Source organism: Paenibacillus sp. 203 (assembly GCF_037027525.1).
Classification (GTDB): domain Bacteria; phylum Bacillota; class Bacilli; order Paenibacillales; family Paenibacillaceae; genus Paenibacillus; species Paenibacillus polymyxa_B.
Genome location: NZ_JAXCHD010000004.1, coordinates 230,685 through 288,355 on the forward strand (window position 1 = coordinate 230,685; position 57,671 = coordinate 288,355).

Sequence of the window (57,671 nt, forward strand, 5' to 3'; positions counted from 1 at the left end):
GGTTCGAATTGCCAAACCGGAAGCGCGCTTTTATCAGGCGTCAAGCAGCGAGATGTTCGGTAAGGTGCTGGAGACACCCCAGACAGAAACGACTCCGTTTTACCCACGTAGTCCCTACGGTGTCGCCAAAGTGTACGGCCATTGGATTACAGTGAACTATCGCGAAAGCTTTGATATGTTTGCTTGCTCTGGCATTCTGTTCAATCACGAATCGCCACGCCGAGGACTGGAATTTGTAACGCGTAAAGTGTCGGATGCGGTAGCTCGTATCAAGCTAGGGTTGCAGCAGGAGCTGCGCATGGGAAATTTGGATTCACTGCGAGACTGGGGTTTTGCAGGCGATTATGTAAAGGCGATGTGGCTGATGCTTCAGCAGGATCAACCGGATGATTACGTCATTTCCACAGGAGAAATGCATTCTGTACGTGAACTGCTGCAAATTGCCTTTTCCCATGTAGGTTTAAATTATGAGGATTACGTCGTAATTGATCCTCAATTTGTCCGTCCGGCAGAGGTAGATTTATTGCTCGGCGATTGTGCCAAGGCGAAAGAAAAGCTGGGCTGGCGATTGGAAGTAGGCTTCGAGCAGCTCATTCATATGATGGTGGATACAGACTTGGAGCGGGTAAAAAGGCAGGCTGCAGTTGAAGCTTCTGTCGTCGTGTAAGAGATGGAGAGGCCACCCGCCTGAGCGGGGGTCTCTTCGCTGTACATGATTGCAGCTGCATTGACAGAACAGCAGGTTATAAGGCTGTGCGAAAGGTCATTTTTTAAGATGGAGTAAAACCTATGACATTAGTCAAAAAACGCGCCAAACCGCGCAGAAGTTTGCTGGTGAATACATCCTGGCTGTTCGGTGACAAAATGATTCGCATGGTGTTTGGCCTGGCAGTCAGCATCATCATGGCGAGAGTGTTGGGACCTGAGGAACTGGGAAAGTGGAATTATGCGGAATCCTTTTTCGGGATGTTTCTGATTTTCACGACCCTTGGCTTTGATTCTATATTAGTACGCGATCTTGTCAAAGACCCCAAGGATGAGCATGAGCTATTGGGGACGGCGGTTCTGCTGAAATTGGTAGGTACTCTGATAGCCATTGTACTGTCCTATTCCTTCATTTCACTGCTCAGACCGGAAGATAGTTCAGTGCGGTTGATCAATCTGATCCTGGCTACGGCCTCGATATTTCAATTGTTTGATATCATCGACTACTGGTTTCGTGCGCAGATGCTGTCCAAATACACGGTCGTTGCCAAGAATACTGCTTTTGTTCTCGGCTCCACCATCAAAATCATTCTGTTGTTGTCCGGTGTTCCGATATGGTTGGTAGCGTTGTGTGCTCATGGAGAGTTTCTGTTGGGAAGCTTGCTACTGCTGTATTTCTTCCATAAGGAAGGACGACGTGTGAACCGATGGACGTTCCGCTTAACCACAGCTCGCCGAATCATGAATCACAGCTGGCCGCTTATATTGTCATCCTCCGCTGTATATGTACAGGCACGGATCGATCAAGTCATTATCGGTGAACTGCTGGGGAATGCTGCGGTCGGGCAATACTCCGTTGCACTCCGACTCATCGAAGTGCTGGGCTTCATTCCGGTCGTTCTGACGACGGCTTATGCTCCGGTGGTGACGCGTTCCAAGCAGAAAGGAAGCGACGAATACAGGCAGACATTGTCCAAGGTGTATCGGCTGATGTTTATATGCTTTCTTGTGACCTCGGTACCTTTATTTTTTCTATCCCAATGGGTAGTGGTTGTGCTGTATGGGAGAGAATTTACCGAAGCAGGTTCGCTGTTGTCTCTGTTTGCGATTCGTCTGTTTTTCACCAACTTCAGTGTTGCTAAAAGCTTGTTTATTACCAATGAAAATTTGTTTAGATACACGCTGCTGACCTCGGTGGTAGGGGCGGTTACGAATATCGCTTTCAATTACGCGCTAATCCCTTTGCTTGGTGTCCGAGGGTCGTTAGTGGCGACAATCTTGTCCTTTACGATATCTGTATTTCTATTAGATTTGCTGTTTAAGGAAGTTAAATCTAATTTAGGTTGGATGATAAAGTCCATCCTGACCTTCTGGCGTGTTCAAATTACAGTACCGAAAGTTGGAGAGAACAATCATGATACCCATTAAACCGTTTGTTCGGCATGAGGAACAGTGCCCGCATTGTGGAGGTAAGGTACGTGGTGGAGAGGTGCTGTGGCAGGGAATCCATGTATGTGTCAGTACTGCGTGTGAGGGGTGCGGACGCGAATATCTCGAGGACATGAGGGTCGGTCATGCCACGTATTCACCTTATCGTGTAGAAATGCCTGACTATATTTTGACCGGTGATGCGAAGTCGAGAAAATGGCTCGGAGAGCCTTTGCGGCAATCGTTGATGAATCCTTCCTATGACTTAGCAGTCGGCATGACCGTGCATAAAATGAAAGCTTCTACACGTGTAATCATCGTCAACACTATGGATTATTTGTATGGTCATGCATTGCTCAAGCTGCTCAATGTGCAACGCGAATACGAGCAATCCCCGGACCTGGGAATTATCGTCATTGTGCAAAAGTCGCTGGAGTGGATGGTGCCAGCATATGTGTCTGAAATTTGGACGGTTGATGTGCCATTCAGCAGGGCACGTAACTTTTATCCTGTACTACATCATCGGATGATTGAGGAACTGATGCGTTTTGATGAGGTGTATGTCAGCCCGGCATATTCACATCCCAATCAGTTTGATATTGAGCAGTTTACAGGTGTTTCCCGCTATGACGAGGGACGTGAGTCGGAGCCGCGCATTACTTTCGTATGGAGGGAAGATCGCTTGTGGAGCGGCAGCCATCATATCGCAAGAGCGGTACAGAAATTTCCGCAGCTCAAACGTGGGCTAAAACCGCTAATTTATCATCAGCGCAGTAAAATCATATGGCTGTTCCGCAGGCTAAAAGAAAGCTTCCCAGATCATCGTTTTACAGTCGCTGGACTTGGGCGTACCGGGAGCTTCCCGGCATGGATTTCTGATGAGCGTGTCACACGCTTCGACCGGGAAAGTGAGCTGCGGGTCTGCGAGGTATACGCAGCCAGCCGATTAGTAATCGGTATCCACGGCTCTAATATGCTGCTGCCCTCTGCGCATGCCGGCATGACCATTGATTTGATGCCCAAGGACCGATGGGGGAATTACGCTCAGGATATTTTATTTCACGAAACGGATCATCGGCTTACGGCCTACAAATACCGATTTGTGCCGATGGAATCGAGTGTGTCTCTAGTGGCGGATATGGCAGCTGCCCAGCTCAAAGGGGCAGATCATTTTAATATGCAGATGACGGAGGAAAGGCAGCGTGAGCATTCGGTTTGGAGGGGAGAGACTGCTTCGGGGCGGGTTTGATCCTGGAGCAACTATTGTGGATGGAAGGCCGCTTCGGGGCGGATTTGATCTTCCGATCGCTGTTGACGAGGGATTCCCTGGATTGAATAGGCCCTGTAAGAGGGCGGAATCCCACGTCAAAGGCGAACGCTGACGCTTCTCCAGATTCAAATCCTCACCCTCCGCTACCCACCGCCGCCAAAAAGAATTTCCCCCAGCCCATAAGGTGGAGGAGGTAAGAGCCGCCTGGCGATAGCTTCGCCTTATCGCCGCGAACTTCTCGCCGGGCATGCATGCCGGCGAAATTAATGCTCTGTACCGTTCTCTGTCAGGGTGACAGCGTTTGGTGGATAGCAATCTTTTAGCAGGCGACAATCTAGCCATCGTTAAGGTCTTGTGTCAGCCCAGTGGTAGTAGCTCTATGCTGTTCAATCATTTATCGCTAATGTGATCGGTATACAAGGTAGCGCGAAGTCAACGCCCTGCGTGCATTCGCTCGCGTATATCCGCGCAGCGGGGGGCACTTCATGCCCAGCATTCCCTTTTTTGAAATGGGGTGACTTTATAGACCCGGCGGCCAGTAGCGGAGCGGTCCATTTGAATCTGAAGAAGCGCTAGCGTTCGCCTTTGCAGTGGGATTCTTACCTCGGAATGTTTTATATATCCAGGAATCCCACTGCAACAGCGATCGGAAGATCAAATGGAACGTCCAGCGTTCTCTGAACCCTCCGTGCTCCATAACTCACCCAATATGAAATGGCAGGAGCCCTGATGATGATTCAAAAAATATTGTATCTCCGCAATTTTGCCAGCAAAGTGAACGGGGACTCATACAATTTACAGGAAGTCGGTTTGGGCAAAGCACTCGTTCGAAAAGGCTATGATTGCGATATTGTTTACTACAACGATCGTAAAGAAACCCATCTGGAACAGGTCTACCGTCACGAAGGATGCACCTTGCGTATTATCTGGCTCCACGGGTTTAAGTTCTTAAGCAACAGCATCTACAGAGATGTGCTCAAAGATTCTTTTCTGGATGCCTATGGTCTAATCATTACTACAGAATACAACCAGATCATGACCTATCTGCTTTCCCGCAAATGTCCTGATAAGCTGGCGTTGTATCACGGCCCATACCGAGATAACACGCACGCACTGATCCGCAAACTATACGATATTATGCTGCTGCCGAAGGTAGCAAAATCTCTACGCCGTACCTATGTCAAATCCGATCTTGCCAAACGCTATTTGGAGAATAAAGGTTTTGACAACGTGGTTACGATTGGGGTTGGACTGGATCGCAGTAAAGTAGAGAGAGCATTCGATAGTGACACCAGTAACAACAGTGAAGACATAAGCGGAGAACGTGAGGAAAACCGTGAGGTCGCAAATGAGCTGCGTCGAATCGGAGATCGTCCGGTGCTACTGTATGTTGGTGTATTGGAGGAACGGAGAAATATACGTTTTATGCTGACTACGTTCAAAAGGGTACTCCAAAAGCATCCTAGCTGCCTTTTGTTAATGGTCGGGGATGGACGGAAGACGGACACAGACCGCTATTGGACATATGCTCATGAACTGGGAATAACGGACAGTATTATACATTTTTCAAGAGTGGAGCAACGTCATCTGTGGCAGGTTTACGGAGCGGCGGATGTGATGCTGTTTCCGACCCAATACGATATTTTTGGTATGGTGCTGCTGGAAAGCATGCTGTTTCGCGTCCCGATTATCTCTTCGGTAAACGGGGGCTCGGTTACCTTGATTGAGGACGGAGTGAGCGGAGTGATGCTGAGAAGCTTTTCAGAAGAGGAATGGTCTGGTCGAATAGGCGATTTGCTGGATAATGCTGAGCTGAGACGAAGTATGGCGGAGAAGGCCTTCCTTACGGTCGAGCGTATGTCGTGGGATCACATTGCGGATGAAATAGTAAGCCATCAAGGGATCAAGCCCAGAAGTTCGAACCACGCTATGCAATCAACGCAGGAAAGAGGGGCCGCCACGTGAGCCAACAGGTCAGCAGACAGATGAGCCCTCCTGTGAGCAAGGTGCTGATCATCCATAACTTTTATCAGCAAAGCGGGGGAGAAGACAAGGTTGTCGAGCAAGAATCAGCTATGCTGCGTTCCAGAGGAATAGAGACAGAGCATTACTATGTGCACAACGACAGCATTCAAAGCAGAGGGCTAGTGAACATGGCAAAGCTGGCGGTAGAGGCGGCATGGTCTCTGCCGGAATTCAAAAGAATCAAGAAGCTGCTTTTACAGGTGAAGCCGGATGTGGTACATGTGCATAATTTTTTCCCGGTTATATCTCCTTCGGTCTATCATGCCTGTGAACGGCTGGGGATTCCGGTTGTCCAGACACTGCATAATTACAGGCTAATTTGTCCGGCGGCAACCTTTATGCGAGGGAATAAGGTTTGTGAAAAATGCCTGCACGGCACGCTGCTGCATTCCATCCGTCATGGATGCTATCGAGGTTCACAGCTTCAGACGATTCCGGTAGCGGCGATGATTAAGTTCAACGATCTGATCGGCACATGGCAGCACAAGGTAAGTCGCTATATTGCGCTGACAGAATTTGCACGGGACAAATTTGCCGAAAGCGGTATTCCACTGGATCGTATCGCGGTAAAGCCAAATTTTGTCCATCATAAAACAGTGAAAACCCAATATGACCCGAATGATCGTTATTTATTGTTCGTGGGGCGGATTTCTGCTGAAAAAGGGGTTCGCAATCTGCTGAAAGCTTGGTCACAGTTGGAAGATCGGGGGGGATTGAGACTGGTCATCATTGGGGATGGTCCGGAAAAGGCTGAATTGACCGCTGCTTATCCGCAGGAAGATGTTCGGTTTCTCGGTAAGCAGGATGGAGACACGGTACTGGATTGCATGAGCCGGGCCATGTATGTCATGGTGCCTTCCATTTGGTATGAAGGATTTCCCATGACGATTGTAGAGTCTTTTTCTGTTGGAACTCCGGTATTATGCAGCCGGCTCGGCGCACTGGAGGAAGTCGTAGAGGACGGGGTGACGGGTTTCCATTTTCAACATGATGATTTGGAAAATATAAAGACTGTGATTCGCTGTGCAGTAGCCTATGAAAACTATGCAGCTATGAGACAGAAGGTGTCGGAAAACTACGCTGCACGCTATACGGAAGAAGTGAATGTGAAGCAGCTGATGGCGATATATAGCGAGGCGATGGAGGAGCGTGATTATGAAGCAGCTGCCCCAATATAGAGTCGGAAGGATTGCGGATGCAGATATTGCAGCACTTACGTTTCAGGAGACGGTACACATGCTGGAACAATGGGCAGTCGAACGAAAGGACGGCTATGTTTGTATTTGCAACACGCATTCCATTGTCACAGCCGGGAATCATTCCGAGTTCCACGAAGCGCTCACTCAAGCCGATCTGTGTACTCCCGATGGTATGCCGTTGGTATGGGCGCTCAAGCTGTACGGATTTGAGCGTCAGGATCGGGTAGATGGTCCCAGTCTGATGCTCAAGTTGTGCGAACGTGCGCCACAGACGAAGGTAAGTATATATTTTTACGGCAGTACGCCGGATACGCTGGATAGCTTAAAAGAAAGAGTAGAACAGGATTACCCTGGAATCCGCATCGCGGGCAGCTTTTCACCACCATTTCGTGAGCTTCACCCAGATGAGGAGGAGCGGATCATTGATGAAATCAATGCGTCTGGCGCGCATATCATATTCGTCAGCTTAGGCTGCCCGAAGCAGGAAATATGGATGCATCGGAATAAAGACCGCATTCATGGCGTGATGATTGGAGTAGGGGCGGCCTTTGACTATATCACTGGAAAGGTTCGTAGACCGCCACTAGCGATACAAAAGCTGGGGCTGGAGTGGCTGTATCGTCTGATCTGTGAACCGAAGCGATTATGGAAGAGGTATGCCTATAACAATCCGATGTATGTATACCGTTTTCTAAAATCTTATCGGCAAAACAAACGGCTTATGCTTTATCATAATCGGCTTGCAGGAAGAGATATAGAGAAGTGAAGTCGGTAAAAGCAGGATGCAATGAGACAGCATGTAAAAGGGGGAGTTGCTTTGAAGTTATGTGTAATTGGTGCAGGGTATGTCGGGCTGGTGTCGGGGGTCTGTTTTGCCGCACTCGGGAATACCGTCGTCTGTGTAGATCAGAATGAGGATAAAATTCATCAGCTGCGTGCAGGTGGGGTGCCGATTTATGAACCGGGATTAAAGGCTCTAATTAAAGATAATGTAGAACAAGGCCGACTAAGCTTTACAACAGATACGGCTGCTTCGGTGGAGGCAGCCGAAATTGTTATTTTGGCGGTCGGCACGCCTTCACTGCCAGGCGGAGAAGCGAACCTGTCCTATATTGAAGAAGCCGCCTGCGAGGTGGCAGACGCCATGAATGGCTACAAAGTAATTGTCACCAAAAGCACGGTGCCTGTCGGAACGAACGAACGTATTCAAAATTGGATTGCGAGCCGCACAAATTATCCGTTTGGTGTGGCTTCGGTTCCCGAATTTTTACGTGAAGGTTCAGCAGTCATAGACACCCTACAGCCAGATCGAATCATCATCGGAGCTTCCGATCCGCATGTGTCCGCTGTGCTGACTACACTGCACGAGCCGCTGACGACAAATATCGTAACCACGGATATCCGTTCGGCGGAGATGATCAAGTACGCGTCGAATGCTTTTTTGGCGACCAAAATTTCGTTTATTAATGAGATTGCAAATATTTGCGAAAAGGTGGGCGCAGACGTTACACGCGTGGCACATGGTATGGGACTGGATCAGCGGATCGGTTCCTCCTTTTTGTCTGCTGGTATCGGCTATGGGGGTTCCTGTTTTCCCAAGGATACACAAGCTCTGATCCAAATTGCAGGTAACGTGGACTATGAATTCAAGCTGCTGAAATCTGTGGTAGAAGTGAATCAGGGGCAACGTTTTAACGTGATTCGTAAGCTGAAAGAGGCGCTGGGTGATCTGGAGGGAGCTACGATTGGTATATGGGGACTGGCTTTTAAACCGAATACAGATGACGTAAGAGATGCCCCGGCGCTGGATATCATGCAGTCGCTGCTGGAGGCAGGGGCGCAAATTCGTGCATATGACCCAATCGCTACCGCTAACTTCCGCAGACTGCTGGACAGCTCGGAAGTAACGTGGGCAGATAGCGCACGAGAAGCGGCAGAGGGATGTGACGCACTGTGTCTATTGACGGAATGGGAAGAATTTGGTGATATCGGGTTGGGTGAGCTGAATGAGCTTATGAAGTATCCAATTATGATTGACGGACGCAATGTGTACAGCGAGGAGCAAATCAGACAATCCGCCTTTGCATACTATTCTGTCGGCAGGCCACAGATGAACAATCTGGATGTAGATCGTCATCAGTCTGTAGTGAATCCGTAAAGGGGAGGCTGCGTATGAAACGATGGCTGAAGGTGACATTGGGGGCTGCGGCGTTATTGCTCGTAGGGGCTACTGCCTACACCGCTTATGTGTATCATTCCTTTAAAACAGCGGCGAATGCGATGTATCATCCGCGCAGCATCGTGCAGCCTGGGGCGGTTTCTACCCTTGCAACGGGCGGAGCAGGGCGATCTGTAGGTACAGACATTGGATCAAGTATACCCAATCCGGCAGCCATCTCCCAGTTCAAGCCGTTCACCGTGCTGGTGCTGGGCGTAGATCGGCGGCCTCACGATCCAGGACGATCGGATACGATGATCGTTTTGTCTGTTAACCCTGATGAAGGCTCTATGTTGATGTTCAACATTCCGCGTGATACGCGAACAGAGTTGATCGGCAAGGGGCGTGAGGACAAAATCAATCACGCTTTTGCTTTTGGGGGCGTGGATATGTCGATCCGTACGGTAGAGCATTTTTTGAACCATCCGATAGATTACTATGTACAGATGAACATGGAAGGGTTTGCGAAAATGGTGGACCTTATGGGGGGAGTCGAGGTTTATAATCCACTTGATTTTCAATATGAGGGCCATCATTTTGCGCAGGGTAATTTGAACTTGAACGGGGCTGAGGCGTTGGCCTACGCCCGTATGCGATTCGATGATCCACGTGGGGATCTCGGAAGAAATGCCCGCCAGCGGGAGCTACTCAAGCAAATTCTGACCCAGTCCATCAGCAAGGAAGGGCTGTTGAGGGTAAAGCCGATACTGGAAGCAGCGGGGGAGCAGATTCGCACAGACATTACCTTTGACGATATGACCACTTTCCTGACCCGGATCGGTCCGTCCCTCAAGCAGACGGATACCGTTGAACTGAAGGGACATGGGCGTAAAATCAACGGTGTATATTATTACATTGTGGAGGAGCAGGAACGCCAGCGTCTCCATGGAGTGCTGGAGAAGCACATGCTTACCACGGCCATATCGCCTTAGGTAAGCCTTATGTAGACGGGTGCCCTATTTGGGAGGTCACCCGTTATTTTCTTCTAAAGACTTCTAAACAAGGCTTGTCCCACATACATCTGTAAAGAATTCGGTATAGTCCAACAGAGGGAGGGGCAATGTGTGCTGTTTAGAAGGAGAGCGGCTTCGGCGTTCGTCCGTAAGCTATTATATTTTGCCATCATATGTGGATTGTTATGGCTGCTGTGGCTGGGTCTGCGTGGGGTGATGTCTACAGGCGAGGGCGATCAAGCGGTAGAAGCACTGAACGAGTTTTACACTATGGAGCAATCGGGAAATTTCGGAGGTTCATGGGAGTTTTTTCATTCGCAAATGAAAAAGAAATTCGAGAAATCTACGTATGTACAGCAGCGTGCGCACGTTTTTATGCAGGATATGGGGACGGATACGTTCACGTTTGAACTGGGGGAGCCGCAGGCTGAGTATGACATTCGTACCGATCCGAATGGAGAAGAGTTAGGGAAGGTTTACCGTATTACGGTCACTCAGCATTACAAGACCCGATTCGGTAATTTTGATATCGTACAGCCTTGTTATGTGACACAGGAAGATGAGAAATGGCGGGTGCTTTGGATATACAAGGACAAGGAATAGAGGTTGCGTGGTGTTTCTAAAAGGTTAAATATGGTACAATACTTCCAAAACCGGAAATGTACAGTAAAATGGATAACAGCTTCACTCCGGATGGAAGGAGTTTCATAGTATGCAGCAAGCGACAGGACAGGTTCCCGTCATACGTATGGAGGGTGTGAGTAAAATCATTTCCTCAAAAGCGATCGTGGATGATCTGACGCTGGAGGTTCCGGCGGGACAGGTATTTGGTTTCCTCGGACCCAATGGTGCGGGAAAAACGACTACCATCCGTATGATGGTTGGCCTGATTTCGATCAGCAAGGGCGACATTCATATTTGTGGAGACAGCATTAATACCGATTTTGAGAAGGCCGTTTCCCATGTCGGCGCGATTGTTGAGAACCCGGAGATGTACAAGTTTTTGACAGGCTATCAAAATTTGCAGCATTTTGCGCGAATGTCTCCTGGGGTGACCCCAGAGCGCGTGGATGAAGCGATTCGTTTGGTGGGACTCGGAAACCGAATTCATGATAAAGTAAAAACCTACTCGCTCGGGATGCGGCAGCGACTTGGGGTAGCTCAGGCGATTTTGCATCGACCGAAGCTGCTCGTGCTGGACGAGCCGACCAACGGCTTGGACCCGCAGGGTATTCGAGAACTGCGGGATTATTTGCGTCAATTGACCCGTACGGAAGGAATTACCGTGTTCGTATCAAGCCATTTGTTGTCTGAGATGGAGCTGATGTGCGACCGTGTAGCCATTATTCAGAGCGGACGGCTGGTTGATATCAAGCAGCTGAAGAATACAGGGGAGGAAGTGCAGACGGCAGAAATTGCTTTTGAGGTAAATGATGCCGAGCAAGCTTATGCGCTTGCTGGAGCAGGGCGCGTCGAAGGCAATCAACTGCTGCTTCACTTGGAGCGGGAACAGATTGCAGAGATGAACAGCCTGCTGGCTGCAAACGGAATTAAAGTATATGCGATTCGCCCGATTGCCCGTACGCTGGAAGATCAATTTTTGGAAGTGACGGGAGGCGGGTTCATTGGCTGATTTCTTCAAGCTGGTACATAACGAAAATCTGAAAATTTACCTGCGTGTGCGCACATGGATTATGCTGGGTCTGCTGGCGGTCATCACGGCTGCGATTCCGATGCTGATTTCCCTGGTTTCCGATCAGGTCAGTGTGTGGGATGGAATTGCGTTGACGACGTTGTTTACATTTTTCCTCAATACGACGTTTACGGTCATTGTAGCCGCTGATTCGGTGGCCGGCGAATTTACATGGGGAACGATTAAGTTGTTGCTCATCCGACCTTGGACTCGCAGCAAAATATTGTTGTCCAAGTATATATCCGTGATTTTGTTCAGTTTGCTCGGAACGATCATTTTGATCTTGATGGTTACGCTGTCCTCATGGCTGATGTTATCCAAAGATGCACCAGCGGGTTCTGTTCCGCTGTTCAGTGATCCGATATCTTATGTAACGCTGAACTTTTTGTATAGCTATATCGCCTTATTCGTGACGATGGCCTTTGCATTTATGCTATCCGCAGTTTTCCGTTCCAGTGCCTTGGCGATTGGGCTGTCGTTGTTCATGATGTTCACCAAAACAGTCTATAACTCTATTGGCTTGTTCAGCACAGATCGTTATGAATGGACTAAATACGTACTATTTACACATATGGATCTGAAAAAATATCTAGATATGCCGCCGGGTACAGTAAGTTCCAGTCTAACCTTTTCGCTCACCGTGCTGGCCGCCTATTATGTGATTTTTATCGCCATTGCCTGGGTGGTTTTCGTAAAACGGGATGTTTCGACCTAAATGGAAGTGCCATAGAGTAACACAAAGGACGTTCAAATGCCTAGCATTTGGACGTCCTTTTATTATTTCAGGAATTTGCAAAATCCTCATTTAACACTATTTTATCCTGTATCTATGTCATTTTTGCTACACATTCTGAGTGTAGGGGTATATTGTAATCTATTTTCAGCAACAATCAATCAATAGGGTCATTTTGCGTTTAAAGAGGTAGAGAGAACAGAACAGAGGGGGGCCGCATGATATGCTGCAAAATAATCGTTTTTTTCGCCTGACTACTGGTATTGTCATGCTATTACTCATCATTTACTTGGGCACCAAAGTAAGCTTTATATTCAGTCCTCTCGTATCTTTGGTCAGCTTGCTGGTTGTGCCGTTGATGCTATCTTTTTTCCTCTATTATTTATTGAGGCCGATTGTAGATGTAATGGAACGTAGAAAAATCAAACGATCTATCTCCATTTTGCTGATTTATTTGGTCATTGGAGTGTTATTGTTTGTTTTCTCATGGGGTGTGTGGCCTACGCTGCGTGATCAGGTAACCAATTTATTTGAAAATGCGCCGAAGCTCATTAAAAGTCTGGTTGATCAATTGAGCCAATGGCGGCATAATCAATCCTTGAGACAAGTGCTGCCTCCGGGTGAAGACCCGCTGTCACAACTGTCAGATACGTTGAACGAAGCTTTTTCGACACTGTCTGATTACTCGGTAAAGCTGGTATCGTTCGTATCCTACTTTTTTATCGTATTGGCTACTTTTCCCATATTGCTCTATTACATGCTTAAGGAAGGGAGCAAATTTGGCCCTAAAATGCTAAACTTCTTTCCTAAAAAATATCACAAAGACGCGTTAGAGGTCATGGAAGATATCGATAGCGCGCTCAGCAGCTTTATCGTGAGTCGGGTGCTGATCAATGTCGCGTTGGGTGTGATGATGTTCCTTGGATTTTTAATTATAGGTTTGCCTTATGCCTTGCTGCTCGCCGTTATTTCGATTTTTCTTAATTTTATTCCCTATGTGGGGGCAGTGGCTGCTTCTATACCTGTAGTTATTATTGGATTTCTCGAATCACCTTCGATGGCGCTCTGGTCGCTGGTCGTGGTGATTGCTGCACAGCAAATTCAGGATAATTGGCTGTCACCTATAGTTTTTGGCAAGCAGCTGGATATTCATCCGTTGACAGTCGTTATTTTACTGTTGGTTGGTGGCGACCTGCTCGGGATTCTGGGCATCATTTTGGTGATTCCATTGTATATGTGCGGAAAAATTGTCATACGTAAGGTGTACCAATTATTTTTGGAACGCAGAGTGGAGGATATTATGGAATGAATGGAGAACGCACTGGGTTTAATGGAGTGAGTGTATATTGATTTTATCCTGCTTCGGATTGCAGATCGGCTTGGCTGTCCTCCCTGTTTTTGCTGAAACTAGATTGGGTTTCGTCGTTTGACTCATCTGTAGAAGTTGACAACTCTACATCCTTTGTTCGGTTCATTTGACTTGTGCCGTCCAGTACACCGCCTTCAGATATGACCAATGCAGCGGTCGCCGTATTTCCGTACAGTTCACCTGTCGGCGTAATGGTCAGTCGTCCTTCTGTAGTAATGCTGCCGAACACCTTACCGGCAAGAATGACGTCTTGTGCGATGATGTCCGAACGTACCACAGCAGATTCTCCAATGACGACAGTACGAGTGCTGCGGATATCGCCCTGAAAATGACCGTCAATCCGAATATTGGCCTCTGCCTCAACTGTACCTTCAAAGCTGGTGCCATTAGCGAGCAGTGTATCCATAGCTGGGGCGGAGAGCTTTTTTTTGGATTCCTTGAACATGATGGTTTTCCCCCAATCTTTTATTGTAAGGATTTTGAAAAGTCCTCATTGTACATACAGTAATGGATCGACAGGTTGGTTATGCTTGACGATCTGAAAATGAAGATGAGGTCCCGTGCTTCTCCCGGTACTTCCTAACAGACCGATGGTCTGTCCTTTGTGGACACGATCTCCCGGAGCCACCTGCATGCCGCTCAGGTGCATATACCAGCTCTGGAGTCCGTCAGGATGCTGGATGATGATGCACTTGCCGCGGGCTCCGCTAGAAGCAGCCTCCAAGACGGTGCCTGCTCCTGCTGCATAGACAGGATCACCGGTTTGTCCGGCAATGTCCACGCCTGAATGAAAGGCAGACCTACCCGTAAAAGGGTCGCTGCGATAGCCGAAGCTGGAGGTCATTCGCCGTGAACCTACAGGCCAAACGGAGGGATTCCCTTGTTCGGCAAGAGCCAGCCTACGGGTCTGGAGTAGCTGTGCGGCTTGTTTGCGCTCCAGATTCTGCTGCACGGCATTTGCTTGCTGAATAGAGCGGGGAACCGTACGTTCCACCGTGTCCAACAGAGATTCGATCTCCTGAAAATCATCCATTGCCTGGCGAGTTAGGAGGGCAGTATTTTCATGCACTGCGATCAGTTCACCTCCAATATGGCCGGAAGCATCCCAGGAGAGCGGCGTCATGGTCTTTTTATGGTTACTTGTGGCAGATGAGTTTCCGTGTTTACGAATGAATTGCTGCATTTGTTGTTCCAGCTCTGTTACGCGCTGAAGGCGTTCACGAATATTGGTGGCTTGATTCGTCAGTTCCATGACTTCCTGCCGTAGTCGCCCAATGGCTGCATCCTTGTCCGCTACCGTGACCTCCATCTGCAAACTCTGGACAGCAAGATTCGTTTCCATTTGGGAGATAATATGGGAAGAACGGATTTGCAGCCCGATCACGAGTGTAGAGATAGACGCGATCACAAGAGTCGGGACGAGAATGACAGCGGCTGTAGAGCATTGTAGCTGCTTGGGCGGTTGCTGTGCATCCCGAATAACAAGCAGGGTCATCCGGCGATTTAGGCTTCCTTTTTTCATAATCGCTCCTTTCCGGACATCGCTCCTATAGTGCTTGGTTACTATCTATTCAGCTAAAGAGGCAAACATGTCAAAAAAATTGGAGCTTAGTATAAAACGTAGATGAGGATTTTGCAAAATCCTAAGATATATAAGGAGGCTTAGACATGCTGTGGTTGCTGTTGGCTTTAATTGTTTTTATTTTTCAGACCGGGACGATCCTGCTCTTTGAATTTCGCAAGCCGTCCAAAGCGGTAGCCTGGCTCTTTATTTTGTTTTGCTTCCCGCTCATTGGCTTTGTCGTGTACTACTTTGTTGCACAGGATTATCAGAAGCGCAAAATGGTCCGAAAAGGGGGATCGCAGCTGTTTCGTGAATTTCGCGAGCGTCTGTGGGCGCAATCCAAAGTGATTGAACAGGTGGAGCAAATGCATAATCCTCATTTCAAGCATCAGGAGCGTCTGTTTAACCAGTTAATTCGCATGTCAGAAAACCCGTTGACTGGATGTAATCGCACACGTGTGCTGACGAACGGTGAAGAAACCTTCGAGGCTATGCTGACAGCGATGGAACAAGCGCAACATCATATCCATGTGGAGTTTTACATATTTCGGGCCGATGAAATTGGAAGAAAGTTTCAAGAGGTCATGATCCGCAAGGCACGTGAGGGAGTAAAGGTACGATTCATTGTGGACGGTGTAGGAAGTTACAATTTGCCTTATTCCTTTATTCGTACCTGTAGTGAGGCGGGAGTGGAATTTCATTATTTTCTACCTCCGTTTTTCGCCACTTTGGATCGCCGGATTAACTATCGCAATCACAGGAAAATCGTGGTGGTGGACGGCATGATTGGATTTGTGGGTGGGATTAATATAGGCGACGATTATCTCGGAAAATACCCCAAAGTGGGATTTTGGAGGGATACGCATTTGCAGATTGAAGGAGATAGCGTCTATTTTCTGCAAAATGCATTTCTTAGCGACTGGAAGCTGGCCTCAGGGGAGAGATTGATGGATGTGAATTTTTTTCCTCCACATACCTGCACCGGGGATGAGGAAGTACAGATTTTGAGCAGCGGTCCCGATCAGGTATGGGATACGATTCAGGAAATGTGTTTTGGTGCGCTCACGGTTGCCAAAAAGCGGATTTGGATTACGACGCCGTATTTTATTCCCGATCCGGGGATTCATGAGGCGCTCAAGCTGGCAGCAGTCAGTGGCGTAGATGTGAAAATTATTATTCCCTACCAATCTGATTCGAAGCTGGTTCATCTGGCGTCTTTATCCTATGTGCAAGAATTGTTGGAGACAGGGGTGGAGTTCTACCAATATCGAAAAGGATTTATTCACGCCAAAGTGGTGATTGTCGATGATTTACTCGGCTCGGTCGGGACCGCCAATATGGACATGCGCAGCTTTTTCTATAATTTTGAGTTGACCGCTGTAGTTTTTGCTAATTCAGCGCTGGAACGGCTTTCGGCAGATTTTGTAGAGGACATTTCCAACTCCTCACGCATTGATTTGAACGTGTTCCGCAGACGGCCTCGATCTCAGAAAACAGCTGAAATTCTAACTCGCATGCTCTCTCCACTCCTTTAAAGGCGATTTTCGACGTTTTTATCGCTATAATCCCACTTTATTGTGATTTATGTGCTCTTTGCTAACTTTTTTGCGCAAAATCGCAGTTTTATGGTATACTATTCATATAACACAAGCGCGGTAAAGGAGAGGGGACTGCGGATAGCAGCCCCTTTTTCGGTCCAATATACCATACTGTAACGGGGGGATTTATATATGAGTGTAGTGAGCAAGGAAGTCCAAAATCTGTCTGAGATCACAGATGTGACCGGAGAGTTGACCAAGATCAGCAAAATTCCAGCTAATCCGAAGAACAAAGTAAAACGCCTGTTTCAGCGTGCAGCCATGATTGTGGTTGGTGCAGCTCTGATGGCAGTGGGATTGGAAATATTTCTGGTTCCTAACGGCGTTATTGACGGAGGCGTTACAGGTATTTCCATCATGGCCTCCAAGATTACTGGCTATCCGCTCGGTATTTTCCTGACCCTGTTGAACCTTCCATTTTTACTTATCGGCTACAAACAAATCGGTAAAACCTTCGCTTTATCCACATTATTCGGTATCGTCGTTATGTCCATCGGAACCGCGTTACTTCACAATGTAAGTGCATTGACTCCTGGCGAACCGCTGCTCGGCGCTATTTTTGGGGGCGTCATTCTCGGTGTTGGGGTGGGTCTTGTGATTCGGTCCGGCGGCTCGCTGGATGGGACAGAGATCGTAGCTATTCTCGTCAGTGAAAAAACTCCTTTTTCGGTCGGTGAGATCGTACTGTTCGTTAATATCTTCATTCTGGGAAGTGCAGGTTTTGTGTTCGGTTGGCCAAATGCCCTGTATTCCATGATTGCTTATTATATCGCCATGAAAATGATTGATATTACGATTGAAGGTCTGGATCAGTCCAAATCGGTCTGGATTATTAGTGAAAAATACCGTGATATCGGGGATGCCCTGACAGACCGTCTTGGACGGGGCGTCACTTATCTGGAAGGTGAAGGCGGCTTTACGGGCGAAAGCAAGAAAGTGATTTTCGTCGTCATTACCCGACTGGAGGAAGCGAAGCTGAAGAGCATCGTTGAAGATTGGGACCCGCACGCTTTCGTTGCGATCGGTAACATTCACGATGTGAAGGGCGGACGCTTTAAGAAAAAAGGAATACACTAGCGCAAGGGGACAATTTCTCAGCCTAATGGCTGCGGGGTTCGTCCCCTTTTTTGTTCTTCCAAGCATGGATCAGGTTCGGTGTGCCTTGGTGCGCATATGCTTGAGGACGTCTTCTACGGGCTGGGGAGGAACCTTGTCGATCAAGTCGCCTACCTGGTTTAGTCGTTCCTCAATATTCAGCAAATGGTAGTCAAGTGGTGATACATCTTGCCGTACCTCTTCCCAGGTTAGCGGAGTAGAGACCGTAGCGCCGGGGCGTGCCCGCGGGGTATAAGGAGCGGCCAGAGTTTTCCCCTGATAATGCTGCAAATAATCAAAATAGATGGCTGTTCCACGGTCCTTCTTTAACCGTTCGAGTGTGAACAGATGCGGGTGCTTTTCTGTCACAAACTGCCCGACTAATAGCCCGATGCTGCGAAGTTCGTCGAAGGTTATGCCTGTACGGATCGGAACGATAATTTGTACACCTGTAGCCCCGGATGTTTTGGGGACGGAATCCAAACCAAGCGAAGCCAGTACTTCACCGACAATAGAGGCGGCCTCCATAATACGTGGCTCCACCTCTCTGGATGGATCAAGGTCTATCATCCATTCACAGGGCAGCTTGCTTCCCGCTTCATGTAGAGAGGGGTGGAATTCTAACGCAGCCTGATTACCAAGCCAGAGAAGTTGTGGCAATTTGCCGAGCACAATATATTCAATACCGTCATGCAGAGCGGTTTCAATATAGTCCGGCCGAGGACGTGGGGCATTTTTTTGATAAAAAAAATCACCATGAATCCCATGTGGCCAGCGGATGACGGTCAGCAGACGATGATGGCAATATTTGAGCAGGAAGGGAGCCAATACCGCGAGCTTGCGAAGATATAGCGCCTTAGTCACGCCTGCTTCAGGCCACAGCGGTTTATCTGGGTTTGTGATAGGAATTTCCTGACCTTCAATGGTAATTGTGCCTTTAACAGCTTGTCCCATAGTGCTACCTCCTTTGGTTAATATGCAGCAAAATCTTTATTTATAGGCTGATTGTTGAGCTCATAGATCTACATATGGTTTAACATGAACGTGAAGTGCTGAATTTATCCATCAAAGGGATTGACAAGATACATTATGTATCATAAATTTATAATAAAAAATACGATATGTATCTATTAAAGTGTCTTGAGCAGAGGTAGAGGAGGAGTTTGCTTGATTGAAAAGCAAGGCGGAGGGCTGGTATTCCTGTTAAGTGTCCCTCGGAGTGGAAGCTCGCTGCTTACCGCCATTTTGCAAAACCATTCCCGCCTGTTTGCCACGCAGGAAATGTGGTTCCTGCTCAGTTTATATGATCTTCCTCAGTCACATGCACGGCCATATGGAGGAACAGGGATACTTCGGCAATTTTTTGAAGGTATGGTCCCCCCCGATGTATTGGAGAAGGCCTCCCGTTCGTATGCACTTGAAATATATAATGGTCTGCTTCAAGGAACAACAGCAGATATGCTTATCGACAAATCCCCGCGTTACTATACGGTTTTAGAATTTATAGACCGTTTATTCCCTGCTGCCCGCAGGCTGTGGCTTATCCGGAATCCTTTGGCCATTGTGGCCTCATTCAAAAAGGTTAATCAGCTACGGCATGGACGTTTTCAACTGCTGGAGGAACTGGGGGGTCCGCATTTTAATATGAAAATGACGGATATTACGGTTGGTTTATTCCGTTATGCTCATTATTTTGCTACACCTCATCCACTTGCATACCCGCTTAGATATGAACAACTCGTATCCAATCCAACGATGGAGATCGAGAAGCTGTGCGGTTTTCTGGGAATCGAGTACGAGCTGGGGATGGAAAAGTACGGGGACTTTGCGGATACGCCCAAATCCAGTCTTTTTTATAGTATGGGAGCGGGTGATCCCTTCGTAGGAGAGCATGAGCAGGCGCATCAAGATTCGGTACATAGCTGGCAACACTTGTTGAGTAAAACGGAAATTGAGCTGTATTGCAGAAGCATTGGGTCCCGCATGTTTAAGCAGCTTGGTTACGCGGAAGAGCTGGAGCAGGCTGAGCAGATGACTGGAGTCCGCTTTGAAGATGAGCCGGATATAGAGTTGCTGAGTCGACGTACACAACAATTCCTCCAGCAAAGCGGCTTTGAATGGAAGGTAGCTTATCGGATGCTGGAAGAACAGGATGCAGATAACAGAGAACTCGTGATAAATGCAACCCGTCATGCTGCACCTCAAGATCCGGCAAGGATGCATGTGGACCAGATCGTGAACGATCGGCGGATTCAATCCCTGGAAAACAGGTTGGCACATAGCTATGAGGAGCGAAACCGTCTTATCGCTCAGCTCCAAAGCTATCAACGCCCAAATCAAGGTCTCCGATATCGCAGCCTTTTTTCCCGTAAGCTCGGGCGCTTGGCGTCTGTAGTGTTATCAAGTATAGGAAAAGAAAAAGGGGGAAGAACGTGAGTGCGATTGCCGGAATCTATAGCTTTGGGCATGAGTCCGTATGCACCGAAGAAGGCGGGAAAATGATGCAAGCTCTGCGAAAATATCCCGCTGACCGCGTATACGCTTGGTGTGAAGGCTCTATTTTTTTGGGTTGTCATGCCCAGCATGTGACCCCGCAATCTGTTCATGAGCGTCTTCCCTTCCATGATGAGCTAAGAGATTTGGCAATCACAGCGGATGCAATTATTGACAACCGTTCCGAGCTGTTTGAACGGCTGGGAATTGAGCAGGAACGGCGACAAGATATCACGGACAGCGAGCTGATTTTGCTGGCATATGACAAATGGGGAGTGGATGCAGCCGGTTATCTGATAGGTGATTTTGCCTTTGTTATTTGGGATGCCAAGGAACATCGATTATATGGTGCTCGAGATATGACAGGCAATCGTACGTTGTACATCTACCAGCATGACCGAGGATTCGCGTTTAGCACGGTAGTCGCTCCGCTTTTGGCCCTGTCCTCTCTGCGAAAAGAACTACATGAGCCATGGCTGGCCGAATTTTTGTCCATCCGGGCCATGCAGGAATCCATAGATATCGGAACGACCGCATACAAGCATATCAATCAGCTTCCTCCTGCACATTGGTTCACGATGGAGGAGGGAAAGCGAACCCTTCATAAATATGCATGTCTGGATGAGGTAGAGCCACTGCGGCTCAAAACAGGGGGCGAGTACATAGAAGCTTTCCGCGAGGTGTTCACACAGGCGGTCACTGCCCGACTACGGACGCATCGCGCTGTAGGGGCTGCCTTAAGCGGAGGGCTGGATTCTGGAGCGGTTGCCAGCTTTGCCGCGCCATCGCTGCATTTGCAACAAAAGCCGCTGCATGCCTACAGCTATGTGCCTGTTCAAGATTTTACAGACTGGACACCGCCTACATTGCTGGCGAACGAACGAAGCTATATTCAGTCTACGGCTCGCTATGTGGGCAACATTCACGAGAATTATATGGATTTTGAGGGGAAAAGTCCGTTTTCAGAAATTGATATTTGGCTGGAACTCATGGAAGCACCCTACAAATATTTTGAAAACTCCTTCTGGATCAGAGGTTTTTACGAAAAAGCACAGGAGCACAATGTCGGTGTACTGTTGACCGGGGCACGAGGCAACTTTACCGTATCGTGGGGCCCTGCACTAGACTATTATGCCCGGCAGTTTCGTCGTTTGCACTGGTTGCAATCCTTTCAGGGATTGTGGCGGTACAGCAAGCTTACGGGCAGGCGTATGTCACATCTACTCCCCGTAATGTTGAAAAAAGCGACTTCACTTGAATCTCATTCATGGTTGCGGCGTAGCAATCGAAGTCCCGTTCCTTCCCTGATTCACCCGGAGTTTGCCAAACGAATGCATGTAGAAGATATTCCTGTATTGAGCGGAACAGGTTGGATAAAAAATGCCGATCAGACGAGAAAAGAGAAGTTCTCAAATTTGGCGATTGCCAACAAAAATGGTGTGGTCGCGACCAAACTTTCACTACGTTATGGACTATGGGAACGTGATCCGACCGGGGACAGCCGGGTAATTCGTTTTTGCTTATCGGTGCCTTTTGAGCAGTATGTGCAAAACGGTCGGGACCGTGCCCTCATTCGTAAAGCCATGCGTGATCATCTACCTGATGACGTTCGGTTGAACCAGCGGGTACGCGGCGTGCAGCCTGCCGATTGGCTACATCGTATGCTTCCTTGCTGGGATACGTTTATGGGGGAGCTTCAACTGATGTGTCATGATTTACGAGCGGCTGAATATCTCAATATTGAGTTAATAAAGACGGCTATGGCGAAACTTCGCCACCCCCGCCCTGAACAGGCGTCTGATCCAAATATACGACTACTAATGCATAGCCTGATCGTGTACCGTTTTCTCTGTGGATTGAACTGATTCAGATTGATCCGGACGGACAGTTCGTCATTCGTTGGAGGGGAGGTGATGAAATGAGTAAAAAAGAATGGCAGGAACCGACGATAGAGGTGCTGGATATTAGCCAGACCATGGCGGGGAAAGGCTGGAGACAGATTGATTGGGTGTCCGACCACGATGCCGATATTTATAATCCAAGCTAATAGATGGTTATACATGTAGCCGATGTTGGACTGGAAGCCAAACAGCTCGGCCGATAACGATTGAATGAACGAAAATAGCATAATCCATTGGACTCGTATTCAATACAGAGCCGTCTTTATTTCTTTCGGGTTAGAGGTTTGCCCAAGAAATAAAGACGGGATTTTTAAGGACAGAGGAGTGAGTCCTACCGTGCATGACAGGAGTGCAAATGTTAGTTGGACGAAATATACAGCCTTTGGACTCAGGATTGCCAGTGAACTGAATCTGCCTGAGCTGCTCCTGGCAGCACCGGAAGCAGTAGAGGATGTAGTCATTCGACAGGCTGATTTGACTGCATGGAGTGGTCAGCTGGAACAGGCCAATTTTGTGATGCTGGATGAACGATTTATGTTCCAAATACCAGGCACGGCCATTTATGCCGTCAGGGAAGGCAAGGAAATCGAGGTAAGCATATTCTCCGGGGCCGATCCTGACACCGTGCGGCTATTTGTGCTGGGTACATGCATGGGTGTTCTGCTGATGCAAAGACGAATATTACCTATTCACGGAAGTGCGGTCGTCATTGGGGGGAGGGCCTACGCATTTGTGGGTGAATCGGGTACGGGGAAATCGACACTGGCTGCTACTTTTAGGCAGGCAGGTTATCGGATGGTTAGTGATGACGTGATTGCTGTAGAAGCTACGGCTTCCTCAGCTATCGTGTATCCAGCTTATCCGCAGCAAAAGCTGGGGTTGGATAGCTTGCTCCAACTGGAGGCTTTACGGGAGAACAAGCATGCACGCACATTAAACCACATACGATCCCTAACGGATGGCAATTCTGTAATGCCACAATACAGAGATCTGCGTATGCTTGCAGATGAGCTGAATAAATATGCCGTACCCGCCGTAGATGAATTTTTTAACGATCCGCTGCCCTTAGGGGGCGTATTTGAGCTAGTGGCAGATTCACCAATCCGTGCGTCGATGCGCGAAGGGGAGTTAGTGGCAGTTACGGAACAGCCCTTGAACGTTCTTGAGTGCTTGCATACATTACTACAACATACATATCGTAGGGTGATTATTCCGCGAATGGGTTTGAGTGAATGGTCGTTTGATACAGCGGCTAGGATGGCTCGTAAAATAGAGGGCTGGCGGCTGCTGAGGGATAGTTCCGTCTTTACTGCGTCCGAGGTTGTACAACGGGTACTTGATATCATTCGTAAGGAGGAGAAGAGTTATGGTAGCCACTAATCCAGCTAAAGACCATTATCGCGTCATTTACGGTGAAGAGGTCTACGTCAGTGATATGGACGGGGAAAAAGTGATGATGAGCATTAACACTGGTAAATATTACAACTTAGGCTTCACAGGAGGACGAATCTGGGAACTGGCAGAATCCGGTCCTTCACTTGGCGATATCGTAACTGTCCTGACGAACGAATATGAGGTGGACGAGGAACAGTGCAGACAGCAGGTACACACCTTTGTGGCTGAGTTGGAGCGGGAAGGACTGCTAAAGCTTCTACGGGAGTCGGTATAATATGCGGATACAACGGCTTCTTCTCCTGTCCCCAGAGGTCAGGAGATTGTTGCCGGAAGCCTGGCTGGAGCTGGGATGGGCGAGGCTACGCCAGCGTCGTTCTTTATGGGATTACTCAAGGATTTGGGGCATAAGTATGGAAGAAACTCCATGGCAGTGTGATGTCAGGCAGGAGAAGTCCATTAAGCAGATCTCGCACGCTGTGGAGCTGGCAAGCCGTTATACTCCTTGGCGCAGTAGTTGTCTTGTACAAGCCGCTGCGGCAATGACATTGCTGGGACGTAGAAAACTGGACTGCACGCTGTATCTGGGCACAGCCAAAAATGCCGCTGGCCGCTTGGCCGCACATGCATGGGTACGTAGCGGACCGATTTATGTTACGGGGAAACGGGAGATGGAAGCATTTACGGTGGTGGGGATATTCGGGAGACGTGCTGTGACGGATACAAGTACAAATATGGCAGATAAAGGTAGTTCTTTACTTTAACGCGATGAGACAAAAGAAGTCCAAAGAATCGAAGGAGAAGAATGCATGCCCACCAAGTCTGTTTTGGAACTTGCGAATTGGAATGAGGATCAGGAATTAACGTTGTTACTCTCTCTATTGGGGAAAGACGTTTCTCATTGGCAGGATAAGACTGCTGCTACCCAGCTGCGTGGGATGGATTGGGTCCGCTTTTTACGTCTGACCGAGCACCATCGAGTGGTACCTACGGTGTATCTCCAACTGAAAACATTGAATCATCCGTTCATTCCCGCAGAATTGTTGCGAAACCTTCAGGCGCAATATCATCGAAACACGCTTCGCATGCTTCATCTTCAAGCAGAAGCCGGGCGTCTGACCAGGCTGCTCATAACTCATGGAATCCGTGTGCTTATGCTGAAGGGTCCTGCTCTGGCACAGCAATTGTACGGGGATGTTTCTCTGCGTACCTCCAAGGACATCGATTTACTCATTGCCCCTGACGATATGGATGAGGCTGAGCAATGGATGAAGGAAGCCGGATATGCGTCCAAGAGCGGAGAAGTGCGTGTCCTTGGCAGTTGGAAATGGAAGGACCATCATGCATCCTACCTCCATCCGCAAAAACGGGTAGAGATAGAGTTGCATTGGCGTCTTCACCCGGATGGGGGTGGGGAACCCTCTTTTGACGAGCTGTGGAGCTGTCGGCAAATGGGTAAAGCTACAGGAGCCAGTCGGATGGTACCGTTGGCACCTGCCGACAACAGGACTGCCATGACGTCCTGTATGTATACGCTTGGCAGCGAGCATCAATTTCTGTACTTGAGTGCGCATGGTGCGCGTCACGGCTGGTTCAGGCTACGCTGGCTGGTTGACATCGACAGGCTTGCGGTATGTGCTGTCGATTGGGAGGCGCTACTGCCGATGATGCGCCGCTACGGGGGCCTGCCTGCTGGCGGGCAGGCCTGGGCGCTCGCCGTTGCGCTGTTGGGTACGCCGATACCAGAGCCGATGCGTCCGGTATCGGCTACCCGGCAGGCGCACAGGCTCGCGCTGAGCGCGCTGGCCTTCATGCAGGCCAGCGTTCCCGCACCATACCCGATTGCCCACGGGTCGGGTACAGGTAGGCTTGCTCCATCAGAGCTGCTGCACAGCAGAGCTTTGGCGGAGCAAGCGGAGGCCGCCCCTCCGGATGGCGGTCCTTCATTGTGTAGTACCTGTGGCGAAGCAGCCATGCTTGCCACCAGTGGCGTTACTAGCATCACAGAAGGTGTCAGTAACGACGACTATAGCCCGATGAGCACAGCTACCAGTTGTGCCCCCATTACTCCAGCTGTCGCCTCCAGCCAAGTCATGACCAGAAACACGGCGGCTGCCCATCAGCCGGTCAGCCGCACTTACTTGCTTTCCTTAAAAGAGCCAAGACACAGACTAAGTTACCTCATCAGCCGTTTATTTCCTTCTACGGGGGATTCGGCCGTTTTTCCACTGCCTCGCCAGCTGCATTTTTTGTATATCCCTTTACGTCCATTTCTTTGGCTGAAGCGGCGATTTTCAAAGCACTGACTCGATAAGGAGTGTGCATTATGGTTCACCTGCGATTATATATGACAAAGCTGTATAGCGTGAACGGCGGTGCGTTATTTCTCAATATTGGATGTATGATTATTGTTAGCCTGCTTGAGGGTTTTGGCATTTATATGCTTGTTCCTATGCTGGCGGCCATCGGCGTATTTGTCGGTCATTCAGGGATGCCATTTCTGTCTGATGGATTGGATCATTTTTTGCCGTTCATTCCTAAAAGCTGGCTGTTGCCGGGAATGTTGATGGTTTTTGTAGTGCTGCTTACAGGGCAGGCTTTGCTTCAGCGTTACCAATCCATCCTGAATTCGCGGATTCAGCAGCGTTTTATGCGTTCTCTGCGAGTAGACGTGTACACTTCCTTTATGAAGGCGCAGTGGGCTTTTTATTTGCGTCAGCGTAAATCTGATTTTAGCCATGTGATGACGACTGAACTGGCGCGTGTCAGTCAGGGAACGAATTTGCTTCTTCAACTGACTACAGCCGTCATGTTTACGCTGATCCAGATTGCGCTGGCTTTTTGGTTATCCCCCTCTTTAACCGGACTGGTATTTCTGAGTGGATTGGGGCTGTTTGTCGTGTTCCGCCGCTCCATTCGAAATGCCAAACAATTAGGTGATCGTACGACCGAGCTATCGCAGGTTTATTTTGCTGGAATTACGGATCACATGAACGGCATGAAAGATATTAAAAGCAATCTGTTGGAAGCGGCGAATATCCATTGGTTTCGCTCCCTGACACAACGAATGGAGGATAATACGACCCAATTTGTCCGACAAAATGCGACCACACAGTTTTTTCATCGTACAGCGGCAGCTGTTTTTGTCGCTTGTGTCATATTTATATCGTTGCAGTGGTTGCATGTTACATCTGAAAAACTGATTGTGCTGATTCTTATATTTTCCCGCTTATGGCCCCGATTTGCCCTTATTCAAGCGAGTCTGGAATACATCATGTCTATGATCTCCGCTTTTGAAAGTGTCACCAAGGTGCAACAGGAGTGCGAAGTTTTCTCCGATCCATCGGTATTCAATCTATTATCTGCATCTGTACGGCAACCCCTGTCCCTTCGTCATGGAATTGAATGCAGCCATCTGGGTTATCGCTACGATGGTGCAGCAGAGCCTGCGCTGCGTCGTATCAATTTGTTCATACCGGCCCGGGGAATGACAGCCATTGTAGGGAAATCGGGAGCAGGTAAAAGTACAATGGTCGATGTCCTGATGGGTTTTTTACGTCCAACTGGGGGGCAGATTACAATAGACGGGCTTGTTCTGGACGATGAATTGTTGCCCCAGTGGCGGCAGTCGTTTGGTTACGTGTCACAAGACCCATTTTTATTTCATGCGACTGTCCGCGAAAATTTGATGCTGGCAGATAAGGATGCTAGTGAGCAGCAACTATGGGAGGCGTTACATTTTGCAGCCGCAGACAGCTTTGTATCCAGACTGCCCGAAGGGCTGGACACGGTCATTGGAGATCGCGGGATTCGTCTGTCTGGAGGAGAACGTCAACGGCTAGTATTAGCACGGGCTGTCTTGCATCATCCTCCGGTACTTATACTAGATGAAGCGACAAGTGCGCTGGATGGTGAGCATGAAGCCGCAATTCAGGCAGCACTGGAACGGATGAAAGGTCAAATGACGTTGATCGTCATCGCTCACCGCCTGTCAACCATCAGACATGCAGATCAAATTGTCGTACTGGATCAAGGCGAGGTCATACAGCAGGGGAACTACCGCCAACTGGAACAAGATGAGCGGGGGGCGTTCAGTCAGCTACTATCGTATCAAAGCAGTCTCACCGCCACCCCTTAGCCAGATTTTTCTGAACTCAGCTTAAGTTTATTTACGTTTGGCAGTGCTTCTTTTCTTTTTGACTGGAGTCGGAGAGATGTTCTCGCCTGCAACAGCCTGCTGTGCTGTTGGGGCTGCTGGTTTACGCGCAGGGCGTTTTTTCGCAGCAGGGCCGGGATCGGTAACGACAGGTTGCACTGCCTCGATGCTGGCCTGAAGGGCGGCCATTAAATCTACTACATTGGTCTGAGGCTGTGTTGGGGCGATTCGCACCTCTTCACCAGCCACTTTATGCTGAATGAGATCCAGCAGACGCTCGCGGTACTGATCCGTATACTTCGCTGCATCAAAAGGTGTAGATAGCTGCTCGATCAGCATTTTTGCCATAGTTAGCTCCTTCTCTTTAACCTCCTCCTGCCCCGGTAAGTTAGGAACTTGAGCAATGGGGCGAATTTCATCGGGGTAAAACATCGTCTCCACCGCCAAACATTCATCCAAAACCCGAATAGCCGCCAGGCTGCTTTTAGAGCGGATGGAGATTTGGGCAATCCCGATTTTCCCGGTATCCTTCATCGCATTCATGAGCAGCTTATACGCATTGGAGCCAGCTTGATCCGGGGACAAATAATAGGTTTTCTGAAAGTAAATCGGATCAATTTCCTGCAAATCTACAAAATCTAAAATGACAATATTTTTATCCGCTTGTCCGCTAACTTGCTCCAGTTCCTCCTTGTCGAACATGACAAATTTTCCTTTTTCATATTCGTAGCCTTTTCCAATTTCCTCCCACTCAACCTCTTTATCACAAACGGGACACTTTCGTACATAGCTAAGTGGGCTTCCACACTCCTTGTGAATATAACGCATGGAAATGTCCTTATCCTCAGTCGCTGAAAACATTTTAACGGGCACATGAACCAGCCCGAAGCTGATTGCGCCTTTCCAGACCGTATGCATACCGCCAGTCCCCCTTTTCTTAAATCCGCATTTTGCACCTTCGATTCCGGTCACCCCGGGATATGAGCATATGATTTTTCACTTAGTATGCTTCGTACAAGTGATTGTATGAGGTGCAAATGAAGACTGCGAATTACTTCTGCTTGCGCATGGTTACAACAATTTTGGTGCATAGTAAGGCATATCCGATTCAAAAGGAGGTACACAATTTATGTCCGGAAAATCCTTTCCTCGGCAAATCAGGCATCGTGTGGGTCAAAATCATGTCGCCTTTCGGGGACCCGCCGGAGGCGAACAGGATGCATTGCCGCCAGAGTTTGCTCTTTCCCATGGAATCCAACCGCCTTTTCCCATAGCTGTGGCTCATGTGGATTTGGAGGCTGTAGTTTCAACTTCGCCTTCTCATAGCATCCCTTCATTAGATGTTGAACGGATTATAGATGAAGACTAGGTGAACTATATTTCTGAATGAATGCAGACAACAACAATCAGGAGGGGAAGAATAGCATGAACGTGGAACGAGCAAAAGCTATTTATGATTCGCCCGATACCATTGCCGTACAATTGGATGGTAAACCGATCTGGATTGAGCATGTAGACGAAGCGAACGGTATGGCCACTGTACAGATAGGCAGCAGACCCACCAATACCCAAACCGTCCGTGTGGATCGTCTGGAGGAACAATAGGAGATGGGAACCAAACATTTAGTCATCATTCACGGCCGTGACAAAAAGCCCAGATGCGACGAAATGCTTCGTCTCATTAAAAAAGCGTTGATCGCAGGATTGCGTCGAGTGAACGAGGAAGCGGCACAAAAGCTGGAGCAAGAGCAGATTTCACTGACATTTAGTTATTATGGTGACATCAACAATCGGCTCTTATTAGAGAGTCGACCTCGGTACAGAAAACTTTTTGAAGAAGACGATGGAGATTTCTACGTTCCAGACCATTATTACGACGAAAGTATGGAACAATTAATGAATCGACCAACGAATCATATGACCCCGGAGGAATACGAGCGTCTGATAGCCAATGAACCCACTATACACTTCTATGATGATGCTGCAAAAATACTCAGCCCTTACCTCTCTTTGTTTGGTATGAGCACCCGTGCGATCAAAAGGATTCTCCCTGATCTGGAGCCTATTTAACCAGTCGTGTAATAGGCTCCCAAATTCGCGAAAGGCTACAGTGCCCTCTAGCCAAGGCTTTAAGTAGTGGAGGGGATGTCATGCTGCTTTCCCATAGTATGGGGTGCATGGTGGCTTACGATGTTTTATGGAAATTTTCACGTATGAGCGAATACAAACATCTATGGGAACACAAAGTTAACGAATGGCTAACATTGGGTAATCCGCTAGGCGAGCCAGCCGTAAAGCGCAGCTTGTATGATTCCAATGAGCCTGACGACGGTATGTATCCCGCAAATATCAGACATTGGACCAATATTAACGCCGAGGATGACTACATTGCGCATGATGCAACGGTTAAAGATGATTTCCATCTGATGCTAAATCGAAATTTAATAGAAAGTATTGATGATCAGCCGCTTATTCAGACATTCTGGAAAGATAGTCACACTGGGCGTTCCAATCCCCACAACTTCTTTGCTTATCTTAACCACACGAAAGTGGCTGAGCATGTAGCGGATTGGATTTTACGCGCATAAAAGGCGCTTTTTATTTGCCACTCCAACAAAAAAAGGCTCGCAATTGCTCAATGAGCAATTAGCGAACCCTACTTGTAAACTAAATGCAGTCGAGAGACGGGGGATTAGCCCACACGGACCTGAAACTTCTTCGGAGTCAGTCCCCATCTCCCCTTAAGGGCTTGTGCCGTTCCCATGACCTTCACACTGCAATGGCCTTCAAATGTGGTGAAACCATCAGCTCAGCCTCTGTCGCCATTTGAACATCTTCCACTGACAAACCCGGGGCAATTTCCTTCAGCAGCAGCCCTTTACCCGGAATAACATCGATGACAGCCTTTTCGGTTACTATGGTCTTTACAACATTTACAGCAGTCAAGGGCAGCTTGCATTGTTCCAGTATTTTCGGCGCCCCATTTTTGTTCACATGCTCCATGGCTACAATCACTCTCTTGGCTCCAACTACCAAATCCATGGCTCCCCCCATGCCTGGCACCTTTTTCCCTGGGATCATCCAGCTTGCAAGGTTGCCTTTCTCATCGACCTCCAGGGCGCCCAACACGGTGATATCCACATGCCCTCCGCGGATGATGGAAAATGAAAGTGCACTGTCAAAAAAGCATGCTCCTTCCATAGTTGTAACGTAGTTTCCGCCTGAATCGATACAATCGAGCCTTTCTTTTCCCTGAGCCGCTTTGGGGCCTACACCGAGGATTCCGTTCTCCGCCTGCAGCATAATATGAATGTCCTCGGGGATATAGTCCACTACCATTGTAGGCAATCCGACACCAAGGTTGACAACTTCACCATTTTTGAATTCCTGGGCTATTCTTCGAGCAATAAATTCTCTGTTATTCATGCGTTTTCACCCACCTTTACAATTGCGTCGACAAATATTCCGGGAACGTTGACATGATTGGGGTCAATTTCACCCGTCTTTACGTATTCGTCTACCTGAGCAACTACATACTCTGCCGCTGTAGCCATAACCATATTGAAGTTACGTGAAGAGCCGTTGATGACAAGATTCCCCGCTTCATCAGCCTTATGGGCTCTAATTAATGCCACATCGGCTTTGAGCGGCAGTTCGAGCAAGTATTCCTTTTCATCAATTTTGATTTTCTGTTTTCCTTCCTCTACAACAGTGCCTACACCTACAGGTGTTAAAACCCCGCCCAAACCGGCTCCTCCTGCGCGTATTTTTTCAGCGAGCGTGCCTTGCGGGAAGAGTTGGACCTCCGCTTCTTTCGTCATCAGGAGCCTTCCCGTTTCCGGATTGGAGCCGATATAGGATGCAAAAATCCGCTTTACTCTGCCGCTTTTTACAAGTTTATAGATAGATAATTCCGGTGTGCCTGTGTCATTGGAAACAATCGTAAGATTGCTGGCAGGATTGGTGTCGACAAGCGCACGAACCAGGTCCTCTGGAAAGCCTCCTGCCAGAAACCCTCCGAACATCACCGTGTCTCCGTCTTTGACCTTCTTAACTGCTTCTTCAGCGGAGATTACTTTGTTATTCATGGTTCCTTCTCCTTATATATATATATTTTTAGGAAAGCAAACTTTATTGGAGATAGTCGTAGAGGACTCTTCCATATGGAAGAGTTAAATCAGCAATAAAATGTTTCCCGCCAATATAAGCTTTAACCGGCAAATCTGCCACTGGAGCGTTGACATGGGGGATCAAGCTTAATCTGGCAGGCCCTGACCAGGCGCCTTTTACAGTAATGTTCTCGAGATTATACGCTACTAACTGAGCGATTTTGGGGGTACCGTCAACATCAGGAATTAATTTCAAATTAACTTGCGTTTTTGCGATGGCTTTAGCCGTTTCTTTTTCATCAAGAATGTTATATTTGAAAGGCATAGTTCCCGTGGCCACCAGGACGTGATTATAATGCAATGTACCCGTCAGCGTCTCCGTTTCCTCCACGCTCAGGCGAGGCTTTGCCCATTTTTTCGGAAATCCCCAGACTTCGCGTCCCCCCAGAATAGCAGGCGCGTTATCCAAATACATTTGGGCGACAAAATTGCAGGGTTCTCCTTGAAAAGTACACGGAATGACAATACCGCTTTCCTCATAGCATCCTAAACCGGATGAATCGGGCATCTTGATCCATTCATAGGAGACCGTATTGCTTCCATCCGGCTCAAGAGGCTCTGGGACCGCCTGTCTAATCGCAGCAGGATCGGTCTCATAGGTAATGATAAAAAATTCCCGGTTGATGAAGCGGTATGGTGGGCGCCCGTAGCTACCGCTAGCCGCAGGCATAGATTGGAGTGAAAGTACATCTTTTTGATTCATAGCGATCTCCCTTCCTTTTAAGAGATAGTTCTAAAAGTCATCCTGAACACGCACTTTAAATGAGCGCATTTTCAACCAGCATGGCTATTCCCATTCCTGTTCCGATGCATAACGAGGCGATGCCGTAGCGTGAAGATCTTCGAACCATTTCGTGAACCAACGTAGTCAATATCCTAGCACCGCTGGCACCGACAGGATGCCCGATCGCGATTGCGCCGCCATTGACATTCACCTTCTCCGGACTGACTCCTAGCTCTTTCACTACCGCTAATGCTTGTGAGGCAAACGCTTCATTAATTTCAAAAAGATCAATGGCATCGATGGATATACCTTGCTGCTTAAGAAGTGTCGAAATGGCTTTCACTGGCCCCATTCCCATATATGCAGGGTCAACGCCAACAAGTGAATAACCCTTGATATATGCCAATGGCTTTAATGCATGTTCCTTGCATTTGTCTTCCGACACTACAAGCACGGCCGCCGCGCCATCATTGATTCCTGAAGCATTTCCAGCGGTAACCGTCCCGTTCTCTTTAAATGCAGGTTTTAATTGAGAAAGTTTTTCTTGCGTTGTATTTCCTCTTATGTGTTCGTCCTCTGTGAAAGAAATAGTTTCTTTTTTGGTTTTGATCATGACCGGAACAATTTGCTTTTCAAAAAGCTTCTTGTTTTTTGCTTCTACGGCTTTTAGCTGGCTTTGATAAGCAAATTCGTCCTGTTCAAGTCTTGAAATTCCATATTTCTCGGCAACATTTTCTGCGGTAATTCCCATATGGTAATGGTTGATCGGGCACGTAAGGCCGTCGGCCACTAGGGAGTCTACCAACTCACCGTTGCCAAGTTTGTAGCCGTTTCTTGCATTCCTTAGCAGGTAAGGGGCATTCGACATGCTCTCCATGCCTCCGGCCAAGACGATGTTGCCTTGTTCAGCCAATATTGAATTGTAAGCTAAAGCAACGGCATGAAGTCCTGAACCGCAAACCGTGTTTATCGTTGTTTCGGGTACATCAATAGGGATACCGGCTTTTAATGCCGCCTGTCTGGCAGGATTTTGTCCATTGCCCGCCTGAAGAACATTTCCCAAATAAATCTGATCAATCAAAGAAGGCTCTAATTTACTTTGCTGAAGGCATGCTGTCATCACAGTTGCCCCCAGTTCGGAAGCGCTTAGAGGCGCAAGGGTTTTGTTAAAAGAGCCGACCGCTGTTCTCAACGGGCTTACTAAAGCTACTTTTTTCATTAAAAACTCACATTCCTTTCGCTGTGTTCAAAACACAATACATCCATGATTGCACTTCAATTCGTAATTTCCGCTCTTAACCTACGAGATGTAGCGACTGCAAGATACATTTGCATGCGGGCATATCATGGTGCCTAAGACAGTGAGTGTGACGGTTCGATCGCCTTCTCTCATTGGAAATTAAAACCATTTTTATCATAGTTCTAATGCAGATTTTGCTCAATGTCCAAATATTTACACATATCTATGTACAGATGTTTATAGGGCCATATAGTCCACAATAAATAGGCCATTCTAACGTTTTCTGTTAATTTCTTAATTTTTCTGAAAATTATGATCATAAATTGAATTTTCTGTTAAAAAAGAAAGTTCCAATCCATAGGTGAAAAAGTTTTCTTCGACCAATATCTTCTAACTCATCGCTGGGTAAAAAAAGGCCTCCAGAATTTTCTGAAGACGGCTTTGCCTTTCAATATTCATGATCTTCGTCCTATTGTGCCAGCTTGCTTCTCAAGGTGTCCTCGAAAGGGCGGTTTTTCGCATGAACTAAAAAAGAAGCCGACTTGCTTGAAAGCAATCGGCTTGGAACATAAAACTTCAACAATTACGAAAAATGTACATCTTCCGTCGCAAGTAAACGCACAAAACGATTGCCAAGCATCCCATTATGATGAGCTACAATTTGTTCACTGCTTAGCACCTTGCTATCAAATGTACTATGCGCATCCAACACGAGCACATTGTTCTGATATCCCAGACTATAGGCGCTTCGGCAAGTCGTGTCGAGGCAAAACTCGGTCTGCATCCCCGCGATTATGAGTTGATCGGCCCCCAGTTCCTTCAGTACATGGCCCAATTCGGTTTGGTAGAAGCTGTCCCAGGATGATTTACGGACAATTCGTTCATGAGGAAGAGGACGCACTACGTCGGCGATGGCCCAGCCTACACTGTTTTCTCGGAAATCCTCATCCGCTTCATCGGTATGCTGTACAAAAATCACTGGTGTACCTGCAGCTCTGGCTTTGTCCAAAAGCTGCTGCAAATGCGCTACAACTTCCTGCTCACGATACAGCTTCTCATCATACATGAACATCGCCTGCTGAACATCAATCATGAGTAAAACGGTTTGCCCCATCGTTTCAATCCCTCCCTGTGTGTATCACTAACTTACAATAGCATGTCTTCATGCCTTGCGGCGACATAAGGTGAACTATATAATAAAGAACAAGTTGGAACGGTCCGATTCGGACGAAAGGTGATTAAAATATATGACAATTTCGCAGGAGCAGTTTACGTTCCGTTCTGTCTCAGAGGCACAGACCGGGTCATTGGCAGGTTTTTTGGCAGCCAAAGCGGTTCCCGGAACGGTGATTGTGCTGGATGGAGATCTGGGAGCGGGCAAAACTGCTTTTTCCAAGGCTTTTGCCGGCCATTTAGGTGTGCCGGGCATCGTAAATAGTCCAACCTTTACCCTCATTAAGGAGTACGAGGGCCGATTGCCTTTGTATCATATGGATGTGTACCGGATTTCCCAGGACGAGGCGGAGGATCTCGGGCTGGACGAATATTTTTACGGGACAGGAGTATGTCTGGTGGAATGGGGTAGTATTATACCGGATATATTGCCAGAGCAGCGGCTTCACCTGTATATAGAAACAACGGATGTGGGGGAGCGCTTGATTCACCTGACCGGGTACGGCGAGCCTTATGAACAATGGTGCCGCAGTTTGCGGGAGAATGGAGTTTGAACCATGCAAAGAGAGCATACAGATGTGAATGTAAAGCCGCGTGAGCGGTTTTTGACGTTAGATACAGCGACGACCGTGATGGCGGCCGCTCTGATGAATGGAAGAGAATTGCTGGGAGAAAGCAACGTCTATGGCGAACGTAATCACTCCGTGCATGTGATTACCGAGCTGGAACGACTGCTGAATGAAGAAGGGCTGACACGAGATGATGTAGATGGTATTGCAGTTGGTGTTGGACCGGGGTCTTATACTGGTATCCGGATTGCGGTGACCGCAGCCAAAACACTCGCTTGGGCCTGGGGTATCCCGGTGACGTCCATATCCACTTTGCATGCTTTGGCGTGGGGTGGTTGGAATCGCGGCATCGAGATGAAGGGACAAGAAACTAAAAATGAGTCTGTGAATAACGGTTCGTCCGGAGCGCAGGCAGCAGACTGGATTGTGCCTGTGCTGGATGCGCGCCGTGGTCAGGTTTACACGGGGCTGTTCGCCGTGAATACAGTTGACGACGTCGAGAGTCCGCAACGGCTGGAGCCAGATGCAATTCGCTTAATGACTGCTTGGACCGATGACCTGCTGCAACGGCTGGAGGCTTTGCCCTCTGAAGAGCGTCCTCCGGTCATTTGGCTAGTCGGTGAAACGGCGGTTCACGCCGAAACAGCCGAGCGCCTGCGTGCTTGGAGCGAGCTACGTATCATACCTTATGAGCTGGAGGGAAGATGGGTTGGCCGCCTTGGGGCGGATAAGCTGCTTCGTCAAGAACATGACGAGCTACATACGCTGGTTCCTAATTATACCCAGCTGGCGGAGGCGGAAGCCAATCTGCTTCGTCAGCGCTGAAGAGAGCGGTGAACAACATGGCAAAGAACATACAGCGGGAAGAGAAACTTGAGTTTCGCTTGATGCAACTGGATGATATTCCCGATGTGCTGGAGATTGAGCATGAAGCGTTCACGCTGCCGTGGACGGAGGAAGCATTCCGCAATGAGCTGACGATGAATCATTTCGCTAAATATATGATTATGGAACTAGACGGACGAGCCATTGGTTACGCAGGCATGTGGACGATTATGGATGAGGCCCATATTACGAATATTGCGATTCGTGAGGCTTATCGCGGACGCAAGCTTGGGGACAAGCTGTTGGATGAGCTGATGCAGACGGCCTCTTATTTAGGGATGGAACGTATGACGCTGGAGGTGCGGGTAACGAACCGGATCGCTCAGGGCTTGTATGAGAAAAAAGGCTTTAAGCCCGCAGGTGTGCGCAAAGGCTATTATTCGGATAATAACGAGGATGCCGTGATCATGTGGGCGGATCTTCCCGCGCATGGGGCATCCGGTGAACAGGAAGGAAGCGTGCAGAAGCAATGACGCAAGAGGAAAAAGCAGGTACAGGCTCCGCCTCCGGCGAGCCTTGCTATATACTGGCAGTGGAAACGAGTTGTGATGAGACGGCTGTTTCCGTCGTGAAAAATGGCACAGAGGTGCTCTCAAATTTGATTTCCAGTCAGATTGAAACACACAAAGCCTTTGGTGGTGTTGTGCCAGAGGTAGCTTCACGCAAACATGTGGAGAGCATCACCTACATGCTGGACGAGGCCATGCAAACATCGGGAATTACCCCTCGTGAGATTTCGGCGGTTGCCGTGACACAAGGACCAGGACTGGTTGGCGCATTGTTGGTTGGGATTGTCGCTGCCAAGAGTGCTGCCTTGGCGTTCGGCAAGCCATTAATCGGGACGCATCATATCGCGGGACATATTTATGCCAATCAGCTGGAGCATGATATCGTATATCCGTGCATTGCTCTCGTTGTGTCAGGAGGACATACAGAGCTGGTGCTGATGGAGTCCGAAGGTCATTTTCAACTCATTGGTCGTACAAGGGATGATGCGGTTGGGGAAGCCTACGACAAAGTAGCGAGAGCGATTGGGTTTCCGTATCCCGGTGGCCCGCATGTGGATCGTGTGGCTCATGAATCGGAGGAAGTGGTTACTTTGCCGCGTGCATGGCTGGAGCCGGATTCTTATGATTTTAGCTTTAGCGGTTTGAAATCTGCGGTGCTGAATGTAATTAACCAGACGAAAATGCGCGGAGAAACCGTTCATGTGGGAGCGATCGCAAGAGGCTTTCAAGAGTCGGTCGTCGAGGTGCTGGTGGAAAAGGCGATTCGTGCCATGCGTGAATACGGTGCGAAGCAGCTCCTGCTTTGTGGCGGTGTGGCTGCTAATCGCGGACTGCGTACAGCATTGCGGGAGCGCTGTGAGCGCGAAGGAATCGAGCTGCTTGTACCATCGATGAAATATTGCACAGATAATGCAGCGATGATCGGCGCTGCGGCCTACGCCAAATGGAAGCGCGGGGAATTTACCTCATTGGATATGAAGGCTGATCCAGGGCTGTCTCTGGAAGAATGGTCTGTCCAAACTTAATTGAAGAAGAATGAGCAAGACACGGCACAGTTGAGTCGTGTCTTTTTTGTCCGCTCCAAAACTATCATAAAAATATAAATTCAAGAGGATAAAATACAGGAGTTTGAGCAAATGAAAGGCAGCCTCTCATTCACTCGCATTATTCGTCACAATTGTTCACGATTTTTCATGATCCATCAAAAAAATCTGGAATTTTGATATTGCCCGAATAATGATGTGATTTGTCAAGTTGTGAACAAAGTTATCCACATATACCGATTTGAATGTGGATAACCGAGTCCGAAGCAAGCAGGCTAAGACTTTTTGGAGATAGCAAGTTGGGGGATATGTAACACCTTTAGTTCTTGTGAAATCTGTGGATAATGTGGATAAAAGGGTGGATAAATTTGGTTTTCATTTGAAAATGGCTTTTTATCAATAAAAAAATGGCCCAAAAGGCCATTTTTCAATCTCATTCATACACATGAACTGTGGATAATCTTGTGTACAAAAATATAGAAGAGGAAAATGTGAAATTTTTAAGGCTAAGATTTTATGCAGTAGTTTTTATTCTTCTAACAGCTCTTCCCAAGAGGTATAGGTTTCAGTCAATTCCTGTTTAAGGGTGTCGAGTTGTGCCTGAATATTCTGAAGCGCTGTGTAATCCTGATAAATCTCAGGCAGGGTCATTTGTTCCTCCAGCCCTAAAATTTGTTCTTCCAGCGTTTTGATCTGGTTTTCCAATGCCTCCAGCTTGCGTTGACGGCTACGTTCCTCGCTTTTGGCTTGTTTGTCTGCCGCATAGGTGGCGGCGCGTGATTTGGATGTGGTCTCGTCTGTCACGGATGCAGAGGTAGCCGATGTTTTGCCGCGTGTGGCCTGATTTGCCTCCAGAGCTTCTTGCGCAATTTCCTCTAACTCCTGCTTTTTGGCTACATAGTCATCATAATTCCCCAGGAAATGTTCTATCCCCCCAGGATGAAGCTCGATGACACGTTCCGCCATTTTGTTCAGGAAATAACGGTCATGGGAAATGAACAGCAGCGTACCGTCATAGTCCATCAAAGCCGCTTCCAGCACTTCCTTGCTAAACAGATCCAGATGGTTGGTAGGCTCATCTAGAATTAACACGTTGGCTTCGCGCAGCATGAGCTTGGCCAGAGATACACGGGCTTTTTCCCCTCCGCTTAATGCAGCTACCTTCTTAAGTACATCGTCACCGCTAAACAGGAAATTACCTAGCACTGTACGAATACGTGCTTCTTCCATATGAGGGTACTCGCTCCACAACTCCTCCAGTACGGTATTGGCGGGGTTCAGGTTCGTCTGCTCCTGGTCATACAGGCCGATTTTGATTTTCGTGCCCCAGTGGATGGAGCCAGCAGCAGGTTTAAGTGATCCGGTCAGACATTTGAGCAACGTCGATTTTCCGATCCCGTTCGGACCAATCAGTGCCACGGTATCTCCACGTTTTAAATCGAACGATGCATGCTGGAATAAAGGCTTTTTACCTTCATACCCCACAGAGAGGTCACGTACCTCCAGTACTTCCTTACCTGACATATGGGCTGTTTCAAAGGAAAAATGAGCCTTTTTCAAATCTCCCATGGGCCGATCCATACGCTCCATTTTATCTAGCTGCTTGCGCCGACTTTGAGCGCGTTTGGTCGTGGAAGCCCGCACGATATTACGTTGTACGAATGCTTCTAAACGGGCAATTTCTCCTTGCTGCTTTTCGTAATGCTTCAGATTCGTTTCGTACTCGGCAGCCTTCAGCTCCATGTAGCGGCTGTAGTTGCCTGTATATCGAGTAGAACGATGGCGTTCAATTTCAATAATCGTCGTTACCAGTCGGTCCAAGAAATAACGGTCATGTGATACTACCAGCAGAGAACCGGAGTAGCCGCGCAAATAATCCTCCAACCAGGTCAGTGTTTGAATATCCAGATAGTTGGTAGGCTCATCGAGCATAAGGACATCTGGTGCGAGCAGTAGGATGCGCGCTAGCGCAAGCCGAGTTTTCTGTCCTCCGCTCAGAGTAGCTACGGGCGTCTCAGGTGCAAATGAACCAAAGCCCATACCGTGCAGCACGCTGCGAATACGGGTCTCCATTTCATAACCACCGTGATCCTTGAACCAGTCTGAACGACGTGCATAGCGTTCCAGCAGATCTGCGTAACGTTTTTCGTTTTGAGCATTGGCCAGGTCAGCGATGTCCTGTTCCATTTGCCGCAGTTCCCGTTCCGCTTCAATCAGGGGAGTGAACACCAGCATCATTTCCCCCCAGATAGAACGATCAGAATTCAAGCCGCTGTTTTGCGCCAGATAACCGATGCTGGTCTCCTTCGCCTTGAAAATTTGTCCACTGTCATAGGATATTTCACCAGCAATAATTTTGAGCAGGGTCGATTTGCCTGCACCGTTCACACCTACGAGTCCAATACGTTCACGTTCCAATATTTGAAGGTTAATCCCGTCCAGAACGGGCTCAATTCCATAAGATTTAGTAATTCCGGTTACTTGCAATAGCATAGCGTATCGTTCCTCCATTACATTTTGCACAGTTCTACCTGCTTTCTTCACAGGTACCTTCCTTCCAGTTTACATGAAATTACCCACTATTGCACTGCTTTCACCCTGTAAACCCTTGAGCCGCGTGTAGTCAATTTGTATAAACAATGATAAACTTAAACGAGAAGTGAAAAAGAATGAAAAAAACTTGCAACGTACAGCACTTACTGACAAATGGGACAATAGTAACGTTTTAAAGATTATCGGCGATTGTGCGGGAGGGCGGATGTGATGGATGTCTGTAATGTGAAGAACGCGCTGCGTTTGCAGCAACGGGAAGCGCGTGACTCCATGGACCCGCTGACAAGGCAGAAGGCATCGGCTGTGGCCTGTCGGCATGCAATCGAGGCATGGGAGCAGCTTAGAATAGACAGAAACGGAGATAAGCTAACCTTATTTAGTTATCTCTCTTTTGGCAGCGAGATTTCGACGACTCCCCTCATTGAGCATTGCTGGTCACAGGGAGATCGTGTCCTAGCCCCAAGAGTGGATCCGGTAACTCGGACTATGGAGGTGAGGGAGATGGATCAGTACGGAGATATTGTACCCGGCATCTGGAACATCCCTGAGCCTGCTTTGACATGCAAGGAATGGTCGCCTGAAATGTGGACGGGAATTGACTGGGTTGTTGTGCCCGGCTTGGCCTTTGATCGTCGTGGGGGCAGGATCGGCTACGGCGGAGGCTATTATGACCGCTTTACCGTACAGGTAGAGGCAGAGAAGCGTAACAACAGCCATGTAGGTCCGCTTTATGTCTCGCTGCTGTTGCCGGGACAATTGCTAACACAGGTGCCCATGGAGCCAAGGGATTTGCGAGTGGACGTGCTGTTTACTCTGGATGGACGCTTAGATTGTGATTATTGACAAATGATGAATGAAGTAAAGTTGGGTATGTGAAAGGAGTTGTGAGGGAGTCGTGGATTCCTTTACTCATTTTAATGAACAGGGACGGGCTCGGATGGTAGATATTTCGGGTAAAACGTCTACGATTCGTACAGCAGTTGCCGTGACTCAGATTACGATGAATCCGGCTACATTGACGGCTGTAAAAGAAGGAAGAATCGGCAAGGGTGATGTTCTTGCTGTGGCCCAGGTCGCCGGGATTCAAGGCGCGAAAAAAACGTCAGACTGGATACCGATGTGTCATCCACTGGCCCTGACAGGCGTGAACATTACTTTTTCCGATAATGGACATGATGTGCTTCATATTGAAGTTGAAGTGAAGACCGAAGGTAAGACAGGTGTAGAAATGGAAGCTTTGACAGCGGCTTCAGCCGCAGCGTTAACCGTGTATGATATGTGCAAGGCGCTGCAAAAAGATATGATCATCGGCCCTACCATGCTGCAATCCAAAACAGGTGGCAAGCATGGGGATTTTCAAAGGGAGGACCACCGGGAACCTTGACATAGACAACATTGTCGCCGAGAGGGTACTGTGATGTGATGGAGGATGCAGCGTGGCTGTTTCTGATTTTCAGAAGAGAAAGTATTCTTTCATGATAGGAGAAGGGTGATCTTATGGTGTGGAAAACGGCGATCCTAACAGCCAGTGATAAAGGGGCAAGGGGAGAGCGTGAGGATACAAGCGCACAGGTCATCCGGGAACTCATCGAAGAAGAACTGGGCGGAGAGATTGTGGAATACCGGATCGTTCCCGATGAACCGGATGAAATTATTGCAGCTTTAATCGAAATGACCGATTATTTTCATGCGGACCTGGTACTAACTACGGGTGGAACCGAGCTGGCGATCCGTGATGTGACACCGGAGGCGACTAGGCGGGTTGTGGAACGGGAAGTGCCAGGCATGGCGGAAGCCATGAGAATGATCGTGATGCAGAAAAATCCAGCGGCTATGCTATTCCGTGGAATCGTAGGAATACGCGGACGTACACTGATCGTCAATTTGCCAGGAACGCCCAAAGGTGTGCATGAAAATTTGGCAGCGATAATGGACCAACTTCCAGAAGCGCTGCTTATGGTGACAGGCCAGTTCCGGTAGAAGGCAGCACATCGTGTGTGGTATGATACCTATAGAATTTATAAGGCCGTATACGGACAAAGATTGTTATTTTGTCCGTCAACATAAGGAGGATTACTACACATGCCCAATATTGGAGCACCGGGTTATATTTTGTTAATTATTCTGGCGCTGCTGCTATTTGGTCCGAACAAGCTGCCTGAGTTGGGTCGAGCTGTAGGGCGTACATTCCGTGAGTTTAAAAACGGGGCACGCGATATTTTATCAGAAGATGAACGGACTGAGCGTAAAGACAGCAAAGATAGTGTGGTCAAAGCATCACCAACGACGTCTTCAGAAGTTCAACCTCAGCCTGAGGATAAACGCTTGTCATAGATTTAGTGATCGATTCTTGATCTAGTACAATAAACAAAAGCCTCTTCTTCAGTGAAGGGCTTTATTTTTTAGGAGGCGCTGCTGCGTTCCGTTCAGAAAGGAGGAGTGGACTTGACCCCATCAGAGCATGAAATGCCGCTAATGGAACATCTGGGAGAGCTTCGCCGCAGAATTATCTATGTGCTAATTGTATTTGTATTGGCACTGGCTGGTGGTCTGTTCGCGGCGGGTTCTGTCTATGACTGGCTTATTCGCTCCGGTTCGGCGCAAGCTTTTCAGTTAAACGCGTTTTCCTTTTGGGACGGGATCGGTATCTACATGAAGATCGCCATGATCATCGGGATTGCGGTGGCGCTACCGTTTGCTTGCTACCAACTGTGGAAGTTTGTCAGCCCCGGCTTAAGACCACAAGAACGAAGTGCGACTTTGCGGTATGTGCCTTATGTGCTGCTTTTGTTCATCATTGGGACAGCTTTCGCTTATTTCATTATTTTCCCGATGGCAATTCAGTTTACATCGTCGGTTACCAAAAGTATGGGATTACAGGAAACGTACGGGATCGCACAATATTTCACCTTTATGTTTAATATTGTACTACCTGTAGCGCTGCTGTTTGAGCTCCCCCTGCTTATCATGTTTCTGACGGGGATTCATGTTTTAACACCAATGCGGCTCCGCAAATGGCGGAAGATTTCTTATTTTCTGCTTGTGTTCGTTGCGGTTGTCATTACCCCGCCGGACTTTATTTCCGATTTTTTGGTGGCGATTCCGTTGCTGGTGCTATATGAAGTGAGCGTGTATTTGTCTTCGGTCGTGTACCGCAGGCAGCTGCGTGCACAGGAGGAACGTGAGGCCCAATTGCGTGTAGCTTCAGAATAATAAAGCAGGACCTGAATGGCTCAGTAAACAATTTATTCGGGTCCGCGCTACATGGCAATTGCAGATAATGAATGGCATTTGTATATCATGGCTATTTATAGAGCATAACAGCAGCAGCTTAGCTACCTTAAATCTAACCATTAGTCTTGAGTTATCTTGAGTTAACGGTTATTTTTCAGATAGATGGATATAATCGGGAAGGGCTGTCCATAAAAATTCCCATAAAAAATACATTAGGGACTTGAAATTCAATCCCAAGTTGAGTATCATAAAGTTGGTTGTTAGCACTGATGACTGTCGAGTGCTAATACATACAACATAACAACCAAATTACAGGATAAAACACTTAATAAGGAGGCTATTTTTTCATGATCAAACCTTTGGGTGAACGCGTATTGGTGGAAGCAATTGAGCAAGAGACAACGACTTCCTTCGGGATCGTACTTCCTGACTCTGCCAAGGAAAAGCCGCAAGAAGGCAAAATTATCGCGGTTGGCGCAGGCGCATTGAAAGACGGTGCCCGTATTCCTCTGGAAGTAAAAGAAGGCGACCGTGTCATTTTCTCTAAATACGCTGGAACGGAAATCAAATATGAAGGTAAAGAATATTTGATTATGAAAGAAAGCGATATCCACGCGATCATCGGTTAACCGGAACCCGGACAAGACCTGAATATAGGAATTGAAACAAATCATTCATAATCCATAGGGAGGTTTATCACAAATGGCTAAAGATATTAAATTCAGTGAAGACGCTCGTCGCTCTATGTTGCGCGGGGTTGACGCATTGGCTAATGCTGTTAAAGTAACACTCGGACCGAAAGGCCGTAACGTTGTACTGGAGAAAAAATTCGGTAGCCCGCTCATCACCAATGACGGTGTAACGATTGCAAAAGAAATCGAGCTGGAAGACGCGTTCGAAAACATGGGCGCTCAACTGGTTAAAGAAGTAGCAACCAAAACGAACGATGTAGCTGGTGATGGTACGACTACTGCTACTGTTTTGGCTCAAGCCCTTATCACAGAAGGCCTGAAAAACGTAACTGCTGGCGCAAGCCCAATCGGTATCCGTAAAGGGATCGACAAAGCGGTTAAAGCGGCTGTCGCTGAACTGCAAGCCATCTCCAAACCAATCGAAAGCAAACAATCCATTGCTCAAGTAGCTGGTATTTCCGCTGCTGATGACGAAGTAGGCGAACTGATCGCTGAAGCTATGGAAAAAGTGGGCAAAGACGGTGTAATCACTGTTGAAGAATCCCGCGGTTTTGCAACAGAGCTGGAAGTGGTTGAAGGTATGCAATTTGACCGTGGCTACATTTCCCCGTACATGATTACAGATACGGACAAAATGGAAGCTGTACTGGACAATCCGTATATCCTGATCACAGACAAAAAAATCACAAACACACAAGAAATCCTGCCATTGCTTGAAAAAATTGTACAACAAGGCAAGCCACTCGTTCTGATCGCTGAAGACATCGAAGGCGAAGCACTGGCTATGCTCGTTGTTAACAAACTGCGTGGTACATTCAACGCTGTAGCTGTTAAAGCTCCAGGCTTTGGTGACCGTCGTAAAGCAATGCTGCAAGATATCGCTGCCCTTACAGGCGGTCAAGTGATTACAGAAGAACTGGGTCTGGACCTGAAAACCGCTTCCGTAGACCAACTGGGTACAGCACGTCAAGTGCGTATCACTAAAGAAAATACGATTGTGGTTGACGGTGCTGGAAACAAAGCCGACATCGACGCTCGTGTTAGCCAAATCCGCACGCAACTGGAAGAAACTACTTCCGAGTTCGACAAAGAGAAACTGCAAGAGCGTCTTGCTAAATTGTCCGGCGGCGTAGCAGTCATCAAAGTTGGTGCGGCTACTGAAACAGAATTGAAAGAACGCAAACTGCGCATCGAAGATGCCCTGAACGCAACCCGTGCTGCGGTTGAAGAAGGTATCGTATCCGGTGGTGGTGTAGCGCTCCTGAACGTATACAAAGCAGTGGCAGCTGTTGAACTGCAAGGCGACGAGCAAACAGGCGTGAACATCGTGTTGCGCGCTCTGGAAGCTCCAATCCGCACCATTGCTGCTAACGCAGGTGAAGAAGGCTCTGTAATCGTTGAGCGTCTGAAACGCGAAGAAGTTGGCGTAGGCTTTAACGCAGCTACTGGCGACTGGGTAAACATGATCGAAGCTGGTATCGTGGACCCTGCGAAAGTAACTCGTTATGCATTGCAAAACGCTGCTTCCGTAGCAGCAATGTTCCTGACTACCGAAGCGGTTATCGCTGACAAGCCAGAACCAGAAAAGGCTGCAATGCCTGATATGGGCGGCATGGGTGGAATGGGCGGAATGATGTAATAGGTTTGAAAAAACCTATAATACCGCTATTTAAAGGGCTCCCGAGAGGGAGTCCTTTTCTATAAAATCACATAAAAATCACATTCTATGCAACCAGTCAGATTTGAAGGATGTCTGCGAAGTGATTTTTAATCTTCTCATTGGCATTTTCCTTCATTTTCTCCGTAACGTGCGTATAGACTTTCAATGTAGTTTTAGCGTCATCTTGGCTAACTTGCTTCATGATCGTTTTGAGATCAACTTCATCTTCAGTCAGCATCGATAGTGAGTGTCAATTATATTAAATTTACGAATACATAATGTAGATTTGGGTGGAGTTAGAGTGTATTTACGCATATTATTATCAGAATTGTAAAGTGTCTTGGTTATTCGTACGTAACTCATTTAACTCAAAGTTAAAGTCCGTATCTTTTAAAGCACAGAGTTCCCCAGATCGTATCCCTGAAAAGGTAAGCAAGTGAAAGATTTCAATGTCATCAGGTAAGCCATGTTCATTAACTGCATTTAAAAATTCAGCCAGCTCATGTTTTACTAAGTAACCATCCTCGATTGGGATATTTTCAATTTCCTCTAGCGTAAACATTTTCGCCGGGATAACTGCTCCCGAACATGGATTATCCAATCTCATTTTGTTTTTTATTGCATATTTCATAATCATATTTGCAGTTACATGTACGCCCTCAATGGTTGTCTTAGCATACTTTTTATCATCTAAATCGTTTAAAATATTCTGATACTGTTTATGTGTAACCTTGTCTATTATGACCTTAGAAATATATCTTAGTAGGATCTTAATCTCTTTTTCTCTAACTCTTACGGTATTTTTCCTTTACTTTGCTCTTGGAATAAGTTTTCAACCAATCCCAGGCTACCTGTTCGAACGTTAGCTTCTTGATTTTCTTTGTATCTATTCCGTGATTTTTTTGGGCTTCCAAGACTTTCTGTACCCGCTCCTCAGCTTGTTTTTTAGTATCACCTCGACGTGCAATCTGATTTCTCTTACTAGTTACGGGATTAGGTAGACCGTCTACTGTACAAATCCACTTATAGCCCTGTTTGTTGTTTGCTTTAATTTTAGTGAAAGATGCCATACATTCTATCTCCTTATATAGGTACAAATGTTCGCTTTAATAGTGAAAAGAAAAGCCCGGAAGGGCTTTAGCTGTGAATGATTTGAACTAATTTTATTGTACAAAAACTCCAAATGTTTGAGAATTTTCTTTATATTTAGAATTACTCAGCTCTGCTTGCTCTAAAAATAATTCCGTACTTGGTCATCATAATTTTATACTCAATATTATTCTTTGTAATTTTCTTCTCGTTTTCGGAGGTTTTATTAGAAAGAGAACTTATCAAACCTGAATTGATGTCTACTACCTCGTCTCGAGTTAAATCCTGATTTATAAGAATAGTCACAATGCCCATTACATTTGAAAGTCATCTAAACCATCTCCATTTTTCCCTGGTACCATTAAAGCCTCGATAAACATTGTAAGCAGGACCCAGTGTGTTTGGGTGAAGAATGCTGCCACCTTCGACTGGGCACAGTGCCGTTTCAAACATGAACCAGTCTTTTATGCTCATATGAAAGGCAAATCTCCTGCTTGGTACGGTGATCGGACACAGACAACGGTATGGAAGGCTGGCCTACCCGTTGAGGACCCGCTCCTCGAGACAGTATGGGAGGTTTCGAGGGGCGATGTGAACAAGTACGTCCATCCCACCCAAAAGCCTCTTGATTTGCTGGCCATCCCAATCAAAAACAGCAACCAACGCGGTGACGAGATCGTTGATTTCTTCGGCGGCAGCGGCTTCACGCTTATGACCTGTAGCAGATGGACCGGACATTGGAAATGGACCCGATCTTCTGCGATGTTATTAAGAAACGATTCCTGGAGAGCACTGGTATTGAGCCAGTCCTGTTGCATCGGGCTAAACCCGTAGCATAGGAAAAAGGAGGACGCGCTAACGTCCTCCCCCCAATCCAGGGTATCCCCCGGCTGAGATAGCGGCCCGCCACGCGTGGCATTTTGCAGACATCCGCTATCTCGCATTCCAGTATATAGGAAAGCCGAGGGATACGACATTGGGAACAGCAGACGAACAATACAACACAGCATTACAACGCGAGATTGAAATCATAGAAGGTATCCTTGAAAGCAAGGCGCAGTACCGGAAGATTGTTAAGGCTGGCATAGCTCAGTGGGTCAAAGACCTGCAAGCTGGAAATATTAAAATGCAGACGGTCAGGACTTGGATCGTCTGATTGAGCTGGATATAAAGCTTCAAAAGGATGAGTTGTAAAAGAACATAATAATCTTGTTAGTTAATGCATAAATATGGATTTATTAAACAACGTTAAGATTTTATTGTAAAATAAATTAGAAACATGGAATCTTTTAGTAGAATGAAGTGGTAGTTAATATATTAAGGAGGAATAGAAGTATTATGAAGAAGAAACATTTAATTGCGTCAGCCTTATCTTTAGGTTTGCTAGGAGGAGCTATTGCTGTACCCAGTGCGATCTTTGCGGATTCAGATGCTGCAACTAATTCCGCAAATACATCGACGTACGCGACCCACGATGAGGTGAAAACACCTGGTAATCATGATATAAGTCTTTTTAGAACAAAAGATCTTTTTAATGTGAACCTTGACGGCAAGTCGCCATTAACAGAGTTCTCCATAGATCCTGGATATGGTCATGTTAAGATTCGTGTAAGAAACAACACCAAAGCTACGCTTACTTTTACCTTAAAGCATGTCGACAGTGGGAAAGATTATTTTACCAAGTATGTGGGTGCTGGTGATACATTTAATTGGTATAGCACGGATGGGTTTTCAAGCGGATTGCGCTCAGGAAAATATGAAATACAGTGGCGTGCCGGCGGAGCTTATGTAGACGCCTCAGCATGGGCTATATCAGCCACTAACCCAGATGAACTTTAATTAAACCAAGCTATAAAGTTTTGTATAAGAAAAGCTAACTGGTAGCTCGCTTGATTGGAGAAGTTTTTACTTATACTGCAACGAAGCAAGGAAAGCTTCAGGCCATTCGGTTTGAAGCTTTCCTTGCTTCGTTTATAACTCAAAGGAGAAATGATATTGGTGAAAAAGAAAAAAATATTTTTTTCATCAGCCTTATCTATTAGTTTGTTGGGGGCTGTTGTTGTGCCGAGTGTGATCTGTGCAAGTTCAGATGCGTCTGATTCTGCAAATACATCCAGTATTGCGAGCAAAAATGCTGGTAAATCAACTATTAGTGACCAAGTCATAACTCCTCAAAAATCAAGAGATGTTTTTGATGACATTTTCGACAAAAAGGACCCAGTATCACGTTTTGTATTAGATCCGGGATACGGGCATCTTAAAATTTTTGCCAAAAATAGAGGTGGTTCAACCATTACCTTTAGCCTGGTGCATACAGACAGTGGAAAACAATATATTGTTAAGACTATTGGCGCTCATAAAAAATTGTTCTGGGATAGTGTAAATTCTTTTTCACAAGGGCTGCGCTCAGGAAATTATGAAATACAATGGAGAGCTAACGGTGACATTGTGCATGTCACAACATGGGGTGTATCAGGAAATGATTCTGCAACTACATCCACTACGGCGACCCAAGATGCTGGTAAAACAACTACTGGTGACCATGTCATTACTCCACAAGCTACTGATGGACAAATTGTTATTCGTCAGTAGCTGGATTTAATGATTCTGCTGATTTTGACGTTAAAGGAGGATATGGATATGTAAGATTGTACTTGAGAAACACAGGAGACACTACTATAACTTTTACTGTGAATCAGGGAAGTGCATCTGGTGCGGAAAAGTACAGTGGAACAGTAAAACCTGGTAAAACATTCGATGACATATTAAATAAAAGCAAGGCATGGTCCACAGGGAAATTTTATGTTAGTTTAAGTAGCGGTTCTGGTTCCATGTCTGGAAAGCTCGGAGTTCGGACTAGTACTAATACGAATTTTTAAATATATTTCTGAGAATTCGCCTTACTTTTCCCATCGACCGGCAGAGATTCAAATAACCGGAGGCAATGAAGTTGAAACCTTTACCGTCATAACTGGACATGAGCGCACAGGGAAACCCGTCTCGAAAGTGAAACGGGTTTCTTTTTCTACTATCCTTCCGCGCTATTGGGAGAGAAAATTTGGGAGACGGATAGCAAGCAAACAGTCACCTACAAAACGCCCGAGGTGACGTGGAAGCTGATGGAGCAATGGAAGGGTAAGCCGGTTGTGCTCAATTTTGAAAATCTGTTTGTAATCCCACCCTGCTGGCTAAAGCCAGTGGGGTGTTTTTTGTTTACAGGAGTGCTCTTATGACAAACGCAGTATTTCCGCATGATTCGCAAAAAAAGATTGACAACTGTTAAGTGCTGGACAAAAATAGTAAATGATTATAAAATACTGGGATTTCTGTATGAAGGGTGGCTATGATATGAAGCATACACCTACGATTCGAGCAGAATTAGATAGATACTTACAACAAAAGGGTTTGAGCATAGCGCAATTTGGACAACTTGCAGGCATGAATAGGGGAATAGTAAGTGCTATTGTGACAGGGAATAAGTCAATGTCTGTTAACCAGCTTGATCTAATCACTGAGGCTATGGGTTTACCAGAAGGGGATTTTTACGATCTGTTTATAGAAAACTACATCATCGACCATCCTCCGAATATGAGGCGAATCGAGCCATTTTTGTTTCGCTGTGCGGAGTTGGACAAGTTGGATGCGATCCGTCGAGTGGTGGGAGCCATCATGGACAATCTACTATATTCACCCAAGCTATTTGAAATTGCAGAAGAATTGTTGGCGCAGGGACGACATGAGGCTGCGCTACTGCTCTATGAGGGTGTGGCTGAAGCGGAGAAATATCAACATTCTGAGCGCTTAGCCATCTGCCAATACCGCATATTCACAATTCAGATTGGTGACGACCAAAGCCGCAACCACAAGGCAGCTATACTATTTGAGCCTTATGTCGAGCGCCTAGATGATTTAGAACAACTTGATGCGTTAAAGGATTTAGCTAATGTGTACAGGTCTTTGCGTAAATGGGACAAGGTTGATGAAATAGCAAGGGTGATGAGAGCTAAAGCTGAAATCCAATACAATTGGAAACATCAACAGAAGAACCAAGAACGCAATGAGGCTGCTAAGAAACTAAGTCGTCCGATGTTTGTGTACATCACGTATGCCGACTTACTATGTGCGAGTGTCTGTGATGCCCGAGGCGATTACCAACAAGCTCTACAATATACATACGCCTATGCGGACTTGGATTGGGTTAAAGAGACTGATGATGATACTCTCTATTGGGTAGAAATGTATCAAGATTGGGCACGATGCAATATTTATGTAAATAAGCTCCTGTCAGGAGATGTCAGCGTGCTCTCAGATTATGTTGAATACATAGCAGAAACAGCAGATACCATGGAAGGTGAGAAACTTTCAAAGCTGTTAAACGTTATGATAGCTGCTAATCAATATAATTTGGATGTTGATGATGTACTTTCAAGGTTTAAAAAAGAGATTGATGCCTTTACTCAACTCCCGACATCTACTGATATGTACAGCCAACAAGTAGTACCCGACTACATTGCATGGTTTGGTTACGAAATGGCCTACTATTATTTAAACAGAGAAAGGTACAGTGTTGGTTTTAAACAATTGTTATTTGCAATGGTAAAGTCACATATAATAAATAATGAGACTTACTTTATAAATTGTATTGGCCTGTTTATGCGTTTCCAAGTCTATGCGACTCCTGAAATCAAAACAGAGTTCTCCAATCTAATTGAAAAGGTGTGGATAGGTAATGTTGAGAAAAATGGGACTGTTAATTGTTGCGAGTAGCTTTTTAGTTTTCATCACTGTACCTGGCATCCAGATCCTTGTGCAAGTTGGAGGTTCCTAAACGGCAGTACAGCAATCCTCGCTAACCTTAATTGGTCGACGGGGATTTTTTTGTTGAAGGAATTACCACATCGTTCATCGAATGAATGACCGAGGTGATCAGAATGAATCATACATATAAAGTGTTAAAGTTGGACATAGAACTGTTTACAGCTGCATTAAGCTAGGTAAGAGTATATGTAGTAAAGCCGTTAGGTGAGGAAATAGTAGAGATCGTAGACTATGGTGGAGTAGTCGAAAGAATTTCTTCTGAGTCAGTTAAAATATCAGGAAAAGCATTATATGAGGGGGCAGTTTGAGTTTAGAGTAAGTAAGTAGTGCTATAGGCAGATGTAAATAAACACCTGATTTATCCCGATATAATACACGCAATGATTTGTCAAAAAGGCGGGGATCTAGTTGATGGTTTTATTGGGTTTTATAGCTGTACTTTTTATTTTATTTTTTTCACTTTGGATATCAGCTAGGCGCAACGAAAGAGCACCTAAAGTAATTCGTCGGGCAGTAGTTCTTGATAAACGTGTTAGATTAGAGAATGATTCACCTTCAGAAGATTATTTTTTTACTTGTGAGTATGAAAACGGGGAAAGAGAAGAGATAGAAGTCGATGAAAGTGAGTATGGGGTTATTGTTGTTGGGGACACAATCAATGTAATAAGACAACGTAAACTGTTAAGAGTAGAAAGGGTTGTTTAATAGACTCACATGATAATTGGTATAAAATTCTAATTTAGAGTAGATGTAAAAGACTCTGCTGGGTATCTGGCGAGTCTTTTTTGTTTTGCGACATGCTTTGCGATACTTCGACATGAATCTCCTATTAGTATAAAGAAGATTTAAATACTATGGAAGTGTCATATGATAAAAGGATTTGTAAGAGGATTAATTGTATTTTTATTGGCATCTATTTTTTCCGTTCAGGGCGTTTACGCTGAACCGGCAGCAATCAGTCAACAAGCAGCTGGGTATACGTTGGCAAGTTCACGTTACCCTGAAACCGGGGCGCATATTAGAGATGCAATAGCAGCTGGACATTTCGCCGTTTGCACAATTGACAGGGATGGAGCTGAAGAAAACCGTAGGGAACCTCTGAAGGGCTATCCAACTAAAAAAGGCTATGACCGCGATGAATGGCCGATGGCTATATGCGCCGATATTCGATACATAACTCCTAGTGATAACCGGGGAGCAGGATCATGGGTAAGTCATCAGTTAGATAAGTATGCTGATGGAGCTAAGGTAAGATTCATAGTGAAATAAGCGTGAGGGACTCTACAGAGTGTGGCTGATAGAGTCCTTTTATCATGCCCAATAAAAAATAAATATGCAAATATTTGGATCATATTTATAGATTAGCAAGTTTATGTTTAGACAGTGTGAACCCTAGATAATATGATGTGGTTACACAAAACAAAAGGAGATTTTAAATTGAAAAAAATAACTTATCTTGCCCCACTTATGCTAATGTTTTTCATTGCGTTTACTGGAATAGTTCATAGTGAAACTGCAAGTCCAGTCAAAGTGACTTCAATAACAGCAAGTGATACTAAAATCAATAAGAGTACTATTTTTACTGTTACTGGTGAAAACCTACCCGAGCTTTTTGGCAAAAAAAAGGCTTCAAAAGGCGGAGATAATTATAACAATTTTGATTTTAATGATAGTAAAACATCTTGGGGGAAAAACCCAACTGATGAATATGGAGTAAATGTTATCTCAAGTTCTACGAACGAATTGAAGTTTACTTTAGATGGAAATATTTCTAATTACACTGCTGCAGGACTGTTTAAACTAGGTTTATCACCTAATGATAAATCACCTACGCCTATAGATTACCCATACTATTATCAAGGTTCGTATGATTTAAAATCAGGAGTATTTTATCCTGCTCCTCTAATACCAGAACAACTTAAAGGAGTTGGAAAGGATTCTTCTGCTTTGTTAAGTTGGAATAAGAATGAGCAATCTGATTTTAAAAAGTATAATATTTATCAGGATGGTAAACTCGTAACTTCGATTGAAAATCCAACAACAGAACTTGAGATAACCAAACTTATTAATGGGACTAAGTATGAATTTCAAATTTCCGCAGTTGATGTATTAGGACATGAATCTTTTAAAAGCGATCCAATTACTATAGTTCCTAATGGGGATAACACCGAACCAACTGATCCAGAGCAACCTACTGAACCGTCTCAACCAACAGGCAATCGCGCAATCATGGTAGTTACTATGACAACCGGATTGGAAAAAGAATTCGACCTCAGCATGAAAGAGGTAAATGACTTTATTGGCTGGTATGAGAGCAAGCAGGCTGGTTCTGGATCAGCTTCATACGCAATCAACAAGCACGATAACAATAAAGGTCCATTCAGCAGCCGAAAGGATTATATGCTGTATGATCGTATCCTGACGTTTGAAGTAAGTGAATACTCTAAATAAATTAAAAAGCTCTGCTAACCTTAAGGTCGGCAGAGCTTTTTAGTTGAAAAATTGCTTACAGACGGACATTCAAGGCAGAACTGCTATTTAAATGTTCGATGAAAATAAAGTTTTGATAACTACAATAAAAGAAACAATGGTAGCCTAGGACGGGAAAATAAAGCCCTAGACTATCGCTATTTCATTGAACTAACGTTTCCCGTTAGTTCAATCAATTCTGTTGCCATCGTATATGCTGGTGGTGAACCAGGTCTTCTACATTACTATATCGTCTTTCGTAAGTTTTTGGTACAGGGCTATCTTCTCGTTAGCAAGGGAAATCATGCACTCAAGTTCCTGCCGCTTGGATTCCAGTTCCACCAGATGCTTTTCAAGAATTTCTATCCGTATGTGTAAGGCAGGAGTAAAATTAGCAACTTCTTCCCCTTTTTGAATTTTATCCAGTACACATCCGTCACGAGTAAATTCCGTAATCTCCTCAAGCGACAATCCCAATTTTTTTAATCTAATTAAACATTGTATATATGAAACCTCACTTTCGGTATAAATGCGTGTCCTTCCATTTCTTCGATTTGGTTCCTGTAGCACTCCAATTTTTTCATAATAGCGAATCGTATAAGGAGTTAGCCCTGTTCTTTCTGATACTTGACTTATAGTAAGCATTGTTTTTTATGTCACTCCTTTTTTCTAAACCAAAATTTAAAACTATTATACATCTTTAACTCAACTCGAAGTCGATATTTGCACCTCTAACTTCATTTCAAAAATTTGTGCTTGATTTCTAGTTAACTCTAACTTGTAAGCTAAAGTTGCTAATTGATATACATGAAACATAAAAAAACTAAAGATAAAAGGAAATGGTGTCAAACTTATTTTGATGGAGGCATAAACAATGAACAACAAATATTTCACGATTCAACAAGCAGCGGAAGGTATCTGGGGTGCTATTTCGGTACCTGGTAGTGGTTCGCTGGGGAATGCAGCAATTATTGACATTGGGGATTTGACCGTTGTTGTGGACACAACCAACCTACCGCATTCTGGTACTTTGTTACGTCAAACCGCAGAACAATTAACGAATAAACCAATTAAATATGTGATCAATACTCATTTCCATGGAGATCATGTCAACGGCAATCAGGAATTCATGGAAAGTGATTTTATATCTACCGTTTGGACAAGAGATTTGCTATCTAAAATGGGTAAAGTGAATATTGATCTAATGCAACAAAACATTCAGAAGTTAATAAATAGCCTACATCAAGTACGTTCACAAGAAAAAAATCCGCACATGTTAACCGAAATCGGCTATGATCTTTCCGTGCAGAGAGCCCTGTATGATGCTATCCCTTCCCTTCGTAGGGTGATACCCACGATAACTTTTGACGATAAACTAGTTATAAAAGGAGCAAAACGCACTGTCGAAGTTTTATCCTACGGAGGCGGCCATTCTTTAAGCGATGCCGTTATTTACGTGCCTGAAGAACGAACCTTGATTGCTGGTGATTTAATAACCAACAAGACGATTCCGGTCATGCCATACGGTAATCCCTACGCTTGGATACGCATCCTTAGACGCATTCAAAGAGATCTGAAGGTAGATACTGTCATTCCCGGGCATGGAGATGTGTCCACTCCAGATAAAATCCTAGATGTCATTCGCTTTTTAGAAAAAACGATCGCTTATGTGTCTGAAGCTGTGACGAGCGGAAAACCAGAGTCTTACTGGTTAAATGAAGGTGTATTAAATGGCTATGAAGATTGGCATCTAGCTCAGTATTTCAGATGGAATTTTCGCTGGCTCTTCAATACAATGCTTGTTCAAAATAATAGATGAGACACAACTAGTACTCCCTTTAACTCCACCAGATTCACAAGGCCAGTTCTGAGGGCGGATGTAGACGAATAAAACTTTCTGAAGATAAGCCCAAACAAGCTATACAATAGAAGATAAGTTTTACGACGTTCCTCTGCGAGAGTAAATCAAAGATGGGCGGCATGATGTAATAGGTTGAAAAAACCTTATGCATCAAGGGCTTCTATGATTAGACGCCCTGTTTGACCACATAGTGTAAAACAAAAGGCTGATTATGGACACTCTCATAATCAGCCTTTTTTAATGATCCAAAATGCAGTGTTATATATAGATTTGTACATGATCTATAAGGTTTTTTCATTTCATTACGCTTAAGTGAAAGCGTTGACATGGATTTCTACCCACTATATACTTAGCTTAATTAAATGAATAGCACTAGGATTGTTACTGTTACGCAGGCAAAACCTAAGGAACAAAATGTTAAGATCTAAGGATCTTATGTATTTTGTTATACTTAGGTTTTTTTGTTTATAGAGAGAGGAAGGTTAAATACAAGTGGTTTCGGCACTTTGCTGAAGCCATTTTCTTCTATTTATGAGTTCACATCTGAGAGGAGCGACAAACTTGGAATACAAATATGAGCTGGTCCAGGCAGACAATCATTTTCCGTTAAAAATTATAGTTCATTCCTCCAATGAACCAGCGTACATACCTAGGCATTGGCACGATAGCATCGAAATATCCTATGTGCTTTCAGGAAAAATCGATAGTATCTATATTGATGGCGCGAGTTACAGCTCCAAAGAAGGAGATATTGTGCTCATTAATTCGAATGCTATTCATTCCTTCTCTGTGGCTAAGGGAAAAGGGAGAGAGGCTATAACGGTTCTGATTCCTTCTGAATTTATTAGAGCAAATGTTAACGGCAGTAATCCCATCTCATTTGACTGTATTTCCATTTTCGAAACTAACGAGCAGAGATTACAGCATTTTGCGGAGTTGCGTGATTTGTTAAACACCTTATTTGTGGCTTATCTCAACCGGCATAATGACTCTTTAGCACATATCCATTTAACATCACTATCTTATAAACTGGTGTATCTGTTATTAATGTATTTTACAATGGATCATGAATCTATCCGCGGCTTTAACTCCGATAAATATTTGGAGCGGCTGACGTTGATAACCGATTATATCAAAAAGAATTACGATCAAAGTTTATCCTTGGATTCGATAGCTCAGGTTTTTGGGTTG

General features: G+C 46.2%; 60 protein-coding genes and 2 pseudogenes (2 of these 62 cut by a window edge). 48 read left to right on the forward strand and 14 right to left on the reverse strand.

What is annotated here, in order from left to right; all coding sequences use genetic code 11:
- The 12 genes from gmd to WA407_RS10470 all read left to right on the forward strand — a co-directional run.
- Positions 1–667: the 3' portion of a GDP-mannose 4,6-dehydratase gene (gmd, locus tag WA407_RS10415; RefSeq protein ID WP_013309172.1), read on the forward strand. Its footprint begins 323 nt before the window's first position; the window shows 667 of its 990 coding nt (coding positions 324–990); its start codon lies beyond the left edge, outside the window; it ends in the stop codon at positions 665–667.
- Positions 668–789: 122 nt separating this feature from the next.
- Positions 790–2,133 carry a flippase gene (locus WA407_RS10420; protein WP_069291333.1) on the forward strand — a complete coding sequence of 448 codons (1,344 nt, stop codon included), beginning with the start codon at positions 790–792 and terminating at the stop codon, positions 2,131–2,133.
- The gene (locus WA407_RS10425; RefSeq protein ID WP_336077322.1) at positions 2,120–3,382 is read left to right on the forward strand and encodes a hypothetical protein; all 1,263 of its coding nucleotides are present in this window, start codon (positions 2,120–2,122) and stop codon (positions 3,380–3,382) included. Before WA407_RS10420 ends, WA407_RS10425 begins: the two co-directional genes overlap by 14 nt.
- Before the next feature lie 753 nt (positions 3,383–4,135).
- Complete coding sequence (locus tag WA407_RS10430) at positions 4,136–5,368, forward strand: glycosyltransferase family 4 protein (RefSeq protein WP_336077323.1); 1,233 nt, start codon at positions 4,136–4,138, stop codon at positions 5,366–5,368.
- Positions 5,365–6,606 (forward strand): glycosyltransferase family 4 protein, encoded by a 1,242-nt coding sequence (locus tag WA407_RS10435; RefSeq protein WP_336077324.1) that lies wholly within the window; start codon positions 5,365–5,367, stop codon positions 6,604–6,606. Before WA407_RS10430 ends, WA407_RS10435 begins: the two co-directional genes overlap by 4 nt.
- Positions 6,584–7,393, forward strand: coding sequence for a WecB/TagA/CpsF family glycosyltransferase (locus WA407_RS10440; RefSeq protein WP_336077325.1), 810 nt, complete (start codon positions 6,584–6,586; stop codon positions 7,391–7,393). The genes WA407_RS10435 and WA407_RS10440 overlap by 23 nt, the downstream gene beginning before the upstream one ends.
- A 51-nt stretch (positions 7,394–7,444) precedes the next feature.
- Positions 7,445–8,785, forward strand: coding sequence for a UDP-glucose dehydrogenase family protein (locus WA407_RS10445; protein WP_103048912.1), 1,341 nt, complete (start codon positions 7,445–7,447; stop codon positions 8,783–8,785).
- Positions 8,786–8,799: 14 nt separating this feature from the next.
- Entirely contained in the window at positions 8,800–9,777 is a 978-nt protein-coding gene (locus tag WA407_RS10450; protein WP_254329320.1) for an LCP family glycopolymer transferase, read from the forward strand.
- Positions 9,778–9,909: 132 nt separating this feature from the next.
- Positions 9,910–10,401 carry a hypothetical protein gene (locus tag WA407_RS10455; RefSeq protein ID WP_061830260.1) on the forward strand — a complete coding sequence of 164 codons (492 nt, stop codon included), beginning with the start codon at positions 9,910–9,912 and terminating at the stop codon, positions 10,399–10,401.
- 109 nt (positions 10,402–10,510) lie between these two features.
- Positions 10,511–11,431: an ABC transporter ATP-binding protein gene (locus WA407_RS10460; RefSeq protein WP_165176443.1), complete on the forward strand. Its 921-nt coding sequence runs from the start codon at positions 10,511–10,513 to the stop codon at positions 11,429–11,431.
- A complete protein-coding gene (locus WA407_RS10465) occupies positions 11,424–12,206 on the forward strand; it encodes an ABC transporter permease (protein WP_061830258.1) in 783 nt (260 codons plus the stop codon). Before WA407_RS10460 ends, WA407_RS10465 begins: the two co-directional genes overlap by 8 nt.
- A 241-nt stretch (positions 12,207–12,447) precedes the next feature.
- On the forward strand, positions 12,448–13,533 hold the full coding sequence (locus tag WA407_RS10470; protein ID WP_061830257.1) for an AI-2E family transporter: 1,086 nt from the start codon (positions 12,448–12,450) through the stop codon (positions 13,531–13,533).
- Positions 13,534–13,576: 43 nt separating this feature from the next.
- Here the strand turns inward: WA407_RS10470 and WA407_RS10475 are convergent, their stop codons facing one another.
- Together WA407_RS10475 and WA407_RS10480 are read right to left on the reverse strand one after the other, a co-directional pair.
- A complete protein-coding gene (locus WA407_RS10475; RefSeq protein WP_061830256.1) occupies positions 13,577–14,038 on the reverse strand; it encodes a bactofilin family protein in 462 nt (153 codons plus the stop codon).
- Between the two features lie 45 nt (positions 14,039–14,083).
- Positions 14,084–15,115 (reverse strand): M23 family metallopeptidase, encoded by a 1,032-nt coding sequence (locus WA407_RS10480; RefSeq protein ID WP_023987449.1) that lies wholly within the window; start codon positions 15,113–15,115, stop codon positions 14,084–14,086.
- Positions 15,116–15,261: 146 nt separating this feature from the next.
- Here WA407_RS10480 and cls point away from each other — a divergent pair, with 146 nt between their 5' ends.
- On the forward strand, positions 15,262–16,692 hold the full coding sequence (cls, locus tag WA407_RS10485) for a cardiolipin synthase (protein WP_254329317.1): 1,431 nt from the start codon (positions 15,262–15,264) through the stop codon (positions 16,690–16,692).
- 195 nt (positions 16,693–16,887) lie between these two features.
- Positions 16,888–17,832 carry a YitT family protein gene (locus WA407_RS10490; RefSeq protein WP_081276708.1) on the forward strand — a complete coding sequence of 315 codons (945 nt, stop codon included), beginning with the start codon at positions 16,888–16,890 and terminating at the stop codon, positions 17,830–17,832.
- 69 nt (positions 17,833–17,901) lie between these two features.
- On the opposite strand, the gene ligD is transcribed toward WA407_RS10490, so the two are convergent.
- Positions 17,902–18,804 carry a non-homologous end-joining DNA ligase gene (ligD, locus tag WA407_RS10495; RefSeq protein ID WP_013309189.1) on the reverse strand — a complete coding sequence of 301 codons (903 nt, stop codon included), beginning with the start codon at positions 18,802–18,804 and terminating at the stop codon, positions 17,902–17,904.
- 213 nt (positions 18,805–19,017) lie between these two features.
- On the opposite strand from ligD, the gene WA407_RS10500 reads away from it, so the two are divergent.
- The 8 genes from WA407_RS10500 (at position 19,018) to WA407_RS10535 (ending at position 27,774) form a co-directional block, all read left to right on the forward strand.
- Positions 19,018–20,286 (forward strand): sulfotransferase family protein, encoded by a 1,269-nt coding sequence (locus WA407_RS10500; RefSeq protein ID WP_336077326.1) that lies wholly within the window; start codon positions 19,018–19,020, stop codon positions 20,284–20,286.
- Positions 20,283–22,208, forward strand: a complete 1,926-nt coding sequence (locus WA407_RS10505; RefSeq protein ID WP_336077327.1) for an asparagine synthase-related protein — start codon at positions 20,283–20,285, stop codon at positions 22,206–22,208. The genes WA407_RS10500 and WA407_RS10505 overlap by 4 nt, the downstream gene beginning before the upstream one ends.
- Positions 22,209–22,261: 53 nt before the next feature.
- Positions 22,262–22,390, forward strand: a complete 129-nt coding sequence (locus WA407_RS10510) for a paeninodin family lasso peptide (protein ID WP_134902123.1) — start codon at positions 22,262–22,264, stop codon at positions 22,388–22,390.
- A gap of 190 nt (positions 22,391–22,580) precedes the next feature.
- Positions 22,581–23,624, forward strand: a complete 1,044-nt coding sequence (locus WA407_RS10515; protein ID WP_336077328.1) for a serine kinase — start codon at positions 22,581–22,583, stop codon at positions 23,622–23,624.
- The gene (locus WA407_RS10520) at positions 23,611–23,913 is read left to right on the forward strand and encodes a lasso peptide biosynthesis PqqD family chaperone (RefSeq protein WP_254329312.1); all 303 of its coding nucleotides are present in this window, start codon (positions 23,611–23,613) and stop codon (positions 23,911–23,913) included. Before WA407_RS10515 ends, WA407_RS10520 begins: the two co-directional genes overlap by 14 nt.
- A gap of 1 nt (position 23,914) precedes the next feature.
- A complete protein-coding gene (locus WA407_RS10525) occupies positions 23,915–24,400 on the forward strand; it encodes a lasso peptide biosynthesis B2 protein (RefSeq protein ID WP_336077329.1) in 486 nt (161 codons plus the stop codon).
- 45 nt (positions 24,401–24,445) lie between these two features.
- Positions 24,446–25,942 carry a nucleotidyltransferase domain-containing protein gene (locus tag WA407_RS10530; protein ID WP_336077330.1) on the forward strand — a complete coding sequence of 499 codons (1,497 nt, stop codon included), beginning with the start codon at positions 24,446–24,448 and terminating at the stop codon, positions 25,940–25,942.
- A 20-nt stretch (positions 25,943–25,962) separates the two neighbouring features.
- Positions 25,963–27,774 carry an ABC transporter ATP-binding protein gene (locus tag WA407_RS10535; protein WP_336077331.1) on the forward strand — a complete coding sequence of 604 codons (1,812 nt, stop codon included), beginning with the start codon at positions 25,963–25,965 and terminating at the stop codon, positions 27,772–27,774.
- A 27-nt stretch (positions 27,775–27,801) separates the two neighbouring features.
- Here the strand turns inward: WA407_RS10535 and ku are convergent, their stop codons facing one another.
- The gene (gene ku, locus WA407_RS10540; RefSeq protein WP_336077332.1) at positions 27,802–28,710 is read right to left on the reverse strand and encodes a non-homologous end joining protein Ku; all 909 of its coding nucleotides are present in this window, start codon (positions 28,708–28,710) and stop codon (positions 27,802–27,804) included.
- A gap of 211 nt (positions 28,711–28,921) precedes the next feature.
- On the opposite strand from ku, the gene WA407_RS10545 reads away from it, so the two are divergent.
- The 4 genes from WA407_RS10545 to WA407_RS10560 all read left to right on the forward strand — a co-directional run bounded on the left by WA407_RS10545 (position 28,922) and on the right by WA407_RS10560 (position 30,380).
- A complete protein-coding gene (locus WA407_RS10545) occupies positions 28,922–29,161 on the forward strand; it encodes a hypothetical protein (protein WP_061829618.1) in 240 nt (79 codons plus the stop codon).
- A gap of 56 nt (positions 29,162–29,217) precedes the next feature.
- On the forward strand, positions 29,218–29,397 hold the full coding sequence (locus WA407_RS10550; RefSeq protein WP_013309199.1) for an H-type small acid-soluble spore protein: 180 nt from the start codon (positions 29,218–29,220) through the stop codon (positions 29,395–29,397).
- Positions 29,398–29,400: 3 nt separating this feature from the next.
- Complete coding sequence (locus WA407_RS10555; protein ID WP_336077333.1) at positions 29,401–29,862, forward strand: hypothetical protein; 462 nt, start codon at positions 29,401–29,403, stop codon at positions 29,860–29,862.
- An 80-nt stretch (positions 29,863–29,942) separates the two neighbouring features.
- Entirely contained in the window at positions 29,943–30,380 is a 438-nt protein-coding gene (locus WA407_RS10560) for a hypothetical protein (protein ID WP_336077334.1), read from the forward strand.
- Positions 30,381–30,561: 181 nt separating this feature from the next.
- Here the strand turns inward: WA407_RS10560 and WA407_RS10565 are convergent, their stop codons facing one another.
- The 5 genes from WA407_RS10565 to WA407_RS10585 form a co-directional block, all read right to left on the reverse strand.
- Positions 30,562–31,218, reverse strand: coding sequence for a 3-oxoacid CoA-transferase subunit B (locus tag WA407_RS10565; RefSeq protein WP_336077335.1), 657 nt, complete (start codon positions 31,216–31,218; stop codon positions 30,562–30,564).
- A complete protein-coding gene (locus tag WA407_RS10570; protein WP_336077336.1) occupies positions 31,215–31,880 on the reverse strand; it encodes a CoA transferase subunit A in 666 nt (221 codons plus the stop codon). Before WA407_RS10570 ends, WA407_RS10565 begins: the two co-directional genes overlap by 4 nt.
- Positions 31,881–31,923: 43 nt before the next feature.
- Complete coding sequence (locus WA407_RS10575; protein ID WP_250259069.1) at positions 31,924–32,664, reverse strand: acetoacetate decarboxylase; 741 nt, start codon at positions 32,662–32,664, stop codon at positions 31,924–31,926.
- A gap of 55 nt (positions 32,665–32,719) precedes the next feature.
- Positions 32,720–33,904 carry an acetyl-CoA C-acetyltransferase gene (locus tag WA407_RS10580; RefSeq protein ID WP_336077337.1) on the reverse strand — a complete coding sequence of 395 codons (1,185 nt, stop codon included), beginning with the start codon at positions 33,902–33,904 and terminating at the stop codon, positions 32,720–32,722.
- 604 nt (positions 33,905–34,508) lie between these two features.
- Positions 34,509–35,039, reverse strand: a complete 531-nt coding sequence (locus WA407_RS10585; RefSeq protein ID WP_336077338.1) for a cysteine hydrolase family protein — start codon at positions 35,037–35,039, stop codon at positions 34,509–34,511.
- A gap of 133 nt (positions 35,040–35,172) precedes the next feature.
- On the opposite strand from WA407_RS10585, the gene tsaE reads away from it, so the two are divergent.
- Genes tsaE through tsaD form a run of 4 tightly spaced genes read left to right on the forward strand, consistent with a single transcriptional unit; the run spans position 35,173 to position 38,086 of the window.
- The gene (tsaE, locus tag WA407_RS10590) at positions 35,173–35,652 is read left to right on the forward strand and encodes a tRNA (adenosine(37)-N6)-threonylcarbamoyltransferase complex ATPase subunit type 1 TsaE (protein WP_254329305.1); all 480 of its coding nucleotides are present in this window, start codon (positions 35,173–35,175) and stop codon (positions 35,650–35,652) included.
- A 3-nt stretch (positions 35,653–35,655) separates the two neighbouring features.
- The gene (gene tsaB, locus WA407_RS10595; RefSeq protein ID WP_336077339.1) at positions 35,656–36,492 is read left to right on the forward strand and encodes a tRNA (adenosine(37)-N6)-threonylcarbamoyltransferase complex dimerization subunit type 1 TsaB; all 837 of its coding nucleotides are present in this window, start codon (positions 35,656–35,658) and stop codon (positions 36,490–36,492) included.
- Between the two features lie 17 nt (positions 36,493–36,509).
- Complete coding sequence (rimI, locus tag WA407_RS10600) at positions 36,510–37,025, forward strand: ribosomal protein S18-alanine N-acetyltransferase (protein ID WP_039269584.1); 516 nt, start codon at positions 36,510–36,512, stop codon at positions 37,023–37,025.
- Positions 37,022–38,086, forward strand: coding sequence for a tRNA (adenosine(37)-N6)-threonylcarbamoyltransferase complex transferase subunit TsaD (tsaD, locus tag WA407_RS10605; protein WP_023987471.1), 1,065 nt, complete (start codon positions 37,022–37,024; stop codon positions 38,084–38,086). The genes rimI and tsaD overlap by 4 nt, the downstream gene beginning before the upstream one ends.
- Before the next feature lie 546 nt (positions 38,087–38,632).
- On the opposite strand, the gene WA407_RS10610 is transcribed toward tsaD, so the two are convergent.
- On the reverse strand, positions 38,633–40,597 hold the full coding sequence (locus tag WA407_RS10610; RefSeq protein WP_336077468.1) for an ABC-F family ATP-binding cassette domain-containing protein: 1,965 nt from the start codon (positions 40,595–40,597) through the stop codon (positions 38,633–38,635).
- A 270-nt stretch (positions 40,598–40,867) separates the two neighbouring features.
- On the opposite strand from WA407_RS10610, the gene WA407_RS10615 reads away from it, so the two are divergent.
- The 7 genes from WA407_RS10615 to groL all read left to right on the forward strand — a co-directional run bounded on the left by WA407_RS10615 (position 40,868) and on the right by groL (position 46,222).
- A complete protein-coding gene (locus tag WA407_RS10615; RefSeq protein WP_254350994.1) occupies positions 40,868–41,500 on the forward strand; it encodes a 5-formyltetrahydrofolate cyclo-ligase in 633 nt (210 codons plus the stop codon).
- A gap of 52 nt (positions 41,501–41,552) precedes the next feature.
- Entirely contained in the window at positions 41,553–42,041 is a 489-nt protein-coding gene (gene moaC / locus WA407_RS10620) for a cyclic pyranopterin monophosphate synthase MoaC (RefSeq protein ID WP_013309211.1), read from the forward strand.
- A gap of 113 nt (positions 42,042–42,154) precedes the next feature.
- Positions 42,155–42,637 (forward strand): MogA/MoaB family molybdenum cofactor biosynthesis protein, encoded by a 483-nt coding sequence (locus WA407_RS10625; RefSeq protein WP_013309212.1) that lies wholly within the window; start codon positions 42,155–42,157, stop codon positions 42,635–42,637.
- Positions 42,638–42,739: 102 nt separating this feature from the next.
- Complete coding sequence (locus WA407_RS10630; protein WP_235307623.1) at positions 42,740–42,991, forward strand: twin-arginine translocase TatA/TatE family subunit; 252 nt, start codon at positions 42,740–42,742, stop codon at positions 42,989–42,991.
- Positions 42,992–43,102: 111 nt separating this feature from the next.
- Complete coding sequence (gene tatC, locus WA407_RS10635) at positions 43,103–43,870, forward strand: twin-arginine translocase subunit TatC (RefSeq protein ID WP_103048885.1); 768 nt, start codon at positions 43,103–43,105, stop codon at positions 43,868–43,870.
- A gap of 368 nt (positions 43,871–44,238) precedes the next feature.
- Entirely contained in the window at positions 44,239–44,520 is a 282-nt protein-coding gene (gene groES, locus WA407_RS10640) for a co-chaperone GroES (RefSeq protein WP_007429271.1), read from the forward strand.
- 73 nt (positions 44,521–44,593) lie between these two features.
- Complete coding sequence (groL, locus tag WA407_RS10645; RefSeq protein WP_013369880.1) at positions 44,594–46,222, forward strand: chaperonin GroEL; 1,629 nt, start codon at positions 44,594–44,596, stop codon at positions 46,220–46,222.
- Between the two features lie 97 nt (positions 46,223–46,319).
- Here the strand turns inward: groL and WA407_RS10650 are convergent, their stop codons facing one another.
- The 3 genes from WA407_RS10650 to WA407_RS10660 form a co-directional block, all read right to left on the reverse strand.
- A complete protein-coding gene (locus WA407_RS10650; RefSeq protein WP_442952031.1) occupies positions 46,320–46,445 on the reverse strand; it encodes a hypothetical protein in 126 nt (41 codons plus the stop codon).
- A gap of 120 nt (positions 46,446–46,565) precedes the next feature.
- The gene (locus WA407_RS10655; RefSeq protein WP_336077340.1) at positions 46,566–46,880 is read right to left on the reverse strand and encodes a hypothetical protein; all 315 of its coding nucleotides are present in this window, start codon (positions 46,878–46,880) and stop codon (positions 46,566–46,568) included.
- Between the two features lie 148 nt (positions 46,881–47,028).
- A complete protein-coding gene (locus tag WA407_RS10660; RefSeq protein WP_235307699.1) occupies positions 47,029–47,313 on the reverse strand; it encodes a hypothetical protein in 285 nt (94 codons plus the stop codon).
- Between the two features lie 397 nt (positions 47,314–47,710).
- Here WA407_RS10660 and WA407_RS10665 point away from each other — a divergent pair.
- The 9 genes and pseudogenes from WA407_RS10665 to WA407_RS10705 form a co-directional block, all read left to right on the forward strand.
- A pseudogene (locus WA407_RS10665) lies at positions 47,711–48,171 on the forward strand (DNA methyltransferase); the annotation flags it as partial.
- 137 nt (positions 48,172–48,308) lie between these two features.
- Positions 48,309–48,526, forward strand: a pseudogene (locus tag WA407_RS10670) (hypothetical protein).
- Positions 48,527–48,670: 144 nt separating this feature from the next.
- Positions 48,671–49,171, forward strand: coding sequence for a hypothetical protein (locus WA407_RS10675; protein ID WP_076294993.1), 501 nt, complete (start codon positions 48,671–48,673; stop codon positions 49,169–49,171).
- Between the two features lie 159 nt (positions 49,172–49,330).
- Positions 49,331–49,924: a hypothetical protein gene (locus tag WA407_RS10680; RefSeq protein WP_235307700.1), complete on the forward strand. Its 594-nt coding sequence runs from the start codon at positions 49,331–49,333 to the stop codon at positions 49,922–49,924.
- A gap of 452 nt (positions 49,925–50,376) precedes the next feature.
- On the forward strand, positions 50,377–50,565 hold the full coding sequence (locus tag WA407_RS10685) for a hypothetical protein (protein ID WP_235307701.1): 189 nt from the start codon (positions 50,377–50,379) through the stop codon (positions 50,563–50,565).
- A gap of 115 nt (positions 50,566–50,680) precedes the next feature.
- Complete coding sequence (locus WA407_RS10690) at positions 50,681–52,099, forward strand: helix-turn-helix domain-containing protein (RefSeq protein ID WP_235307702.1); 1,419 nt, start codon at positions 50,681–50,683, stop codon at positions 52,097–52,099.
- 462 nt (positions 52,100–52,561) lie between these two features.
- Entirely contained in the window at positions 52,562–52,855 is a 294-nt protein-coding gene (locus tag WA407_RS10695; RefSeq protein WP_235308349.1) for a DUF2500 family protein, read from the forward strand.
- A 162-nt stretch (positions 52,856–53,017) separates the two neighbouring features.
- Positions 53,018–53,419 (forward strand): sporulation protein, encoded by a 402-nt coding sequence (locus tag WA407_RS10700; RefSeq protein WP_268819837.1) that lies wholly within the window; start codon positions 53,018–53,020, stop codon positions 53,417–53,419.
- 168 nt (positions 53,420–53,587) lie between these two features.
- Positions 53,588–54,601: a fibronectin type III domain-containing protein gene (locus tag WA407_RS10705; protein WP_336077341.1), complete on the forward strand. Its 1,014-nt coding sequence runs from the start codon at positions 53,588–53,590 to the stop codon at positions 54,599–54,601.
- A 255-nt stretch (positions 54,602–54,856) separates the two neighbouring features.
- On the opposite strand, the gene WA407_RS10710 is transcribed toward WA407_RS10705, so the two are convergent.
- The gene (locus WA407_RS10710) at positions 54,857–55,264 is read right to left on the reverse strand and encodes a MerR family transcriptional regulator (protein WP_023987566.1); all 408 of its coding nucleotides are present in this window, start codon (positions 55,262–55,264) and stop codon (positions 54,857–54,859) included.
- 229 nt (positions 55,265–55,493) lie between these two features.
- On the opposite strand from WA407_RS10710, the gene WA407_RS10715 reads away from it, so the two are divergent.
- The gene (locus WA407_RS10715; protein WP_336077342.1) at positions 55,494–56,438 is read left to right on the forward strand and encodes an MBL fold metallo-hydrolase; all 945 of its coding nucleotides are present in this window, start codon (positions 55,494–55,496) and stop codon (positions 56,436–56,438) included.
- A 603-nt stretch (positions 56,439–57,041) separates the two neighbouring features.
- Positions 57,042–57,671, forward strand: partial view of an AraC family transcriptional regulator gene (locus WA407_RS10720; RefSeq protein WP_336077343.1) — the 5' portion only. 252 nt of this gene lie beyond the right edge of the window; 630 of the gene's 882 nt are visible here — the first part of the coding sequence; its start codon is at positions 57,042–57,044; its stop codon lies off the right edge, out of view.

Coding starts and splice junctions, on each gene's coding strand:
- WA407_RS10420 (WP_069291333.1), top strand. CDS start 790: ATGACATTAGTCAAAAAACGCGCCAAACCGCGCAGAAGTTTGCTGGTG.
- WA407_RS10425 (WP_336077322.1), top strand. CDS start 2,120: ATGATACCCATTAAACCGTTTGTTCGGCATGAGGAACAGTGCCCGCAT.
- WA407_RS10430 (WP_336077323.1), top strand. CDS start 4,136: ATGATTCAAAAAATATTGTATCTCCGCAATTTTGCCAGCAAAGTGAAC.
- WA407_RS10440 (WP_336077325.1), top strand. CDS start 6,584: ATGAAGCAGCTGCCCCAATATAGAGTCGGAAGGATTGCGGATGCAGAT.
- WA407_RS10450 (WP_254329320.1), top strand. CDS start 8,800: ATGAAACGATGGCTGAAGGTGACATTGGGGGCTGCGGCGTTATTGCTC.
- WA407_RS10460 (WP_165176443.1), top strand. CDS start 10,511: ATGCAGCAAGCGACAGGACAGGTTCCCGTCATACGTATGGAGGGTGTG.
- WA407_RS10470 (WP_061830257.1), top strand. CDS start 12,448: ATGCTGCAAAATAATCGTTTTTTTCGCCTGACTACTGGTATTGTCATG.
- WA407_RS10475 (WP_061830256.1), bottom strand. CDS start 14,038: ATGTTCAAGGAATCCAAAAAAAAGCTCTCCGCCCCAGCTATGGATACA.
- WA407_RS10480 (WP_023987449.1), bottom strand. CDS start 15,115: ATGAAAAAAGGAAGCCTAAATCGCCGGATGACCCTGCTTGTTATTCGG.
- cls (WP_254329317.1), top strand. CDS start 15,262: ATGCTGTGGTTGCTGTTGGCTTTAATTGTTTTTATTTTTCAGACCGGG.
- WA407_RS10490 (WP_081276708.1), top strand. CDS start 16,888: ATGAGTGTAGTGAGCAAGGAAGTCCAAAATCTGTCTGAGATCACAGAT.
- ligD (WP_013309189.1), bottom strand. CDS start 18,804: ATGGGACAAGCTGTTAAAGGCACAATTACCATTGAAGGTCAGGAAATT.
- WA407_RS10510 (WP_134902123.1), top strand. CDS start 22,262: ATGAGTAAAAAAGAATGGCAGGAACCGACGATAGAGGTGCTGGATATT.
- WA407_RS10520 (WP_254329312.1), top strand. CDS start 23,611: ATGGTAGCCACTAATCCAGCTAAAGACCATTATCGCGTCATTTACGGT.
- WA407_RS10525 (WP_336077329.1), top strand. CDS start 23,915: ATGCGGATACAACGGCTTCTTCTCCTGTCCCCAGAGGTCAGGAGATTG.
- WA407_RS10530 (WP_336077330.1), top strand. CDS start 24,446: ATGCCCACCAAGTCTGTTTTGGAACTTGCGAATTGGAATGAGGATCAG.
- WA407_RS10535 (WP_336077331.1), top strand. CDS start 25,963: ATGGTTCACCTGCGATTATATATGACAAAGCTGTATAGCGTGAACGGC.
- ku (WP_336077332.1), bottom strand. CDS start 28,710: ATGCATACGGTCTGGAAAGGCGCAATCAGCTTCGGGCTGGTTCATGTG.
- WA407_RS10545 (WP_061829618.1), top strand. CDS start 28,922: ATGTCCGGAAAATCCTTTCCTCGGCAAATCAGGCATCGTGTGGGTCAA.
- WA407_RS10550 (WP_013309199.1), top strand. CDS start 29,218: ATGAACGTGGAACGAGCAAAAGCTATTTATGATTCGCCCGATACCATT.
- WA407_RS10555 (WP_336077333.1), top strand. CDS start 29,401: ATGGGAACCAAACATTTAGTCATCATTCACGGCCGTGACAAAAAGCCC.
- WA407_RS10560 (WP_336077334.1), top strand. CDS start 29,943: ATGCTGCTTTCCCATAGTATGGGGTGCATGGTGGCTTACGATGTTTTA.
- WA407_RS10565 (WP_336077335.1), bottom strand. CDS start 31,218: ATGAATAACAGAGAATTTATTGCTCGAAGAATAGCCCAGGAATTCAAA.
- WA407_RS10570 (WP_336077336.1), bottom strand. CDS start 31,880: ATGAATAACAAAGTAATCTCCGCTGAAGAAGCAGTTAAGAAGGTCAAA.
- WA407_RS10575 (WP_250259069.1), bottom strand. CDS start 32,664: ATGAATCAAAAAGATGTACTTTCACTCCAATCTATGCCTGCGGCTAGC.
- WA407_RS10580 (WP_336077337.1), bottom strand. CDS start 33,904: ATGAAAAAAGTAGCTTTAGTAAGCCCGTTGAGAACAGCGGTCGGCTCT.
- WA407_RS10585 (WP_336077338.1), bottom strand. CDS start 35,039: ATGGGGCAAACCGTTTTACTCATGATTGATGTTCAGCAGGCGATGTTC.
- tsaE (WP_254329305.1), top strand. CDS start 35,173: ATGACAATTTCGCAGGAGCAGTTTACGTTCCGTTCTGTCTCAGAGGCA.
- tsaB (WP_336077339.1), top strand. CDS start 35,656: ATGCAAAGAGAGCATACAGATGTGAATGTAAAGCCGCGTGAGCGGTTT.
- rimI (WP_039269584.1), top strand. CDS start 36,510: ATGGCAAAGAACATACAGCGGGAAGAGAAACTTGAGTTTCGCTTGATG.
- tsaD (WP_023987471.1), top strand. CDS start 37,022: ATGACGCAAGAGGAAAAAGCAGGTACAGGCTCCGCCTCCGGCGAGCCT.
- WA407_RS10610 (WP_336077468.1), bottom strand. CDS start 40,597: ATGCTATTGCAAGTAACCGGAATTACTAAATCTTATGGAATTGAGCCC.
- WA407_RS10615 (WP_254350994.1), top strand. CDS start 40,868: ATGGATGTCTGTAATGTGAAGAACGCGCTGCGTTTGCAGCAACGGGAA.
- WA407_RS10625 (WP_013309212.1), top strand. CDS start 42,155: ATGGTGTGGAAAACGGCGATCCTAACAGCCAGTGATAAAGGGGCAAGG.
- WA407_RS10630 (WP_235307623.1), top strand. CDS start 42,740: ATGCCCAATATTGGAGCACCGGGTTATATTTTGTTAATTATTCTGGCG.
- groES (WP_007429271.1), top strand. CDS start 44,239: ATGATCAAACCTTTGGGTGAACGCGTATTGGTGGAAGCAATTGAGCAA.
- groL (WP_013369880.1), top strand. CDS start 44,594: ATGGCTAAAGATATTAAATTCAGTGAAGACGCTCGTCGCTCTATGTTG.
- WA407_RS10650 (WP_442952031.1), bottom strand. CDS start 46,445: ATGAAGCAAGTTAGCCAAGATGACGCTAAAACTACATTGAAAGTCTAT.
- WA407_RS10655 (WP_336077340.1), bottom strand. CDS start 46,880: ATGATTATGAAATATGCAATAAAAAACAAAATGAGATTGGATAATCCA.
- WA407_RS10660 (WP_235307699.1), bottom strand. CDS start 47,313: ATGGCATCTTTCACTAAAATTAAAGCAAACAACAAACAGGGCTATAAG.
- WA407_RS10675 (WP_076294993.1), top strand. CDS start 48,671: ATGAAGAAGAAACATTTAATTGCGTCAGCCTTATCTTTAGGTTTGCTA.
- WA407_RS10690 (WP_235307702.1), top strand. CDS start 50,681: ATGAAGCATACACCTACGATTCGAGCAGAATTAGATAGATACTTACAA.
- WA407_RS10695 (WP_235308349.1), top strand. CDS start 52,562: ATGGTTTTATTGGGTTTTATAGCTGTACTTTTTATTTTATTTTTTTCA.
- WA407_RS10700 (WP_268819837.1), top strand. CDS start 53,018: ATGATAAAAGGATTTGTAAGAGGATTAATTGTATTTTTATTGGCATCT.
- WA407_RS10710 (WP_023987566.1), bottom strand. CDS start 55,264: ATGCTTACTATAAGTCAAGTATCAGAAAGAACAGGGCTAACTCCTTAT.
- WA407_RS10715 (WP_336077342.1), top strand. CDS start 55,494: ATGAACAACAAATATTTCACGATTCAACAAGCAGCGGAAGGTATCTGG.